The 45,507-nt window shown below is 62.2% G+C and carries 46 protein-coding genes and 1 tRNA gene (1 of these 47 cut by a window edge); 22 read left to right on the top strand and 25 right to left on the bottom strand.

Going from position 1 to position 45,507, the window contains the following annotated elements; genetic code table 11:
• Nucleotides 1-72: 72 nt before the first annotated feature.
• Both C484_RS08375 and rad50 read left to right on the top strand, forming a co-directional pair.
• On the top strand, nucleotides 73-282 hold the full coding sequence (locus C484_RS08375) for a hypothetical protein (protein WP_006825506.1): 210 nt from the start codon (nucleotides 73-75) through the stop codon (nucleotides 280-282).
• On the top strand, nucleotides 279-3,029 hold the full coding sequence (gene rad50 / locus C484_RS08370; RefSeq protein WP_006825505.1) for a DNA double-strand break repair ATPase Rad50: 2,751 nt from the start codon (nucleotides 279-281) through the stop codon (nucleotides 3,027-3,029). Before C484_RS08375 ends, rad50 begins: the two co-directional genes overlap by 4 nt.
• A gap of 71 nt (nucleotides 3,030-3,100) precedes the next feature.
• Here rad50 and C484_RS08365 read toward each other — a convergent pair whose 3' ends face one another.
• From C484_RS08365 to C484_RS23625, 3 genes are all read right to left on the bottom strand, one after another.
• A complete protein-coding gene (locus C484_RS08365) occupies nucleotides 3,101-3,670 on the bottom strand; it encodes a DUF7346 family protein (protein WP_006825504.1) in 570 nt (189 codons plus the stop codon).
• The gene (locus C484_RS08360; RefSeq protein WP_006825503.1) at nucleotides 3,667-4,308 is read right to left on the bottom strand and encodes a DUF7322 domain-containing protein; all 642 of its coding nucleotides are present in this window, start codon (nucleotides 4,306-4,308) and stop codon (nucleotides 3,667-3,669) included. Before C484_RS08360 ends, C484_RS08365 begins: the two co-directional genes overlap by 4 nt.
• Before the next feature lie 236 nt (nucleotides 4,309-4,544).
• On the bottom strand, nucleotides 4,545-4,706 hold the full coding sequence (locus C484_RS23625) for a DUF7331 family protein (RefSeq protein ID WP_006825502.1): 162 nt from the start codon (nucleotides 4,704-4,706) through the stop codon (nucleotides 4,545-4,547).
• Between the two features lie 192 nt (nucleotides 4,707-4,898).
• Here C484_RS23625 and C484_RS08355 point away from each other — a divergent pair, with 192 nt between their 5' ends.
• The 8 genes from C484_RS08355 (at nucleotide 4,899) to C484_RS08320 (ending at nucleotide 15,383) form a co-directional block, all read left to right on the top strand.
• Nucleotides 4,899-7,619 (top strand): DNA-directed DNA polymerase, encoded by a 2,721-nt coding sequence (locus C484_RS08355; RefSeq protein ID WP_006825501.1) that lies wholly within the window; start codon nucleotides 4,899-4,901, stop codon nucleotides 7,617-7,619.
• A gap of 279 nt (nucleotides 7,620-7,898) precedes the next feature.
• Nucleotides 7,899-9,329, top strand: a complete 1,431-nt coding sequence (locus tag C484_RS08350) for a cytochrome ubiquinol oxidase subunit I (protein ID WP_006825500.1) — start codon at nucleotides 7,899-7,901, stop codon at nucleotides 9,327-9,329.
• Complete coding sequence (locus tag C484_RS08345) at nucleotides 9,322-10,317, top strand: cytochrome d ubiquinol oxidase subunit II (protein WP_006825499.1); 996 nt, start codon at nucleotides 9,322-9,324, stop codon at nucleotides 10,315-10,317. The genes C484_RS08350 and C484_RS08345 overlap by 8 nt, the downstream gene beginning before the upstream one ends.
• A 206-nt stretch (nucleotides 10,318-10,523) precedes the next feature.
• The gene (locus tag C484_RS08340; RefSeq protein ID WP_006825498.1) at nucleotides 10,524-11,438 is read left to right on the top strand and encodes an ABC transporter ATP-binding protein; all 915 of its coding nucleotides are present in this window, start codon (nucleotides 10,524-10,526) and stop codon (nucleotides 11,436-11,438) included.
• A gap of 61 nt (nucleotides 11,439-11,499) precedes the next feature.
• Nucleotides 11,500-12,930, top strand: coding sequence for a Fe-S cluster assembly protein SufB (gene sufB / locus C484_RS08335; protein WP_006825497.1), 1,431 nt, complete (start codon nucleotides 11,500-11,502; stop codon nucleotides 12,928-12,930).
• A 1-nt stretch (nucleotide 12,931) separates the two neighbouring features.
• The gene (gene sufD, locus C484_RS08330; RefSeq protein ID WP_006825496.1) at nucleotides 12,932-14,146 is read left to right on the top strand and encodes a Fe-S cluster assembly protein SufD; all 1,215 of its coding nucleotides are present in this window, start codon (nucleotides 12,932-12,934) and stop codon (nucleotides 14,144-14,146) included.
• Nucleotides 14,147-14,305: 159 nt separating this feature from the next.
• The gene (locus tag C484_RS08325; protein ID WP_006825495.1) at nucleotides 14,306-14,800 is read left to right on the top strand and encodes a hypothetical protein; all 495 of its coding nucleotides are present in this window, start codon (nucleotides 14,306-14,308) and stop codon (nucleotides 14,798-14,800) included.
• A gap of 154 nt (nucleotides 14,801-14,954) precedes the next feature.
• On the top strand, nucleotides 14,955-15,383 hold the full coding sequence (locus tag C484_RS08320; RefSeq protein ID WP_006109917.1) for a metal-dependent transcriptional regulator: 429 nt from the start codon (nucleotides 14,955-14,957) through the stop codon (nucleotides 15,381-15,383).
• Nucleotides 15,384-15,437: 54 nt separating this feature from the next.
• Here the strand turns inward: C484_RS08320 and C484_RS08315 are convergent, their stop codons facing one another.
• From C484_RS08315 to C484_RS08305, 3 genes are all read right to left on the bottom strand, one after another.
• Complete coding sequence (locus C484_RS08315; protein WP_006825494.1) at nucleotides 15,438-17,348, bottom strand: phospholipase D-like domain-containing protein; 1,911 nt, start codon at nucleotides 17,346-17,348, stop codon at nucleotides 15,438-15,440.
• A gap of 81 nt (nucleotides 17,349-17,429) precedes the next feature.
• Nucleotides 17,430-18,791: a HEAT repeat domain-containing protein gene (locus C484_RS08310; RefSeq protein WP_006825493.1), complete on the bottom strand. Its 1,362-nt coding sequence runs from the start codon at nucleotides 18,789-18,791 to the stop codon at nucleotides 17,430-17,432.
• 75 nt (nucleotides 18,792-18,866) lie between these two features.
• Nucleotides 18,867-19,592 carry a protein sorting system archaetidylserine synthase gene (locus tag C484_RS08305; RefSeq protein ID WP_006825492.1) on the bottom strand — a complete coding sequence of 242 codons (726 nt, stop codon included), beginning with the start codon at nucleotides 19,590-19,592 and terminating at the stop codon, nucleotides 18,867-18,869.
• A 276-nt stretch (nucleotides 19,593-19,868) separates the two neighbouring features.
• Between C484_RS08305 and C484_RS08300 the strand changes: the two genes are divergently transcribed.
• On the top strand, nucleotides 19,869-20,306 hold the full coding sequence (locus C484_RS08300) for a cupredoxin domain-containing protein (protein ID WP_006664431.1): 438 nt from the start codon (nucleotides 19,869-19,871) through the stop codon (nucleotides 20,304-20,306).
• Nucleotides 20,307-20,454: 148 nt separating this feature from the next.
• Here the strand turns inward: C484_RS08300 and C484_RS08295 are convergent, their stop codons facing one another.
• Genes C484_RS08295 through C484_RS08280 form a run of 4 tightly spaced genes read right to left on the bottom strand, consistent with a single transcriptional unit; the run spans nucleotide 20,455 to nucleotide 23,706 of the window.
• Nucleotides 20,455-21,183: a DUF7519 family protein gene (locus tag C484_RS08295; RefSeq protein ID WP_006825491.1), complete on the bottom strand. Its 729-nt coding sequence runs from the start codon at nucleotides 21,181-21,183 to the stop codon at nucleotides 20,455-20,457.
• Nucleotides 21,180-22,436, bottom strand: coding sequence for a DUF58 domain-containing protein (locus C484_RS08290; protein ID WP_006825490.1), 1,257 nt, complete (start codon nucleotides 22,434-22,436; stop codon nucleotides 21,180-21,182). Before C484_RS08290 ends, C484_RS08295 begins: the two co-directional genes overlap by 4 nt.
• Complete coding sequence (locus C484_RS08285; RefSeq protein ID WP_006825489.1) at nucleotides 22,433-23,014, bottom strand: DUF7269 family protein; 582 nt, start codon at nucleotides 23,012-23,014, stop codon at nucleotides 22,433-22,435. The genes C484_RS08290 and C484_RS08285 overlap by 4 nt, the downstream gene beginning before the upstream one ends.
• On the bottom strand, nucleotides 23,011-23,706 hold the full coding sequence (locus C484_RS08280) for a DUF4129 domain-containing protein (protein ID WP_006825488.1): 696 nt from the start codon (nucleotides 23,704-23,706) through the stop codon (nucleotides 23,011-23,013). The genes C484_RS08285 and C484_RS08280 overlap by 4 nt, the downstream gene beginning before the upstream one ends.
• Before the next feature lie 278 nt (nucleotides 23,707-23,984).
• Between C484_RS08280 and C484_RS08275 the strand changes: the two genes are divergently transcribed.
• The 3 genes from C484_RS08275 to C484_RS24980 all read left to right on the top strand — a co-directional run bounded on the left by C484_RS08275 (nucleotide 23,985) and on the right by C484_RS24980 (nucleotide 25,494).
• Nucleotides 23,985-24,914, top strand: a complete 930-nt coding sequence (locus C484_RS08275; RefSeq protein ID WP_006825487.1) for a sulfide-dependent adenosine diphosphate thiazole synthase — start codon at nucleotides 23,985-23,987, stop codon at nucleotides 24,912-24,914.
• Nucleotides 24,915-25,067: 153 nt separating this feature from the next.
• Nucleotides 25,068-25,196 carry a hypothetical protein gene (locus C484_RS24605; protein WP_006825486.1) on the top strand — a complete coding sequence of 43 codons (129 nt, stop codon included), beginning with the start codon at nucleotides 25,068-25,070 and terminating at the stop codon, nucleotides 25,194-25,196.
• A gap of 91 nt (nucleotides 25,197-25,287) precedes the next feature.
• Nucleotides 25,288-25,494, top strand: coding sequence for a hypothetical protein (locus C484_RS24980; protein ID WP_006825485.1), 207 nt, complete (start codon nucleotides 25,288-25,290; stop codon nucleotides 25,492-25,494).
• Here the strand turns inward: C484_RS24980 and C484_RS08265 are convergent.
• A complete protein-coding gene (locus tag C484_RS08265) occupies nucleotides 25,491-25,796 on the bottom strand; it encodes a hypothetical protein (RefSeq protein WP_006825484.1) in 306 nt (101 codons plus the stop codon). The genes C484_RS24980 and C484_RS08265 overlap by 4 nt on opposite strands.
• Before the next feature lie 94 nt (nucleotides 25,797-25,890).
• On the opposite strand from C484_RS08265, the gene C484_RS08260 reads away from it, so the two are divergent.
• Both C484_RS08260 and C484_RS08255 read left to right on the top strand, forming a co-directional pair.
• Nucleotides 25,891-26,661: a DUF7001 family protein gene (locus C484_RS08260; RefSeq protein WP_006825483.1), complete on the top strand. Its 771-nt coding sequence runs from the start codon at nucleotides 25,891-25,893 to the stop codon at nucleotides 26,659-26,661.
• Between the two features lie 116 nt (nucleotides 26,662-26,777).
• Nucleotides 26,778-27,188 carry an acyl-CoA thioesterase gene (locus C484_RS08255; protein ID WP_006825482.1) on the top strand — a complete coding sequence of 137 codons (411 nt, stop codon included), beginning with the start codon at nucleotides 26,778-26,780 and terminating at the stop codon, nucleotides 27,186-27,188.
• Nucleotides 27,189-27,226: 38 nt separating this feature from the next.
• On the opposite strand, the gene C484_RS08250 is transcribed toward C484_RS08255, so the two are convergent.
• Both C484_RS08250 and C484_RS08245 read right to left on the bottom strand, forming a co-directional pair.
• A complete protein-coding gene (locus C484_RS08250) occupies nucleotides 27,227-27,898 on the bottom strand; it encodes a class I SAM-dependent methyltransferase (protein WP_006825481.1) in 672 nt (223 codons plus the stop codon).
• A gap of 134 nt (nucleotides 27,899-28,032) precedes the next feature.
• Nucleotides 28,033-28,932, bottom strand: a complete 900-nt coding sequence (locus tag C484_RS08245) for a thiamine-phosphate synthase family protein (protein ID WP_006825480.1) — start codon at nucleotides 28,930-28,932, stop codon at nucleotides 28,033-28,035.
• 214 nt (nucleotides 28,933-29,146) lie between these two features.
• Here C484_RS08245 and C484_RS08240 point away from each other — a divergent pair, with 214 nt between their 5' ends.
• Nucleotides 29,147-29,497, top strand: a complete 351-nt coding sequence (locus tag C484_RS08240; protein ID WP_006825479.1) for a hypothetical protein — start codon at nucleotides 29,147-29,149, stop codon at nucleotides 29,495-29,497.
• A gap of 28 nt (nucleotides 29,498-29,525) precedes the next feature.
• Here the strand turns inward: C484_RS08240 and dcd are convergent, their stop codons facing one another.
• Both dcd and C484_RS08230 read right to left on the bottom strand, forming a co-directional pair.
• Nucleotides 29,526-30,122: a dCTP deaminase gene (gene dcd / locus C484_RS08235; protein WP_006664444.1), complete on the bottom strand. Its 597-nt coding sequence runs from the start codon at nucleotides 30,120-30,122 to the stop codon at nucleotides 29,526-29,528.
• An 81-nt stretch (nucleotides 30,123-30,203) separates the two neighbouring features.
• A complete protein-coding gene (locus C484_RS08230) occupies nucleotides 30,204-30,827 on the bottom strand; it encodes a DsbA family protein (protein WP_006825478.1) in 624 nt (207 codons plus the stop codon).
• A 104-nt stretch (nucleotides 30,828-30,931) separates the two neighbouring features.
• Here C484_RS08230 and pth2 point away from each other — a divergent pair, with 104 nt between their 5' ends.
• Complete coding sequence (gene pth2, locus C484_RS08225; protein WP_006825477.1) at nucleotides 30,932-31,270, top strand: peptidyl-tRNA hydrolase Pth2; 339 nt, start codon at nucleotides 30,932-30,934, stop codon at nucleotides 31,268-31,270.
• Nucleotides 31,271-31,403: 133 nt separating this feature from the next.
• Here the strand turns inward: pth2 and C484_RS08220 are convergent, their stop codons facing one another.
• Together C484_RS08220 and C484_RS08215 are read right to left on the bottom strand one after the other, a co-directional pair.
• Nucleotides 31,404-31,874 (bottom strand): DUF7344 domain-containing protein, encoded by a 471-nt coding sequence (locus C484_RS08220; protein ID WP_006825476.1) that lies wholly within the window; start codon nucleotides 31,872-31,874, stop codon nucleotides 31,404-31,406.
• Between the two features lie 155 nt (nucleotides 31,875-32,029).
• The gene (locus C484_RS08215; protein ID WP_006825475.1) at nucleotides 32,030-32,251 is read right to left on the bottom strand and encodes a hypothetical protein; all 222 of its coding nucleotides are present in this window, start codon (nucleotides 32,249-32,251) and stop codon (nucleotides 32,030-32,032) included.
• 202 nt (nucleotides 32,252-32,453) lie between these two features.
• On the opposite strand from C484_RS08215, the gene truD reads away from it, so the two are divergent.
• A complete protein-coding gene (truD, locus tag C484_RS08210) occupies nucleotides 32,454-33,899 on the top strand; it encodes a tRNA pseudouridine(13) synthase TruD (protein ID WP_006825474.1) in 1,446 nt (481 codons plus the stop codon).
• A gap of 102 nt (nucleotides 33,900-34,001) precedes the next feature.
• Here the strand turns inward: truD and C484_RS08205 are convergent, their stop codons facing one another.
• The 4 genes from C484_RS08205 to C484_RS08190 are packed head-to-tail and all read right to left on the bottom strand — an operon-like array spanning nucleotide 34,002 to nucleotide 36,873.
• Nucleotides 34,002-34,643, bottom strand: coding sequence for a 30S ribosomal protein S3ae (locus C484_RS08205; protein ID WP_006664450.1), 642 nt, complete (start codon nucleotides 34,641-34,643; stop codon nucleotides 34,002-34,004).
• Entirely contained in the window at nucleotides 34,636-35,037 is a 402-nt protein-coding gene (locus tag C484_RS08200; RefSeq protein ID WP_006825473.1) for a KEOPS complex subunit Pcc1, read from the bottom strand. The genes C484_RS08205 and C484_RS08200 overlap by 8 nt, the downstream gene beginning before the upstream one ends.
• 2 nt (nucleotides 35,038-35,039) lie before the next feature.
• The gene (locus tag C484_RS08195; RefSeq protein ID WP_006825472.1) at nucleotides 35,040-36,353 is read right to left on the bottom strand and encodes a hypothetical protein; all 1,314 of its coding nucleotides are present in this window, start codon (nucleotides 36,351-36,353) and stop codon (nucleotides 35,040-35,042) included.
• A gap of 49 nt (nucleotides 36,354-36,402) precedes the next feature.
• The gene (locus tag C484_RS08190) at nucleotides 36,403-36,873 is read right to left on the bottom strand and encodes a 30S ribosomal protein S15 (RefSeq protein WP_006109942.1); all 471 of its coding nucleotides are present in this window, start codon (nucleotides 36,871-36,873) and stop codon (nucleotides 36,403-36,405) included.
• A 416-nt stretch (nucleotides 36,874-37,289) separates the two neighbouring features.
• On the opposite strand from C484_RS08190, the gene C484_RS08185 reads away from it, so the two are divergent.
• Nucleotides 37,290-37,361: transfer RNA gene (locus C484_RS08185), tRNA-Ala, on the top strand.
• Between the two features lie 403 nt (nucleotides 37,362-37,764).
• On the opposite strand, the gene C484_RS08180 is transcribed toward C484_RS08185, so the two are convergent.
• The 4 genes from C484_RS08180 to C484_RS08165 form a co-directional block, all read right to left on the bottom strand.
• Nucleotides 37,765-38,769 carry an AAA-associated domain-containing protein gene (locus C484_RS08180; protein WP_006825471.1) on the bottom strand — a complete coding sequence of 335 codons (1,005 nt, stop codon included), beginning with the start codon at nucleotides 38,767-38,769 and terminating at the stop codon, nucleotides 37,765-37,767.
• 672 nt (nucleotides 38,770-39,441) lie between these two features.
• Nucleotides 39,442-41,292 carry a hypothetical protein gene (locus C484_RS08175; RefSeq protein WP_049915161.1) on the bottom strand — a complete coding sequence of 617 codons (1,851 nt, stop codon included), beginning with the start codon at nucleotides 41,290-41,292 and terminating at the stop codon, nucleotides 39,442-39,444.
• Nucleotides 41,293-41,477: 185 nt separating this feature from the next.
• Nucleotides 41,478-42,002, bottom strand: coding sequence for a site-specific integrase (locus tag C484_RS08170; RefSeq protein ID WP_006825469.1), 525 nt, complete (start codon nucleotides 42,000-42,002; stop codon nucleotides 41,478-41,480).
• A gap of 63 nt (nucleotides 42,003-42,065) precedes the next feature.
• Entirely contained in the window at nucleotides 42,066-42,485 is a 420-nt protein-coding gene (locus C484_RS08165; protein WP_006825468.1) for a site-specific integrase, read from the bottom strand.
• Between the two features lie 335 nt (nucleotides 42,486-42,820).
• On the opposite strand from C484_RS08165, the gene C484_RS08160 reads away from it, so the two are divergent.
• Nucleotides 42,821-43,852 (top strand): hypothetical protein, encoded by a 1,032-nt coding sequence (locus tag C484_RS08160; protein ID WP_006825467.1) that lies wholly within the window; start codon nucleotides 42,821-42,823, stop codon nucleotides 43,850-43,852.
• Between the two features lie 140 nt (nucleotides 43,853-43,992).
• Nucleotides 43,993-45,507: the 5' portion of a thiamine pyrophosphate-binding protein gene (locus tag C484_RS08155; protein ID WP_006825466.1), read on the top strand. The gene runs 129 nt beyond the window's last position; only the first 1,515 of its 1,644 coding nucleotides appear in the window; its start codon is at nucleotides 43,993-43,995; its stop codon lies beyond the right edge, outside the window.

Below are 45,507 nucleotides of genomic sequence, written 5' to 3'. Positions count from 1 at the left end.
TGCTGAACCGCTCTTCCGATCTGAGCAATCGCGTTCGATCCAGTCCCGGACCGCGAGCCTGCAGACGAGGGCGTGACGACGGTTGCGGATCAACTCGGGGGCACAGACACGGAGTCCACCGCGGCGACAGCCAGCGACGAAGGCGAAGGGGAAGAAGAAGGAGAACGGAAAGGGGCGAGCGAACCCGCCGAGACCGAGGGTACTGCGGCGACAACCGAGGACGGCGGTCGGGCGGACGGCGACGGAGAGACGGACCACGCCTCACTGGGTGATTTCGCGTGAGAGCCGATCGAATCCGCCTGCTGAACTTCAAGTGCTACGGCAACGCCGACCTCTCGCTCGATCGGGGTGTCACCGTCGTCCACGGCGTCAACGGCAGCGGCAAATCGACGCTGCTCGAGGCCGTCTTCTTCGCCCTCTACGGCTCGAAAGCGCTCGACGACCGCACGCTCGACGACGTGATCACGACCGGCGAAGACGAGGCAGAAATCGAACTCTGGTTCACCCACGACAACCGGGAGTACCGCGTCGAGCGCCGACTCAAACTCCGCGGCGACCGGGCGACGACGACGAAGTGCGTCCTCGAAACGCCCGCGGACACCATCGAGGGCGCACGCGACGTGCGCCGGACGATTACCGAACTCCTCCGGATGGACGCCGAGGCGTTCGTCAACTGCGCGTACGTCCGCCAGGGCGAGGTCAACAAACTCATTCACGCCTCGCCGAGCGACCGCCAGGACATGATCGACGACCTGCTCCAACTGGGCGCACTCGAGGAGTACCGCGAGCGGGCGAGCGAGGCCCGCCTCGGCGTCAAGACCGTCCTCGACGGCCAGCGCGACGTCCTCGACGACGTCCGTTCGCAGGTCGAACAGAAAGAAGCGCAGGATCTCCACGACACGCTGAACGCCCTCGAAACCGAACGCGACGAACTCGTCGACGAACTCGAGCACTACGAAACCCAGCGCGAACAGGCCGTCGACACGTTAGAGACCGCCCAAGATGTGCTCGACCGCCACCAGGAGACTCGCGAGGAGATCGAAACGCTCACCGAAGCGATCGACTCGCTCCAGTCGAAGATCAGCGAAACCGAGCGACAACGCGAGACCGCCCAGAACGAGATTCGCGATCGGAAGGAAACCCGCGAGGAACTCGCCGAGGAGCGCGACGACCTGCTCGCCGAACTCGACCGCGACATCGATCCTGCCGGCGACGCCGACAACGACGAGACGATCAAGAGCCACATCGCCGACCTCGAAGCCCGCGACGAGGAGCTCCAGGACGAACTCGCGGACGTTCGGGCCTCGATCCAGACGAAAACCGAGGAAGAGGAACGGCTCCGCGAAGCGGCAGCCGATCTCGACGCGCAGGCGGCCGACGCCCGCGAGGACGCCGCCGAGTTCAGCGAGCGACTCGACGACGACGAATCGGAGATCGAAGCGCGCGAGGAGAAACTCGCCGACCTCGAAGACGAGATCGAGTCGCTCCGAGCGCGGTTTGCGGACGGGGAGGCGACGGGCGACAGCGGCAGCGACAATGACGGCGACAGCGACAACGACGATGCGGTCGCGTTCGGCGAGACGCAAGCGCGACTCGCCGAACTCGAGACAGAGCGCGAGGATGTCGTCGCCGACCGAAACGACATCACTGCAGACATCAAGGCGGTCGACAACGCCATCGAGGAGGCGGAAACGTTACTCGAGGCGGGCAAGTGCCCCGAGTGCGGCCAGCCCGTCGAAAATTCGCCGCACGTCGACGTGTTAGACGAGAAACGCGAGGAACGCGCCGAACTCGCAGAGCGCCGCGACGAACTCGAGACGGAACGAGCCGAACTCGACGCGCGTCTCGAAGACCTCGAAGCGCTCCGCGAGGCCGAGCGGCGCGTCGAACGACTCGAAGACAACCGCGACAACGTCGCGCAACTGCTCGCCGAAAAACGGGCGGCCGTCGATGAGCGACGCGACCAGCGAGACGCACTGCGCGAGGAGGCTGACGACCTCGAATCCGAGGCGAAATCGAAGCGCGAGGCGGCCGACAACCTCGAATCCGAAATCGACGAGATCCGGGTGACGCTTGGCGAAATAAACGGCGAACGGAGCGCTCTCAAAGAAACCATCCAGACGCTCGAACGCGTGCTCGAAATCGCCGACGAGCGCGCCGAACTCGCGCGCGAGATCGAAACCCGCCGGGAGCGACGGGCCGACTGGCAGGAGATGAACGACGAGCGCCGCGAGACGCTCTCGACGAAACGCGACCGCAAGCGCGACCTCGATTCCGAGTTCGACGAGGACCGTGTTCAAACGGCGCGCGAAGACAAGCAAAACGCCGAGGGCTACATCGATCAGGTCGACGAGAAACTCGACGAACTCGAGGCCGAACGCGACGATCTCCAGGGGAAGATCGGCGGCGTCGAGGAGAAACTCGACGAACTCGAGCGGCTTCGGGATCGCCTCGATACCGTCGAACAGCGGTGTGAAACCCTCGAATCGCTGTACGGCGAGGCCGAAACGCTACAAACGACCTACGGCGAGTTACGGTCGGAACTGCGCCAGCGAAACGTCGAGACGCTCGAACGCCTGCTGAACGAGACGTTCGAACTGGTCTACCAGAACGATTCGTATGCGGGGATCGACCTCGACGGCGACTACCAATTGACGGTCTACCAGAAGGACGGCGAGAGCCTCGATCCCGAACAGCTCTCCGGCGGCGAGCGCGCGCTGTTCAACCTCAGCCTGCGGTGTGCCATCTACCGCCTGCTCGCCGAGGGCGTCGAGGGTGCCGCGCCGATGCCCCCGCTCATCCTCGACGAACCGACCGTCTTCCTCGACTCCGGCCACGTCACGCAACTCGTCTCCCTAGTTGAGTCGATGCGCGACCTCGGTGTCGAACAGATTGTCGTCGTCAGCCACGACCGCGAACTCGTCGGCGCGGCGGACTCGCTGGTCCGCGTCGAGAAGGATGCAACGTCGAATCGCTCGCAACTCGAACGCGGCGAACCGCCCGAAACAGCACTCCTCGCGGCAGAGTAACGGCTCCCACAGTTCACGCTTCGCCTCCCGGCCCCGATAAAACCCGATCGGCCACCCGCTACTCGGTACCGCTACGACTCTCGCGTTTCGAGAGGCGGCTTGCGAACCGAACTCGTGTCGTCCGTCTCGCCCTCCTGGGGCGCGGTGTCCGTCTCCGTACTCGTATCCATACCGATTTGTTCACCAGACTCCGAACTCGCAGTCTCCGCAGTATCGAATCGAATCGTTTCCAGTGCCCGTTCGCCCGTGTCCGTGAGCCGATACCCTCGCCGGCCGCCGATCCCGAGTTCAACCTCGGTAAGCAGGCCGGCGCTCGTCAGGACGGTCAATCGGCCGTGGAGATCGCTTTCACAGAACTCGCTTCCGGCGAGTATCGTCCGCACGTCGAGTGGCCCCCGGTCTGCAAGTTCAAAGAGGAGACCGAGCGTTGTCTCGTCGTGAACGGTCGTCAGCAGCGTTCGGACGGGGCTGCTGACGACCTCGGCAACTGGAGTGAATTCCTCGTCAGCATCGACCGAATCGAGGCGGTCGTTCTGGACGTAACACTCGTTGCCGGTCTGTGGGTCCCGAACGAGGCTCGCGTGTTCGGAGCGTTTGAGAAGCAGATATCGTTTGCCGGTGTCATCTTGGACGGTTGTCATGATCTGTCAGAGTCGCCCGGTATCCGTTGTTCGGCACCATCCCCTGAAGTACTTTTGCCAGCGTCAGTATTCCTGGCTGCCCCATCGCTGCTCGCAGGGTCTTGCTCCGAGTCGCCGGCTGTCTCGCCGTCGCTCGTGAACTCGTCGCTGCGGGCTTGATAGGTCCGATATCGCCGGTAGGCGAACCCGAAGAGAACGACGCCACCGATGACGAGTCCGACGCCGTGCGTCGAGACCCCCTCGAAAAACAAAAAGAGGAGGCCAAGCGAGAGCGCGAGAACGGCGGCGTTGATCACCAGGACGAGTCCCCAGAAGATGTTGAGTAGTTCCGATGGAACGTCGGACTCGGTCGTCGAGACCTCCGGAATGGGAATCGAGTCGAGTTCGTGATCGGCGACGAGGTCATCGTGGAGCGACGAGCCGGCGTCTTCGGTCTCGACTGCTGGGATCGTCAACGAATCGCTCTCGGGATCGGTGAACTCGGCTTCGGGGTCCCACTCCTCAGTGGGATCGAGTGACGACTCGCTCTCGTGTGGCCGGGAGAGTTCGTTCTCGTCCACTGTCGTGTCTCGGTCCACGCTCTTGTCGCTGTCTTCGTGTGTACGCTCGGAGTTCCCGGTAGTCCGATCGGATACCACAGGTGGGCAGAAGACGAGCACCCGCAAAAGGATTCGCGTTCGTCGGTCGCAGTTGTAGCCGCATTTGTCGGTCGCAGTTGTAGCGCCTGGTTCTGAGTTCAGGTTGCAGGTCGCAGGTTACAGTTCACGAGTTGCAGTTCGCGGGTTGCAGTTCACAGGTCGCTGATTGCAGACCACGGCTTGCCACACGGTCGAACGCACCCGCGCCGTCTTTCGATCAGACGGCACGTCCGCGTTCAGGCGATCTCCGTGAGCACCAATGTCTGGGAGGTTTCGACCCACGCGAGCGGGTTCTGGGCATCGAAGAAGACGACGCCGTCGTCAGTCTCGTAGGATTCGATCGTCGGGGACTCTACAGCGGAACTACGATCCGTCACGTCGTCGGTAGCAGTTGACATCTCGTTCACCCGAGTTCTTGGTATGTGTTACCACATTATATGTCTTTTTACCGCTGCAATATCACGTTGGGGTGGAGACCAACAAAATCGGTAACGGCGCTACGCACGGACTCACAAATAGCTGTCTCTACGTGGCGACAGAGCGGCGTGGATTGCAGGGGTTTTTATTCACCGGCTACAAAGCCCGATACCATGACTGAGGCGGGCCAGACCGGACTCACGGAGTTCTCAGAGGAGTCCGCAACGCGGCCGGACGAAGAGGCAGTCGCTATCGCGGGCAACGGTGGAACCACCACGGCCGAGGTGGTAGACGTCGTCGAAGAAACCCTCCCCGAACCCGACGGTGAACTCGAACTCGCGGTGATGCAGGTCGATTACACGATCGCCGGCTACGGCGACGAGGAACGGCCGATCATGCACGTCTTCGGGCGGACGACCGAGAACGAACTCGAACACGTCCAGTTCGTCGGTTTCCGACCGTACTTCTACGCACCAACCGAGACCCTCGACCGCCCACCCGCGGAACAGTACGATCGGCTCACGGGCAGAGAAACCGAAGACGAGAACGGCGAGCCCTACGAGAGCATCCGCGGCGAGCGACTCACGAAAATCTTCGGCCAGACGCCCCGGGACGTGGGACAGATCAGGGACGATTTCGAGCACTACGAGGCCGACATCCTGTTCCCGAACCGGTTTCTCATCGACAAGGACGTTCGCAGTGGGATCCGCATCCCCGAGCGTCGAGCGGAGGGCGGCTCGCTCGTCGTCCCCCACGACGAGGTCGCGGCCGTCGACGTCGACGCCGATCCCCGCGTCTGTATGTTCGACATCGAGGTCGAGGACCGCCACGGCTTCCCCGAAGACGGCGAAGAGAAAATCCTCTGTCTCACCAGCCACGATTCCTACCGCGACGAGTACGTCATGTGGATCTGCGAAGCCGACGAGGGCGACGGTGAGATCCCCGCGGCGATCGAGGAGTACGACCCGATCGAGGGCGGGATCGACCACACGATCCGGAGCTTCAAGACAGAGGAGGCAATGCTCGAGGCGTTCATCGAGTACGTCTCCGAAACGGACCCCGACGTGCTCACCGGCTGGAACTTCGAAGACTTCGACGCGCCGTACTTCCTCGACCGACTCGAAGAACTCCAGGGCTCACACCACGAGTTCGATCTCTCGACCGACCGCCTCTCGCGCGTCGACGAGGTCTGGCGAAGCGGCTGGGGCGGCCCGGACATCAAGGGCCGAGTCGTCTTCGACCTGCTCTATGGCTACCAGCGGATGGTCTTCTCCGAACTCGATTCCTACCGGCTCGACGCGGTCGGCGAAGCCGAGTTAGGGGTCGGCAAGGAGCGCTACGCCGGCGACATCGGCGACCTCTGGGAGGACGACCCCACGCAACTGCTCGAATACAACCTCCGGGACGTGGAACTCTGCGTCGAACTCGACCGCCAGCAGGAGATCATCCCGTTCTGGGACGAGGTGCGCTCGTTCGTGGGCTGTAAACTCGAGGACGCGCCGACGCCCGGCGACGCGGTCGACATGTACGTCCTCCACCAGGCCTACGGCCAGTTTGCGCTGCCCTCGAAGGGCCAACAGGAGGCCGGCGAGGAGTACGAAGGGGGTGCCGTCTTTGAACCGATCACGGGCGTCAAGGAGAACGTCACCGTGCTCGACCTGAAGTCGCTGTACCCGATGTGCATGACGACGATCAATGCGTCGCCGGAGACGAGGGTCGACCCCGAAACCTACGACGGCGAGACCTACGTCGCACCCACCGGGACCCACTTCCAAAAGGAACCCGACGGCGTGAACCGGGAGATGATCACCGAACTCCTCGCCGAGCGCGAGGAGAAAAAGGCGCTGCGAAACGAGCACGAACCCGGCACGCCCGAGTACGAACAGTACGACCGCCAGCAGGGCGCGGTGAAAGTCATCATGAACTCGCTCTACGGCGTCTCCGGCTGGGAGCAGTTCCGACTCTACGACAAGGAAGCGGCCTCGGCGATCACCGCGACCGGCCGCGAAGTGATCGAGTTCACCGAGACTGCCGCGGACGAACTGGACTATCAGGTTGCATACGGAGACACCGACTCGGTCATGCTTGAACTCGGTCCGGACGTGTCCAAGGCGGACGCCCTCGAGCAATCCTTCGACATCGAGGAGTACATCAACGGCCGCTACGACGACTTCGCACAGGAGGATCTGAACGCCGAGGAACACCGCTTCCAGATCGAGTTCGAAAAACTCTACCGGCGCTTCTTCCAGGCCGGCAAGAAGAAACGCTACGCCGGCCACATCATCTGGAAGGAAGGCAAGGACGTCGACGACATCGACATCACCGGCTTCGAGTACAAACGCTCGGACATCGCCCCGATTACGAAGGAGGTCCAGCACCGCGTTATCGAGATGATCGTCCGCGAGGGCGATATCGAAGGGGCGAAAGAGTACGTCAACGGCATCATCGAAGACGTTCGCGCAGGTGCGGTCTCGCCCGAGGAAATCGCCATCCCCGGCGGCATCGGCAAGCGACTGGACAACTACGACACCGATACGGCCCAGGTTCGCGGCGCGAAGTACGCCAACCGACTCCTCGGTACCAACTTCCAGCGCGGCAGCAAGCCGAAACGGCTCTACCTCGATCGGGTCGATCCGACCTTCTTCGAAGAACTCGAAGCCGAGACGGGGCTCGACGCGCGAACCGATCCGGTCTACGGCGCGTTCAAGCGTGACCCCGACGTGATCTGTTTCGAGTACGAGGACCAGCTTCCCGAGGCGTTCGAGATCGACTACGACACGATGTTAGAGAAGACGCTGAAGGGGCCAATCGAGCGAATTCTCGAGGCGCTGGGCGTCTCCTGGGAGGAGGTAAAGAGCGGCCAGGAGCAGAAGGGACTGGACAGTTTCATGTGACCGTCTCGGGCGACGCACACGTCACCGTCGCTCGAAGCGCGCTCTGCCGTTCGTTTTTGCAGTAGGGTTATGCGATGTCACCCTTGCGGTCCATCGTCCGATATAGGCAGCCGGCACGTGGCATCCGTCTGGGTCGATAAGGCACAATAGAGAGCCGCACCAGACGATACATGCCGTTACTGGGCCAAGGTTTAGCCGTCGACATGGTCCCTTCCAATCGGGTTCCGGTCGTCGTGTTACAGCGCCGTGACTACCCCGTTCGGGTGGGGGTGGACTAACGTGCTCGATCCCGTCGTCGCCGGCCGCGCCCAGTTCGCGGTGGCACTGACGATCCACATCGTCTTCGCGGCGCTCTCCGTCGGTCTCGGACCGTTCCTCGTCTACTTCGTCGTCCAAGAGATCCGAACCGGCGAGCAGCGGTACGCCCGACTCCGCGAGTTCTTCACGAAGGTGTTTGCGCTGGGATTCGTGATGGGGACGGTCACGGGGATTCCGCTCGGGTTCATGTTCGGGACGAACTTCGCGTCGTTCTCGACGATCGCGGGCGAGTTGATCGGCGGCCCGCTCTCGTTCGAGGCCAAGATGGCGTTCTTCCTCGAAGCGGCCTTCCTCGGCATCCTGCTGTACGGCCGCGAGCGCGTCCCGGAGTGGTTCTACGCCCTCTCGTCGGGCTTCGTGGCGCTCGGTGCCTGGCTGTCGGCGTTCTGGATTCTGGTCGCGAACGCCTGGATGCAGACGCCGCGGGGCTACGAACTCGTCGAGCGCGGCGGGAGGACCGTCGCACAGCTAACCGACCCGATGGCGGCGTTTTTCACGCCGCGACTACCGTGGCTGTTCGTCCACATGCAATCGGCCGCGATCATCTCCGTGACGCTCGTGATCGCCGGTATCGCGGCGTACTTCGTCTATCACAATCGCGACAGCGAGGTCTGGAACACGGCGTTGCGCGCCGCGGTCGTGGTATTGCTGGTCATGTCCGTGTTTCAGGTGTTCCACGGCGACCTCTACGCGCGCCACGTCGCCGACACGCAGCCCCAGAAGTTCGCCGCGATGGAGGCGCAGTACGAAACGTCAACGGGCGCTGATCTCCACGTTATCGCGGTGCCGACGAGTCTGGACGCCCTGGACAATCCGCGCGCCGAAAACCTGTTCACGGTCAACATCCCGAATCTGGCCTCGTTCCTCGCAAGCGGGGGTGATCCGTCCGCCGAAATCACCGGCTTGAACGAGTTCAACTACGACTCCCCGCCGGTCGCGCTGGTCTTCTGGTCGTTCCGCATCATGGTCGGGCTCGGGTTCTGGTTCGTCGGCCTCGGCCTCTGGGGCGGCTATCGGCTCCTCCGGGGCGGCATCCGGGCCAGTGACCGCTATCTGATGGCGCTGATGGGCTCCGCACCGCTCGGGTTCGTCGCGTTGATAACGGGGTGGTACGTGACCGAAGTCGGTCGGCAGCCCTGGATTATCCAGGGCGTGTTGCGAACGTCCGAGGGAGCGACGATCGGCCTCTCCTCGGCCGAAGCGACGCTCTCCCTGCTCGGCGTGGCCGCCGTCTACGGCACGGCGCTCGTGACGTTCTGCTATCTCGTCCGCCAGTACGTCCGGTCGGAACGCGAGCGGTTGCTGCCGCCGACGGCGGGCGACGGCGATTCGGGCCCCGACTCCGGCTCGAATTCGGATGCCGGCCAGCAGGTGGTGGGTTCAGATGACTGAACTCGTCTCCATGTCATCCGTCCAGTATCCCATCGAATCGCTGCCCGAACTCTGGTTCGCGTTCGTCTTTGCCGTCCTCGGCGCGTACCTGCTGCTCGACGGCTTCGATTTCGGCGTCGGCATGCTCTACGCCCAGGCGGACGGCGATGAGCGAGAGACGATGCACGCCGCGTTCGGCCCGGTCTGGAAGGCCAACGAGGTGTGGCTCGTCCTGTTCGGGACCGTCCTCTTCGCCGCGTTTCCGGCCGTCTACGCGAATCTCCTCTCGCGGCACTATCTGCTGATCTTCGCGATTCTGGCCGCGCTCGTCCTCCGCGGAATCGGCTCGAAACTCCGCGAGGAACGCAATTCGGACCGCTGGCACCGCGTCTGTGACCGCTCGTTCGTCGCCGGCAGTACGCTCGCGCCCTTTTTCCTCGGGATGCTCGTTGCGAACTGGCGGTTCGGGCTCGAGTCGACGGTCAACGGGACGGCGATCGCCGTCGGCCTCCTCCTCGTAACGCTCTCGGTCGTCCTCGGCGCGTCGTTCCTGACGATCAAGACCCGCGGCGACCTCCGGCGGACGATGCGCTGGTACGGCTTCCTCGGATCGATCGGCTACGTCGCCGTCGCGCTCGCGGCAATCAGCTATCTCATCGTCGTCGACCCCGGTAGTGCACCAATGCCATCGACCGTCGAAACGGCCGTCGCCGTCGGCGGAACGATCGCGTTCGCGGCGCTCGGTATCGTCGCAAACCGCCGCCGGCAGGACTACGGCTGGGCGCTCTCGGTTGCGGGACTAGCACTCGTCTTCGTCAGCTTCCTCGCCTGGACGATGCGCCCGGCCGTCGACCCGGCCGCCGCACTGTCGATCCGCGAGGCCGTGGTCAGTCCGGTCGCCCTCGAGGTGAACTCGATCGTCGCCGTCACGTTCGTGCCGCTCATCGTCGGCTACTTCGTGCTCCTGTACTCGGTCTTCAGCGGCCCGGCGACCGCGGGCGACTACTGATCTATCTCACCTCTTTCGTGGCTCTCGACCCGACTTTCGACCATTACACCCGTCTCACTTGCCCGATTGACTCCCCGCTCAAAGTACGCACTCCCGAAATATCGATTTTCGTAATCGGAAAATATTCTACCGAATTACTCACCGTATACAGTCGGATACGAAACCGTTATCAGTCGGACGACCCACGATTCACACGACAGAGTACTATGGCACGCCTCGAACTATCCAACCTGCACGCAGAAGTAGCAGATGGCGACGAGAAGATCCTCGAGGGCGTCGACCTCGAGGTCGAGTCGGGCGAAATCCACGCCCTGATGGGACCGAACGGCTCCGGGAAGTCGACGACCGCGAAGGTCATCGCCGGCCACCCCGCCTACGAGGTCACCGAGGGCGAGGTCCTGCTCCACATCGAGGACGACGAGTTCGGCGAGGACATCGAGATCGACGAGGACCAGCGCACCTGGAACCTGCTCGACCTCGAGCCTAACGAGCGCGCCGCGCTCGGCATCTTCCTCGGCTTCCAGTATCCCGCCGAGATCGAAGGCGTCACGATGACGAACTTCCTGCGAACGGCGCTCAACGCCAAGATCGAAGAGCGCGAAGAACTCTTCGAGGAGGAAGACGGTGACAGTGACGAGGACGAAGCAGAAGACGAGGGCTTCGAATCCTCGCCGATGGAAGGCCCCGCGGACGAGGGCGAAATCGGCGTCGCCGAGTTCCAGGAAATCCTTCAGGAGAAGATGGAACAGCTCGAGATGGACGAACGCTTCGCTCAGCGGTACCTCAACGCCGGCTTCTCCGGCGGCGAGAAGAAGCAAAACGAGGTTCTGCAGGCAGCCATCCTCGAGCCGTCGATCGCCGTCCTCGACGAGATCGACTCCGGGCTCGACATCGACCGCCTCCAGGACGTTTCGACCGGCATCAACGCGCTGCCCGACGAGCAGGGGACCGGTATTCTCCAGATCACCCACTACCAGCGTATCCTCGATTACGTCGAGCCGGACCACGTCCACGTCATGCTCGACGGCGAGATCGCAAAGAGCGGCGACGCCTCGCTGGCGGAAGAACTCGAGGACAAGGGGTACGACTGGGTCCGCGAAGAGGTCTACGGCACCGCGTAACCGGATTTAGCTAGAACAACCGTAATAACGCTACAGCCGTAAACACGACTACATACAAACCATGAGTTCAGAACAAGATCACCTCAAAGATACTGACACCGAGGCGCGGTTCGAGTTCAAGAAAGAACAGAACGCCGCCGTCAAGTCCGACAAGGGGCTGACCGAGGAGATTATTCGAATGATCTCCGAGGACAAGGACGAGCCCGACTGGATGTTAGAGCGGCGGCTCCGCGCGCTCAAGCAGTACCAGAACATGCCGATGCCGACGGACTGGCCGGGGCAGCCAGACCTGACCCAGCTGGACGTCGAGGAGATCGTTCCCTACATCCGCCCGGACGTCGATCAGCGCGAAGGCGTCGACGACTGGACCGACCTCCCCGACGAGATCAAGGACACCTTCGACAAACTGGGCATCCCGGAAGCCGAGAAGAACGCCCTCTCGGGCGTCGGTGCGCAGTACGAGTCGGAGGTCGTCTACCAGAACATGCAAGAGCAGTGGGAGGAAAAGGGCGTCATCTTCTGCAACATGGACAAGGCCGTCCAGGAGCACCCCGAGCTCGTCAAAGAGCACTTCATGACGACCTGCGTGCCGCCGAGCGACAACAAGTTCGCCGCGCTGCACGGGGCCGTCTGGTCGGGCGGCTCGTTCGTCTACGTCCCCGAGGACGTCACCGTCGAGATGCCCGTTCAGGCCTACTTCCGGATGAACTCGGAAGGGATGGGCCAGTTCGAGCACACGCTCATCATCGCCGAGGAAGGGTCGGAAGTCCACTACATCGAGGGCTGTTCCGCACCGAAGTACGGCACTCACAACCTCCACAGCGGCGGCGTGGAAGTCTTCGTCGGCGAAGACGCTCACGTGCAGTACTCCACGGTGCAGAACTGGTCGAAAAACACCTTCAACCTGAACACCAAGCGCGCCATCTGCGAAGAAAACGGCACGATGGAGTGGGTCTCCGGCAGCATGGGATCGAAAGCGACCATGCTCTATCCGTGTACGATCCTCAAGGGTCGCGGCGCGACGGACACCCACATCACCATCGCCTTCGCGGGCGAGGGCCAGGACATCGACACCGGCGCGAAGGTCTACCACAACGCGCCGGACACGAGTTCAACGATCGAGTCCAAGTCGATCTCCAAGGACGGTGGCCGCACCAACTACCGCGGTCTCGTTCACATCGCCGACGGCGCCGAAAATTCGAGCACCGCCGTCGAGTGTGACGCGCTGATGTTCGACAACGAGTCCACGTCGGACACCATGCCGTACATGGAGATCGAGGAATCGAAGGTCGACGTCGCTCACGAGGCGACCGTCGGCAAGATCGGCGACGAGGACATCTTCTACCTCCAGAGCCGCGGACTGGACGACGACGACGCCAAGAAGATGATCGTCGCCGGCTTCATCGAGCCGATCACGGAGGAACTGCCGATCGAGTACGCGGTCGAACTCAACCGCCTCATCGAACTCGAGATGGAGGGGAGTCTCGGATAATATGAGCACGCAGGTACACGCTAATCTGACGGAAGAACAGGTCCGCCAAATCAGCGGGGAGTTGGACGAGCCCGAGTGGCTCACAGAGACCCGCCTCGAGGCCCTCGACGCGCTCGCCGACCTCGAGATGCCCGACGTCATCCGGACACCGGGTCGGGACTGGACGAATCTCCACGAACTCGACTTCGAGTCGTTCGTCGACCCGCTGAACGCCGCCGAGGACAAGGATCAGGTCGGGCCAGCCGACGCCGAGGTTCTCTCCTGGGCCGAGGCCGTCGCAGAACACGAGGACCTCCTGAAGGAGCACTTCGGCTCCGTCGTCGACCTGCAGGAGAACTACCTGACGGCGCTCTCGACGGCGCTGTTTAGCACCGGGACCGTGGTCTACGTCCCCGAGGGCGTCGATGCCGAGGACGTGACGATCCGAACCGAACAGAACTCGCAGTCGCTGTTCAACTACACGCTCGTCGTCACCGAGGAATCGAGTTCGGTTACGATCCTCGAACGGCAGTCGACGGGCCAAAAGCAGGACGAACAGTACTACAGCGGCGTCGTCGAGGTCGTCGCCGGCGAGAACAGTTCGGTTCAGTACGGCAGTCTCCAGAACCTCTCGGAGGAGGCCTACAACTTCACCGTCAAGCGCGGTGACGCCGGCACCTACGCCACGATCGACTGGATCGAGGCGAATATCGGGACGCAACTGACCAAGACCGAGGTCTCGACCGAACTCAACGGCGAGAGTTCGGAGACGCAGATTGTCGGCGCGTTCTACGGGCACAATGACCAGCACTTCGACCTCGACGCGAAGGTCTGGCACCGCGCAGAGCACACGACGGCCGATCTCGTCACCCGCGGGGTCACCGACGACATCGCCCGCTCGGTCTACGAGGGCGTCCAGGATGTCGGCAGCGAGGCCTGGGACACGAGTTCGTATCAGCGCGAGAATACGCTGATGCTAAGCGACGAGTCCGAGGCCGACGCCTCGCCGAAGCTGATCATCAACAATCACGACACCGAGGCCTCCCACAGCGCCACGGTCGGTCAGATCGACCAGGAGGACCTGTTGTACATGACCTCTCGCGGTGTCAACCCGCGTGCCGCGCGGAACATGCTCGTCGAGGGCTTCTTCGTGCCGGTCTTCGAGGAGATCGCGGTCGACGAACTGCGCGAGGACTTAGAGGAACTGATCGCGACGCGACTGCGCACGCGAGACTAACTCACTGCACCTCGCTGCACCGCTGTTTCTGTTTTTACGCGCCAGTCAAAGCAGTCAAAGACGGTAGTCGCTTCGTTCTGGTGGCAGAAGAGAACGGGCACAGAGATAGAGAGCGCGCGAGTAGGGACGATTAAGTAGCCGCGGCCCTGACGCCGTAGCATGAGTCTGGGACAGCGCGTCTCGAACGACCGGCAACTCACGCGACTCCTCCAGATCGGGGTCGTGCTGGAGGAGGTCGTCGAGTCACGCGCCGCCCACCACCTCGAGACCTTACCCCCCGACGAACGGGATGCGGTCGACGGGGAGGTGGAAACGTTACTTGTCGACGCCGCCGAGGAGTCGGCCGATCACCGTGAACGCCTCGAAACACTGATCGACGATCTCGAGGCGGAAACGGTCTCTTACGAGGAGATCAACACGCTCGTCGACGCCCAGTACGGTCCGCCCGAGGATACGGACGGTGTCCTCTACGATCAGTTGGCAAACGAGGAGACAGCGTACAAGTTCTACGACGACCTGATCGCCGCGATCGACGCCTCCGAGACCGAGTTCGCAGTCGACCGTGATCGACTGCTCGACACCCTCACGACGATCCGCGAGGAGGAAAAGGAGGGTGCCGAGGAAGTAACCGAAATCATGGAGCGCAGAGCATGATGATGCCGGTAGTTCCGAGGGAGGCGATTGCAGCATTCGGAACCGGACACGGCACCAGAAACGAAACCCCCGTCCGGACGCTGTCCGCGACCGACGGCGAGCACAGTCGAACCGATACCATCACCGCCACGCGTATTAGCGACGGAGGGACGCGATGAACACGGCAGACCAATATCTCAAAGCAATCTATCTCGCACAACGGATCGAAGAGGGCCCTGCCTCGACGGGAACGCTTGCGGACCTGCTCGAAGTCAGCCCGGCAAGCGTCAACGAGATGGTCGGCAAACTCGAGGATCGTGAACTCGTCGAACACGAGAAGTACAAGGGAGCGACCCTGACCGATGAGGGTCTCGAACGCGCTCACAACGCGCTCCAGACCTACTGTATCATCGAACGATTCCTCACTAACGTACTGGAAGTCGACGAGTTCCGCGAGGAAGCCCGCGCGCTCGAGAGCGTTATCGACGATACGGTCGCCGAGCGCCTGGATACGATTATCGACCGCCCGGCACAGTGTCCGGACTGTTTCGACGCCGAGCAGGACCACTGTGAACTGCTCGAGAGTGGCGACCACGCGAAGTAAAGGAGTCTCGTTCTCGTTGTTGCGTGTTCTCGTGGCGGCAGTCAGTGATGGCACTCACTCATCAGCCCGTGTGCCACTCACAGCAGCAGCGTCGTCGCCGAAGCGGATGTACCGCCGCCCGATGAGCGCTGCGAGGACGAGTGCAACGGTGCCGATGAGTACCGTTCCGATCGGCAGTGACCACGTGTCACCGCTCCAGTCGGCCTCGAAAACCGTTGCATAGTAGCTCGCCGCGTCCGATCCGTGGACTGCGAGCAGGACCTCGCGATTGTTCTCGAAGGAGTTTGCGTTCCAGTTGGCGCTGCCGATGACGGCGGTTTCGCGGTCGATGACGATCCCCTTCGCGTGAATCTTCTCGAAGCGATCGGTATCTGCGACGAGTCGAACCTCGATCGGGAGATCTTCTCGTTCCGCCAGCCGCTCGAGTTCAGTCGCCAGTGCCTCATTGTCCTCCTCGTTGTACCACGTCGAATCGAGCAGAATGCGAACCGAAACGCCGCGGCGTGCAGCGTCGACTGTCGTCTCGAGCAGCGAGAGGTCGCCGTCGATGCTGGCCTGGGTGATGAGAATCTCCTCATCGGCCTCGGCGAGAAGCGTCTGGACGCGCTGTTCGGCGTTGTCGGGAGCGATCAGCAGTTCGGCTGACTCGACGGATCGTCGTTCGGCCTCGTGTTCCGTCGGATACGATGGCGATGGTGACGAAGTGAACTCGTCGTCTTCCTCGACGAACGACGTCTGAGCCGCGTATTCTGCCCCTGGTTCGGTATCCCAGCCGCTGAAGTCGGCTTCGAACACGGTCGCGAGTTCAGTTGCGAGCGTCTCGTCCGGTAGCCGAACGCCCCAGCCGCGACTGGACTCGCCGCCGACGCCGGAGGGGTCCCAGTTCTCGGTCGTCACCAGGATCGTGTCGTCGGCGACGGCGTACTTGGGGTGGTGAAAGCGGTAGCGAGCGCCTTCGCCGCCGGTCGCACGGACATCGATCCCGTTCTCGGCCAGCGTCTCAAGCACGGATTCGGTTGCGGCCGGCGTGCCGCCGACGGGGCTGGCTTCGAGGAGGACGGCCACGTCGACGCCGCGGTCGGCTGCAGCGACGAGTTCGGTGGCGACGGATTCGGAGGTGATCGTGTAGCCGGCGAGGAGGAGTCGGTCGTCGGCCTCGCGAATGGTGTCGAGCGGCACGGCTGGCTCATCGGGGAGAACGAACGTTGTGGCCGTGCCGCCGTCGCTGCGCGAGACGGGGAGACAGGTTGCCTCGTGGGGCCACCATTGTCCGGTTGCGTCGGCGTCAGCGGTGTCCGTAGCGGTGCCAGCGCCGGGGGTGTCGGTGTTGATTCCGGGATCTGCATCCGATCCTGTCTCTGTATCTATACCTGCACCTGCACCTACCCCTACACCGACACTCTCGGTCCGATACCACCGTTGTGCGGTCGGAGCGCGGTCGTAGGACACCGAATCGAGCACCGTCGATCCGTTTCGCAGTTCGAGTTCGTCGCCGTCGACGGCGAACCGAACGGACCCCTCGAGTTCGAGTACCGGATCGTCGGTGAGCGATCGAGTAGCGGACGAGTTCGTGGTCAGGGCGACGCGACCGGAGACGGTTTCGTTCGGGAGCGCGGCAGTGGTGTGGCCGTCGGTGAGCGTCCAGTTGCCAACGCCGGTGTCCGGCGGCGTTTCGAGTACGACGAACTCGCCGGCGTTCCCATGGGTCGTCGGATTCGGCGCGAGTTCGACGAGTCGGGACCGGGTGACGTTCTGTCCCGTGGCCGTCGAGGGAGCTGAACTCGTCGAACCGGTCGAAGCGGCCGAAGCGGCAACGGGACAGGCGAGGTCGTCGCCGGCAGTGGCACCAGCGCTGTGAGTGGGTCCCGAAGCGCCGCCAGAGACGCCCCACACGCCGGCGGAGAGTCCGGTGAGCAGGCTACAACTCACGAGGAGGGCGAGGACGACCGACCGGCGAGTGGACATCACACGGTTTGGCCGCGTCTTCGTACTTAAACTGTAAGCACCGATGAGAAAAACGGAGCGACGGACGTGGGGAACGTGGGGTTAGGCGACCGATTCGGGGTCGGCGTGTTCGGCTTCAGCCTGCACGAGGTACGCTCGGTCGTCGTCGTACTCGGCGACGATTTCGAGCGCGTCGCTCGTTCCGATCCGATTGAGCGCCCACGCGGCGCTCGCGCGAACTCTGTCTTCCTCGTCGTCCGCGAGCACGTCCGCGAGCGGATCGATCGCGCGGGTATCGCCGATCAGACCGAGCGCGCGCGCGGCCCAACTTCGCACGTCGGGGTTGTCGGCGACGAGTTGGTTGGCGAGTGGCTGAACGGCCGCCTCGGAACCGATCTCGCCGAGCGCTCTGAAGGTCGGTTTCTGGAGGGTCGGGTTCGAGTCGACGTAGTCGAGCAGGGCATCGACGACATCGTCGTCCGCGACGCCGATCTTGCCGAGAATGCTGATCGCCTGTTCGTCGCGTCGGCCGGCCTTCTGAACCATCGGATCGATGGCCTCCTCGGGACCCATGCGGGCGAGCGACTCGAGGCAGTGATTTTCCATGAACTCCGAACCCAGGCTCTCATAGGCCAGCAGGATCATGTCGACGTTGCCGCGTTTCTCGTGAACCTTGAGGGCGTGCCACTCGGGGGGGAAGTCCTTGACGTGGTCGAGCACGTCGTAAAATCCCTCTCGGCGGAGCTGTTCGCGGACCTCGAGATCGGTCCACTCCGTCGCGTCGTCGATGGCTCCCTGGAAGTCGTCGGTCGCTTCGAGCAATCCGGCAATCGTCTCTGCGTCTTCGTCGGCATCGAGTTCAGCGTCCTCGACGGCGGCGACGGTGTCGTCGAGCGTGTCGGCCAGTCGGTCGGGCGTGTCTGCATCGGCCTCGTCCGTCGATAGCGCGACGGATGAACCCAGAATCTCGTTGAACTCGCCGAGGGAGTCCTCGGCGGCGACGAGGAGTTCGTCGCGACCTTCCGCGGTCCAGCGCGTGCCCGTGATCGTGCCGCTGGCGTCTTCGATTTCGCCGACCACATCCTCGCCGTAGGGACCGCGCTGCTCCTCCAGCTCGGATTCGAGATCCGAGAGGTCGCTTTCGATCTCGTCGTAGGTCTCCTGGAGTTCCTCCTCGGGTGCGGGTTCGTCGTCCTCGTCTTCTTCCTCCTCGTCCTCCGTCTCCGGCGGCTCGGGAATTTCGACCGCTTCGAGTTCGGTACGGAACGCCTCGAGGTCGGCTTCAACGTCGTCGAGGTCGGACTCGGTTTCGGCCGCGTCGAGATCGGTCTCGAGCGTCTCGACCTCGTCGCTGAACTCGTCGAGTTGGGTTCGGATGGCCTCGAGATCGGGNGTTTGTTCCGATTCTTCGCCTGCTGGTTCCGCTTCCTGATCGGTCTGGTCCGGCGTGTCGTCCTCGCTCATACTCTCACCGCCCCGGGGGTGGGACGACGCCGACGCGTACCACTGTTCATACGCTACGGTCGTGTCAGGATTGTCCTAAGCGTTTCCATGCGCGGTCGTCCCCTGCTGGGGAGTTTCCTCGCGCCAGTAGAACCAGGGGCTGAGCGTCATGTAGGCGAGTCCGAGCGTCAAGAGGGCGTAGGGGAACGTGCGACCGGCGAAATTCGGGATCAAGATTGCGAGGACGTGGACGACGCCCATGATGGCGGCGTCGCGGGCGAGCAGGTCCGGGTAGCTGATCCGCGAGACCATCAGGTAACAGAACGCGCCCGTCACGGCGAGGACGAGCCAGGGGTTGGCGACGCCGGCGAGGATCGCCGCGCCGAGGACGGTCGCCGCGAGGGTCGTCTGGATGCCTTCGGTGTAGTTGACGGCGGTATCGTAGGCGGTGTAGAGGCCGAGTCGAGCGACGGCCATAGCGACGAACAGCGCGCAGACGCCGGAGACGAGCAGGAGTTCACCAGTCACGGTCTCGTACGAGATGTCGAGCCCGCCCGTGATGACGACGAACGCGAGGGTGGCGGGGGCGACGGCGAAGGAGGCGACGTCGGCGAGGGAATCGAGGTAGGGGCCGGCATCGGTGCCGCCGTAGCGGCGGGCCAGGATACCGTCGAGACCGTCGGCGACGGCGGCGAGCAGGATGAGTCGGGCGGCGAGGTCGATGTCGACGAAGGCGACGACGACGGCGACAAACCCCAGGGCGGCATTGGCGATCGTCACCGCGTCGGCGACGCCCAGTCGCCCGACGAACCGGGGGAGCATACTCGCGGATTCGGCGGGCGTGTACCTTACGTGTTTTCGTTTCATGACGACAGGGCGAGTATGGGAGCCGGTGGGTATGGGAATCGGCGGATATGGGAGTCGTGTGGGACGGCGCGGGAGCCGGCAGAGATTTTGGTGCATGGCTGGGGAGAGCGCAGATAGTGGGCAGAAAGGGCAGAGACAGGGCTCCAAGCGGACAGTGCTGACGGTGGTTCGAGCGTCGAACCGGAGCCCGGAACCGGGGCGGTTATATCGCGAGTCTCCCAAGCGTTCGGTATGAACCGGCGCGCCTATCTCGCCGCCGTCGGCACGTCCCTCTCGGCCAGCCTCGCCGGCTGTACGTCCACCCTCGGTGTGTTCGACGATTCGCCCTGCAGCGGCGACGACTGCACCATCGGGATGACTCGCAACGAGTTCCTCCCTCGGGAGTACGAGGCCACTGTCGGGGAGACGGTCGTCTGGAAGAACACGAGCGGGGCGATTCACACGATTACGGCGCTCGAATCGGGCATCCCGGACGATGCGGAGTACTTCGCGACCGGCGGCTTCGAGGACGACGCGACCGCTCGCGAGCAGTGGCGCGAGAACCACAGCGGCGGGCTCGATACCCGCGAGACGTTCGAGCACACCTTCGAGGTCCCCGGCCGGTACGAGTACATCTGTATTCCGCACGTCAATGCGGACATGGTCGGGACGATCATCGTCAGCGAGTAGGCGGGAGTATGAGGAGGCGGGTCACCGTTCGCGGCTCGTCCGAGGGGCAAGGATCGACGGTTGAGAGCGGAATCCATTTTCTTCGACGGTCCCGCCCGAGCAGCGGCATCGAATTGTAATCACATCGAGAGACAGCGTTCCGTGCGTGTCACTGTCGAGGGGTCGGCATCTGGGGAAAGTGAGCTAGCGCGAGGAGAAACGTCGTGGTTGCGACCAAAAGCAGTGCCAGTCCTCCGATGGAAGACCCGATGGCCGGGATACGGGAGACGGCGATCGTGAGGATGATTGCTATCAGAGCCACACCTGAACTCGCCATCGCTCCGGCCAGTTCTACGGAGCGGGTTTCAGCAGCGCCGCCGACCCGTTCGCCGAGCGTGACCGCTCGCTCGGCCGTGTCCCACGAGAGAAGCACCATCGTTACGGCGACCGTCGATCGCCACAGTGGCGCTCCGTCGATGAGAGCAGTTGCTGTCACGCCGGCGAATACGAGTGCAACACCGGCTGTCGTGAACGATCGGGCGAACCTACCATATACGGGAAATACGCCGAGGGTTACCAGTAGCGTTCCGGACCCCGACGCGAGCAGGATGAGTAACGGAGACAACGGAAGAGAAAGGGTGACAGAGGCACCAAGCGCCACGGTGGCAACGATGAATCCGAATCCGGTGACCGCGCTTCCGACGAGTCGATACCGGCGGCGGCGGAGCAGTCCCCCGCCGATGAGGAGTGTCAGCCCGATCGCTTCCAAAAGGAGCGGGGCCGTCTGTCTCGGATCCGTTGACCCGGCGATGCACGCACCGAAAACCGCGACGAATGCAACGCCGGCGCTCGCGCTCGCTGGAGTCGGATCGGTCGGCTTATCCGGAAGGCCGCTCATCGGTTCGCCCCCGCTCGTATCGCCGTCTCGAGGGCCGTCTCGGGATCCCAGTCGATAACCGTCACGTTCGATCGCCGAAGGGCCCCTAGACGGTTGTCCCGTCGGAGTCCTGCGACCGCAGTCCCGAGCGACCGCGTCGCCGTGACGGCCGGCGAGATAACCGTCACCGGCTGGCCGTCTGTGCGGAGGGTTCGAGCCGTTTCGAGCGGGGAGTCGTCGAGTAACGGAGATATCAGGAGGATGCTAGCCTCCCCGAACCGCGTTCGAAGCGGCCGAATCGGTAGTTCATCGGTGTCTCCGGGACGAGTTCTGTTCGGCGGTTCGAGCGGCAGCAGTTTCGGATCGTTGAGCGTTTGTCGTATTGTTTCGACGTGGTGCGCTCCGGTGTTCGGGGTAATGTACCGCTGTTTGGTACCGAAGACCGCGAGCCCGACCGGTCCGTTCGCGGTCGCGATGGTATCGAGTAATTCGCGCGCGACGGTACACGCGTAGAAGACGGCGTGCGGTTCGTCGCTACTGTCTGAGCGGTAGCAGACTTCTCGCGCATCGAGACAGAGGAGAGTGGCTCGAGAGCGCTCGTCGCGAAAACTGATCGTGGTCAGCTCGCGGTCGCGCGCGTAGCGGTTCCAGTCGATTGTTCGCTGTGGATCTCCCGGTTGGTAGGAACGGACAGTTGAGAATACGGTTCCGTGTCCGTTATCGACCGTGATAGTCGATCCTGCATACCGGTGTGCTATCTGTTCGAGCGTCGCGGTTCGAACCGGCGACCGACAGGCAAGTTCGGTTTCCGTCTCGACGTTCGTCTCGACCGCGACGCTGCCGCTGATATCCTCGAGAACGACGGCGGCCGGCCTGAAACGATGGGTTCCGTGTTTCGCGGTAACCGTGTAGGAGAAGGTCGTCTTGTCGCCGGGGCCGAGCGCCGCCGCGTGTCGGGCCGAGCCGTCGGTAACCGAGAGCATCGGCGGGACTCCGTCGACGAGACACACGTTGGGGAGCGTCCGGTCGCCCGCGTTTTTGAGCGTGACCGTCACTTCCACGGCCTGCCCGTGTGAGGGGGCGGGCTCGGTACACGACCGTTCGAGTTCGAGCGTCGTGGCGGGCGACGCGGGGACGTGCGAATAGACGGCGAAGACGACGGGCGGGATCGAGAGGAGCAATAGCGTCGGGTCCGCTACTAGCGCACCGATTCCGCTGGTGAGGAGGGCGGCGATCAGCGCGCTATTCCAGCGAGTCGTTCGCCGAGCTGTCATCGACGGGCGTCCTCCGCGGCGAGCATCAGAACCGCCCGCGCCGTTCGCCGCGCCCTTCGCGTGAAGTACAACCGTTCCCGGAGCGATCGGAGAAGTGAGCCGTCCGATTCGGGTTCGGGACGAACGAACGCCGCCGCGACCGGATCGTCCGTCCACGTTCCGTCCGCGAGGTGGTCGCGGGCTGTTTCCGTGGCGCACCCTTCAGTTCGGACGATCGTTCGAATGGTCGTCCGTCTGAGCCCGCCTCGAACGCGGTGCCGTCGAGCCGGCGGGAGCGACAGGAGCCATCGTCGATCCAGAACATGTTCGAGCCCGCGTCCGGGTGGCGGCGTCGATGGAATCGGTTCCGGCGGCGTGCGATCCGCCCGGTCGGAATCGTCGAGCAGAACAAACGGGAGGAGAAGACCCGCGATCACGAACACGACGACGAAAAACGCGACCAGCAGTATTTCATCATCCCACGGCCAGTGAAGAGCGCCGCCGATCGGCGGGGCGACCAAGACGGCGAGCCCGGCACAGAGTGAGAGGATGCCGCCAGCGGCGGATATCCATCGAATAATCGATCTCGGGTTGCTCACTCGGAATCACCGTCGAGCCGTTCGAGTTCACGCCTCGCTTTCCGTCGGTACGCGGTTGTTTCGGCCGCCTCACCGTAGCGGGTCTCCCGAAACAGTTCCGTGACTGCGGTTACGGCGCTCTCGTCGAAGCCGGCGTCGATAGCGGTCTCGGCCCACTCCGTCGGCGTGCGACAGTGCGGCCGGTCCGGTTCGAGCGGTTCGGTCATCTCGACCCACGCCTCGGCCACGCCGGATTCCGGCTCGGCGGGTGGCCAGGATTCGCCCGTCTCGTCCGAACGCGCTGAGCGTGTCGCCGACCGCCGCCGGGTCGCCAGCGCGGAGAGACCGATGACAGCGCTCGACTCGGGGACCCGACGACTGACGAGCAGGAGAACGGCGACGACCGCGCCGATACCGACGAGGGGAAGCGCGGCCGAGCGCAGAAGTGCGAGGAGCAGACCGAGCCCGCCGGCCCAAGAACCGGTGCCGGTCCCGAGGATGGCGGGATCGAACTCGATCCCGAACAGGTCGAAAAACGAAACGACGAGCAATAGCAGAACATCCATGATGGACAGGCCTCCCGGAGCGGAACTCTCAGCGGAGACATCATAGGTGGTGGTGATCGGCGTTGTCTCGAGGACAGAGGCGGTAACGCCGAGCGTCAGGATCGAAAGGAACGCAGTTGCGATCAGGACGGACCTATTTTGACGCATTCACGTACGAACGTAATTCGTACTGAGCAAGATAAAACCACAGTCCTCTCAGCTGTTCGTCGCCCGTTCTATTGCATGGGCCGAAACGCGGGGTTCACTCGGGAGCCTCGAACTACCCTACGTGCGAGAAGAGCAGTCGGATGCCCGCCGAAGCCGTCGCTGATGCCGTAGCGACGATATCGGGCCTCCCACCGGCTCTTCTGCTTGATCCGTTTTTCACGCGCCCTTGCGAATCATCGCGATAGACTTTTCACTACTGGATGATACCACCTAGTTGTATGAGCGAGTTTGATCAGTTCAGCCAGGTCGGCGAAGCCGACGTAACGCGCGCAATCGGACAGGAATGGACCGAGGAGTTCATGGACTTCTCGGACTCGGACGTCATCATCATCGGCGGCGGGCCCTCCGGGCTCACGGCCGCGAAAGAACTCTCCGAGCGCGGCGTCAAGACGATGGTTGTCGAGAAGAACAACTACCTCGGCGGCGGGTTCTGGCTCGGTGGTTTCCTGATGAACAAAGTTACCGTCCGCGACCCCGCCCAGCAGGTCTTAGCGGACCTCGACGTCTCGTACAAACAGTCCCAGGATAGCGAGGGACTGTACATCGCAAACGGTCCTGAGGCCTGTTCCGGACTCATCAAGGCCGCCTGCGACGCCGGCGCGAAGATGCAGAATATGACCGAGTTCACCGATATCGTCATCCGCGAGGATCACAAGGTCTCAGGGATCGTGATGAACTGGACGCCGGTCCACGCGCTCCCGCGCGAGATCACCTGCGTCGATCCGATCGCGGTCGAGGCGGATCTGGTCATCGATGCGACCGGCCACGACGCGATGGCGGTCAAGAAACTCGACGAGCGCGGCGTCCTCGACGCCCCGGGCATCGGCGACGCCGAGACTAGCGCTACGGGCATGGACCAGACCGGCGACGACAGCTACGGCGCGCCCGGCCACGACTCGCCCGGTCACGACTCGATGTGGGTCGGCAAGTCCGAGGACGCCGTCGTCGAGCACACCGGTCTCGTCCACGATGGCCTGATCGCGACCGGAATGGCAACCGCGACGACCTACGGTCTCCCGCGGATGGGGCCCACCTTCGGTGCCATGCTCGTCTCCGGCAAGCGCGCCGCCCAGGTCGCGCTCGACGAACTCGAAGTCGACGCCGAGCCGGTCGAGTTGACTTCGCGGGCCGCGCCGGCGGACGACTGAGCGACCGGTCGGTAGGTGGTTGTGGTGATAGTAGTCGCGTCGGAAGAAGGTGTCTGAATGCCCACTCGGCCAGCAACGCCCATCTCAAGGTAGCAATCGTCGTCCCCCACCGAAATCCACACCGTTTTCGCGGCCGTGATACAGCGTTCGGACATGAAACTCGTCGTTACCGGTGCGGCCGGCGGTGCGGGGAGCTGGGCGGTCGATCACTTCGCAACCGACGGCCACGAGGTATCGGCATCGATCTCGAGCGCCCCCCGAGACAGCCGAACCGAGCGGTAACTTCTGATCCTACGTCGACATCCGCGACGTCGTCTCGATCGTCGATGCCGCGCTTGCAGCTGATATCGACGGCCACGAAGCGTCCCACGCGATGGCCGCCGATAACTACCTCGGCCGACCCACCGCGAACGTGATCGAGACCGTCTTCGGAGCGCGGCCGGCGGAATGCAACCTCGAAGGCGAGGAATCCGCGTTCTCGACGGCCAAAGCGACAACTGAACTCGGCTGGGAACCCGCCCACACCTGGCGGGATGCCGAAACTGAACTCGTCGACGGACCGTCGTTTATCGACAGCTAAAATCCGTACTCGGTGTCCCGATCGTGACCGTGATCTCGCTTCCCGTCTGTAGACAAGTCACCGGATCGGTCGTCGACTTCAGCCTCACCATCGTCGATGTCGACGTGATGAACGGCACTCGGTGAGAGGAGCCGATCTCCCTCGAGTTCAAGCCAGCCGTTTCCGTGGACGACGAGCGGTCCCTCGTAGAGCACGTCGTCTGGCTCGGGTCCGTCGTAGATAACAACGTCCCGATATGCCTGTAGGAACGGGCTTGCCTCGTCCGATACCATCGAATTGCGAGAGACGAACGGCGGGAACATGTCGTACCGTGATGTTTGTTCGGTGATGAATGTGCGGGGTCCGCGTTCGACGCCGACCGTAACTGATTCACTCTGTGGTACAACTAGAGAATATATGGTCGAGCAAATCGTCATTTATCGAGCGCCGACGACGGTGGCCGACATTGAGGCCATCGCCGGCTGGCTCGAAGCGCACGTCGACGCTTCCGTTTCCGTTCGCGATCGGTTCCTCGACGTACACCGCACCGACGACCTCGCCGAACGGTTCGCCGAGGCGCGCGTGCAATCGCCGCACGAGTTCAGCACGGGAAACACCATGCTGGGGACGATCCGATACGAGGAGCGAGCGCTCGATGATCCCGAGCGCGAGGGAGGGGTACTCTACGATGGTATCGGAATTCAGCGCGCGCTGAACGAGGCGTTGCCGGCGGCCGATCGTGAACTCGATGCGGTACACGTTCCGGTGCTCGACAGAGCGATCGGGACCTGGGGCGAGCACGACGGCCGCTGGCACAAGCGAGTTTCCGTCCTCGGACAGCCGGCGCTGATCTCGGTCCCCGGCCTCTACGAAGCGCCGGCGAAGCCCGAGGCGTACTACGAAGAGAAGCAGCGCCATGCCCTGTTGTCGGGCGATACGCCGCCGCGGGAAGTGCTCGAGAATCAGGTCGAAGGCGAGTTCCTGGTCGCGGACGATCCGCGGACGACCGACGCGCTGAAGGGGTATGTCCTGCAGGCAGTGCACTATCTGGAGACGGGCGAACCGTTCTGCGAGCGGGACTCCTGCCGACTCTTTAACGCGCACTATCACGAGGAACTGATCGAGGCGCAGTTGCGCGAGCCCGCGTTCTGTGCCGAGCACGCCGCGATGTACGGCGAGTCGGCGTAGCCGCTGTCGTCGTTCGACACGTCCGGATCCGCGTTTCGTCGCTCTCCCGAATTCGCGAAGCGGCAACTCGTCGAAACCGATGTGTACTTTTGTGCGACCCGCTTTCGAAACACACAATGAGTGAGAAGTTTACCGTCGCGGTTCCCGTTCGGTACCGCGACCTCGATCCGATGGATCACGTCAACCACGCCGTCTACGCGAGTTACCTCGAAGCCGCCCGAACCGACTACATCGCGGACGTTCTCGAGACTCCCCAGGAGGAACTGGCGTTCGTCATCGCGAATCTCGAAATTTCGTACGAACGTCCGATTACGATGGACGACGACCCCGTCGTCGCGCTCGAAGTGACTGACCTCGGCGACAGCAGTTGTACGCTGGCCTACGAGATCCGTACCGGCGACGAAATTGCCGCGACCGCGGAAACGACGATTGTCCGCGTCGATCCCGACACGGGACACCCGACGCCGCTTTCGGACACGGTCCGGAATCGAGTTCGCGAGTTCGAAGAACTCGAGGCACCGGCGTAGTCCTGAACTTCGGTTCTGTTTTGCCGTCTCATCGATAGTTACTCGAGTTCACCACCGGTGAGTCGAACGACGCCGAAGAGGTGCGTTTCGTCGGCGACGGCGCTCGAGTTCGCTCTGAGTCGGGTGTGTGCCGCATCGATGCGCTCGTCCAGCCGCACGTGGGGCGGATACTCGTAGCGAAGTTGCGTCGTCGGCGGGGTCGAGAGGACGACGATGGCGCGGAAGACGGCGTTGACCGGCGGGGCGTACCACGCCTCGCTGCGGGCGGCATTGGCGAGGACGACGTGGCCGCCGGGGCCGACGCGTTCGCACCAGTCGTCGACCGCCCCGGCGGGATCGTCGAGCATGCCGACGACGAAGGTTGCGAGCACGGCGTCGATGCCGGTGGACGGGATCGGTGGCCGCGTCGCATCCCCGCGGACGACGTGGACGTTGTCGTATCGGTCGGCCGCCGTGGCGGTGGCGCGGTCGAGTACCGGCCGCGTCACGTCGATACCGATGACGGTACCCTCGGGGCCGACCTGCTCGCGGAGATAGGGGAGGTTCGCTCCGGTTCCACAGCCCATCTCGACGACGGTATCGCCGGGATCGAGTCGGCAGGCGGCGGCGACCCGCCGCCGAAGCCGCGACACGCCCGGTGTTCGACGCGCGATCAGATCGTAGAGGTGCGCCCAGCGCCCGTAGAACTCCTGTGTGGTTTCGATCGTCATCGGTCGGTTCCGGTCTCCGTTCGTCGCGTTCGGTCTGTGTTCTCGACAGGTGTCCCAAAAGCTTGCGGTGGCGCTGGGGCGGCGATCGGGACGGCGCGTCATCCGCAGCGGCGGGTTTCTCTCCGGTCTCCAGATTAGAGCAGCGAGCGCACGTCGTCCGAGACGGCTTCCGCGTCCGGACCCAGGAGGTAGATCAGCGGTTCGATTCCCGGCCCGCCGGTCTGGTACAGCACCGTCGCGTCGGGGTGGTCGTCGATCGCCGCACCGACGCTCGAGCCGACATCGTCGCTCTCGTCGAACTCGGCCGTTTCGTGGCCCTGCTCCTCGAGTTCGGCGAGCACGTCGGCGTCGTACCGGACGTTGATCGCCGCTTCGGCGGTCGCGCCGTGGCGGCGCGCCGAGAGCAGGACCGTCGCGACGTGTTCGGAGACGCCGAATTCGGGATCGGCCGGCACCGTCGCCTTTCCCTTCACGTCGAAGATCCGCCCGGGAACGCCGGCGACGTCGTCAATATTCGATGCATCGGGCGTGCAGGCGACCAGGTTCGAGCCGACCGCTGGGATCAAGCCGGCGAAGCCGCTCGCGTTCTCGAGAATCCGCAGGCCGCGTCTGAGCGACGAGAGGACGCGCTCGCTGGTCCGCCGGTCGTTCTCGGGATCGTGCACCCGGAAGCTCGATCCGTGATCGGCGAGTTCGGGAACGGCCTCTTCGTGGAGCTGAGCGAGCAGGTCGCCGCCGGTTTCGAGTTCGCGGATGAGGACCTCGATTTCGATCAACGCCTGGACGGGCGTGATGTCCCCGGACGCGAGTCCGGCACCGAGTTCGTCGACGAGGCTGTCGACGCGCTCGTCGGCGGCGATACGGTCGTTCGTGGCAACGTCGCCGTGAGCGTACTTCGAGACGGCGCTCTGGCTGATCCCAAGGACGGTGGCGACTTCGCTCTGGGTGAGCCCCCGGTCGCGCAACTCCCCGGCCAGGAGCGAGCGGACCGTCGGCAGGAACTCGTCGACCACTAGTTCTTCGACGAATTGCATTCGGTAGGCTGGACTTGGACCGCAGCGGGGTTAACTTTCCGGGGATTCGGGCTGTCGTTTGCGGTTCGCGGATCGTGGCTCGCGGCTCGGGGATCGCGGATCGCGATTGACGGGCCACAAACCCCAGATCGCACGTCAGGTGTGCAGATCGAGTGCAGAGACGGCCGACCTGAACTCGAACATACTTATCGCTGGGGTGTAAACGAACGGATCGATGAGCGTCAAGGCAGTTGTCGTCGCGATCGGTGCCGGCATCGCCGCATTTCTCGGAATTGGACTCGGGGTGACCGAGATCACGGGTCACTGGGTCGCGTATCCGCAGTTCCTCGGGCTGCCGGCCGGCTTCGTCACCGGTGCCGTTGCAACGATCGGCGTCGCCCTGAAACTCACCGACGACACCTCCGACGGGAGGCCTGATCTTGCGGGCGCAATGGGCGGATTCGCAGTCGGTCTCGTCGGCGGTATCCTCATCGCGGCCGGCACGATATTCGGTGCCGTCAGTTCGCTCGCCGTCGGCGTCGTTTTGGGGCTCGCCGTCGCGATTGCGGTCGCCCGGTATCGGTGAAGATTCGAGTTCGCGGGACGGTCGTCCGTTAGCGGTCCAGTTGTTCGCCGCCGAACTCGTGGTCGCTCTGGATGCGCGAGGCCTGCGGACCGTCCTGATCCTGATACTTCGAGCCGCGCTCGCTGCCGTAGGGCCGTTCCGCCTCCGTCTTGAGTTCCGTAAAGGTAAGCTGTGAGATACGCATGCCCGGCGTCAGCGCGACGGGTGCCGTTCCGAGATTCGAGAGTTCGAGTGTGATCTGTCCCCGGTAGCCGGGATCACAGAGACCCGCAGTGGCGTGGACCACGACGGCGAGGCGGCCGAGCGAGGAGCGGCCCTCGACGTGGGCGATCAGGTCCGCCGGAATCTCGACGCGCTCGTAGGTCGTTCCGAGAACGAAATCGCCCGGATGGAGAATAAAGTCGTCGCCGTCCTCGACGAGCGTCTCGGTGACGTACTCGTCGACCTCGCGCTCGGAGTCGGGGTGAATGCAGGGGATGTTCGTCCGCTGGAACTCGAGGAATTCCCGTCCCAGTCGGAGGTCGATACTCGCCGGTTGGATCTGCAGTTCCGGATCGTCGAGCGGTTCGACGACGAGGTCGCCCGCGTCGAGTCGGCGGCTGATGTCCGCATCGGAGAGGATCATATCCGACGAGTCGAACGGTGGATGTGAAACTGTTCCGATTGCCGTCGTCGCGCCGGACCGACGCGGCCTTCCGCTCTCCACTTACTCCAGTGCGTTTTCGATCGCCGTCGTCGTCTGCTCGAGTGCCATCATCACGAAGTCGTCGCTCTCGTAGAACTCGACTTGCTCGCCGTCGACGAAGACGGTCGGCGTCCCGGCGACATCGTTCGAGTCGCCGTGGGACTTGTTGTCCTCGATCACCGATCGGTGTTGCTCGTCCTCGGCGGCCTCGCGGACGGCCCCGCCATCCGCTCCGGCGTCGTCAGCGACCTCCTCGATGACATCGTAGGTGTAGGACCCGAGGTGCTCGTAGATGTCGCTCGCGAAAGTCCAGAAGGCGTCGTTACCTTCGTCCTCGAAGACCTCGCGTGCCGCGCTGGCAACTTCCCACGACCATTTCTCCTTTACCGGAACCGGGAAATCGCGGAACTCGTACTGAATCTCTCCCGGTTCGATGTACTGATTTTCGAGTTCGGGATAGACCTGGAGTTTGAACGCCTGGCAGAAATGACAGGAGAAGTCTTCGTAGATAGTAACGGACACGTCGGCGTCCGAATCGCCGTTGACCGGTGCATCCGGTGGGCCCCCATTCCCGAGACAGCCAGCAACACCACCGATACCGACGGCCGCCGTCGTGGCGAGAATCGCTCGCCGCGTTCGCCTCATAGTGGCCGTTCGTCCTCTCGAACGAAATGCGTATCGGTCGTCACAACTGCCACCCGATGCTCGTAATCGCCGTTGCTTTACCTGCCCCCCTCGAGAACACCCGTATGAAACAGGCCATCGTCGCCCGAACGGATATCGGAATGGGACAGGGAAAACTCGCCGCACAGGTCGCACACGCGTCGTTGTCGGCCTACGAGAAGGCCGATAGTCAACTTCGGAATCAGTGGAAGCAAGGCGGACAGAAGAAGGTCGTCCTCAAAGGAACGAGCGAGCGCCAACTCCACGAACTCGCGGAGATTGCGGATCGAGACGGCATTCCGAACGCGATCATCCGGGATGCCGGCCACACGCAACTCGAGCCGGGGACCGTCACTGCGCTTGCGGTCGGACCGGCCGGCGATGACCGGGTCGATAGCGTGACCGGTGAACTCTCGTTGTTCTAACTCCCACGGTCTGTATCAGACGGTCTGCTGTCTCGATTTTCCGGTGCAACCGCAGGACGGGTCGCGGATGCGCTGGAACTGACTGACAACAGTTCGCATCATTCGACTAACTGTACCGCACGTGCTGGTCGCGTTATGCACTGTCACCGTCGATTTCGATGTCGATGTCGGTGGTACTGTCAAGATCAACGGTAACCCCGGCAAGGTCGAGATACGGCGACAGAACACACCGATCGACCGTCAACTCGACGAGTTCAGTCTCGTCGGTTGCGGTGAGGAGGCCGGCATCGGACAGGTGTGGCAGGTGGACGTGATAGAGGTCGGTCAGGACGCGTTCGTAGCGGTCAGTGTAGCGGCCATTGGTATGGGAAAGCTGCCGTTCGGCCATATCGTCGGTCGCATCGAGCGAACTGTCGTCGGACTTGAGTTCTGACCGTGTGATAAAGGTAGCGAGGTCAGTGATCGAGACCGGCATTGGGTGTGCCGCCAGATAGGCGAGCGTATACTGTCGCCGTTTGACGGCGAAGGCGGCAAACAGGTCGGTCGAAGTGATCAGTCGTGGTTCCGTCGCGTCATCGATGGAGTTGCGTGTATCGGACATCATACGCTCCGTACTTCACTTACACTTCTCTCGATTGCCGACGACTCTCGCGCCCCGACTTCAGTAGAGTACACGTACAAATTGACGGGGGTTCATATAACCTTTATTGTCGATTCATGAAGGGGGAACAAAACATCAGCAGTACTGATCGGTTCGGCTCATTTCTCCGGTGACGCATGCGAGTCAGACGACTGCGGATCCGAGTTCTCGCGTTCGACCGTGACGATCCAGTCGGGGGCATCAGCCAGTGGCGTCGTGATCACCCACGTCGCTTCGATGGCGGCACCGTGTGCGAACGCGGACGTGATCAGCGTTTTGAGGTCCGCTTCGAAGGTCTCCGTCGCTTCTGTGTGATCCTCGGGGGAGTGATTCGTATTCATGATCGGGCGGCAAAGACAGATCGATACTCGATTGCCTGTTGCCAGGAGGCAAGCAGCGGCAATAACCGTATCGGCCCGTCCCGATCCGTTCACGACTCCCGATGACCGCCCGCGGAGAGCGCCGAGACGGACACCAGCCGACACACTGCGTGGACCGCGAGAACAAACCGATTTAGTCTCCGCACGCAAACCTCCCATCAGCATGCGCCCGGCACACCCCACCGAACACGCCGTCGGAATGACAGCCTACGTCAGCGACACCGACGGCACCGGCGGCCGCCTCCGTGCGGCCGACGACCACTTTCGCGTTCGTGAACTCGAACGCTTCTCAACCGAACCGATCGACGCGTCGACAGACGCCTATCCGCACTTCGTCTTCCGGGCGACGCTTCACGGGTGGGACACGAACGACTTCGCCGCGCGCATCTCGGACGCCCTCGGCGTCTCCCGCGAACGGATCAACTGGGCCGGCACCAAGGACAAATATGCCGTCACTACACAGCTCTTTTCGGTCTACAGCACGGACGCGGTGGACCTGCCGGACATCAACGACGCTGAACTCGAACCCCTCGGGCGCGCCGGCCGCTCGCTCGAGTTCGGCGACCTTGCGGGCAACGCCTTCGAGGTCGTCATCAGCGATCCCGCGGAGCCGGCGAACGCGACCGATATCGCCCGCGAACTACGGGCGTTCGGATCGTTCGACGGGACGGTCGGTCGAACCGACGACGACAGCGACGGCGGACCGTCGGCCGACGGGTCGGGAGCAACCGAACCGAGCGATTCCGCCCCGATCGGCGTCCCCAACTACTTCGGCCAGCAGCGGTTCGGCAGCCGCCGCCCGGTCACCCACGAAGTCGGCCTCGAAATCGCCCGCGGCGACTGGGAAGGCGCGGTGATGGCCTACCTGGGCGCTCCGACCGAGGCCGAACCCGACGGGACGCAGGCGGCCCGGACGTTCATCGAGGAGACGAGAGACTGGCAACAGGCGCTCGACCGATTCCCGAATCGGCTGCGCTACGAACGCTCGATGCTTCACGAACTCGCCGCGTGCGACGGCGACCCCGGCCCCGACGACTTCCGTGCCGCACTCGAGTCCGTCCCCTCGAACCTCCAGCGCCTGTTCGTCCACGCCGCCCAATCCTACGCGTTCAACCTGTTCCTTGGCGAACGTCTCGAACGCGGCCTTCCCTTCGACCGCCCCGTCGCCGGCGACGGCGTCTGCTTTACCGACACCGGCGACGACATCCCCGCCGAACTCACGCTCCCCGATACCGACCGCCTCCAGCGCGTCGACGAGCGCCGCATCCAATCAGTAACCCGCCACTGCGAGCGCAACCGCGCCTTCGTCACCGCTCCGCTCGTCGGCACCGACACTGAACTCGCCGACGGCAAACCTGGCGAAATCGAGCGAGACGTGCTGGACGACCTTGGCCTCGAACCCGGCGACTTCGACCTCCCTGGCGAGTTCCACTCGACAGGCACGCGACGACCGATCCTCCTCCGCACTGCACTCGGCATTGAGCAGGCCGAGCAGGCCGAGCAAGACGAGTCAGATGCACTCACCCTCTCGTTTTCGCTTCCCAAGGGGTCGTACGCAACGGTCGTCCTGCGAGAGTTCATGAAGGTCGATCCGATCCATCTCGGCTAACAACGAACTCGTCGCTTCAGGAGCAGACAGTGGTTGTTCTTCCGGCGGCGCTGCTCGGATGCTGGCGGCGAAAAAACAAAACGGGCGTCTCAGTCGAATCGGTTAGTCGCTCGTCGCGACGTCTTCGTCGTCGACATCGACCGCGGTCGCTTCCTCTTCGGCGACTTCCTCGGGGTGGGCTTCGAGCGTTGCCTTCTGGATCTCGACCCGGCGAAGCGGGTAGATCGTCTTGGCTTCGCCGTAGATCGCCGACGAGAGTCGCCCCTCGACGACACCGTCGATGAGTTCCTCGAAGGTGCGCTCCGCGGCCGCCTCCTCGACCATCTGGACCATCTGTTCGCGGATGGCTTTCTCCTGGCTTGCGTCCGCCTTCTTGGTCGTGAAAGCGACTGGCTGGACCTGCACGCGGTAGTCGTCCGTCGTGAGGACGGTGACGTAGGCCTCGATCTTCGAGGCACCGCGGCGGACCAACGAGCGCAGGTAGTCGCGGGTCAGCGAGTGCTTCTGGAACTCGGTGTAGGCGGTGTCGCTGCCGACGTCCGTGATCTTGAAGGTCAGCTTTGTGTTGTTCTCGCTGGCGTTGTTGTTGAGGTCGCCGAGCGTCGTTTCGATGGTTCGGTCGTAGACTTTTTCCGGTTCATCTGCGGGGGTCTCGCCGAGTTCGGTCCGGTCGAACTGCTCCGGAGCGAGCACGGTGTACCACCGCTTTTCCTGTTTCGCACGTGAGACTGAGCGTTCACTCATTGTGTTCTTGTGTTGTGGTATCAGCGTCGGACACAGTACCCGTGTCCGCTGGGTCGTCGTGCTGTTCAGTCGCGTCTGCGGGCGGGGCGTCCGTGGCGTCGCTATCCGCGACATTGTCGTCTCGCCCATCGGGAGCGTCTCGCGCCATGCGAGCAACATCGACTGCAACCTCGAGATTGACGACGTAGTCGTCGACCGTCGAGTGCAGTCCGCCCGTCGTCTCGCGCTCGATCCGGGTGACGACGGTCGTCTCGTCCGCCACGACGGTCTCCATCTCGTCGGTGTTGTCCGGGCGAAGCGCCCGTGCGACGAGTTCGGGATCGTCGTGGTCGGTGCGGATCGTGGCGCGTCCGTGAGGTGCTGGTGCCAGCTCCGTGTCTGTCTCCGATGGCATGATCAGTAGTGCTCCCTCACTGCCGCGATGATCGTCGAATTGTCCACCGTTCTCTCTTCGTCTTCCGCGCTCTCGTCGCCTCCAACGCTATCGTCCGCAGCAGCGTCATCGACGGTGACGTCGTACTGCAGATATCCGCGGCGATGCCCAACATCGTACTCGGCACGGATCCCATCGGCGTCGAGTTCTCGCGTCACCGCTTCGACGGTCGCCGCAAGCGACTCGGACTCGCGAGTCGCGATCGCCGCTTCACCATCGCCGATGGCGAGCACCGTCGGCTCCGGCGATCGGAACTCGACGGCCAGGCGAGCAACCGCTTCGACGGGACCGGCGTCGATACCGACGACGAACAACCCGTCGTAGCGGCCGGTCGAGGCCGTCTCGAGCGCGTCGTGTGCGCGTTTTCCGTGCGTTCGCCAGGCCGAAAGCGCCGGTCCGACGGCGTCGTGGCCCATCGCCAGTGCGGCTCCCGTACCGGGTTCCGTGCGAGCCGTCGCCTCGAGCACGTCGGCGTAGCCGCCGACGGTGGGAAAGGCGTACTCGTCCTCAGAATCGGATCCAGTCCCGGTAATCGCGTACGGCTGTAGCACGCGCTGGATCGACGTTGCGGCCGCATCGGTGGCCGCCTCGGCTCCCACGACATCGAGCGCGACGAGCGAGCCGATCGTCCGATGCGCGTCCGCGCCGAACGAGGCTGGCTCGTCGAACTCGAGTTCAGTACCCGCGAGCGCATCGCGAGTCGCCTCGGGATCGCCCGACCACGGCGCGCACAATCGCGTCGAGTGCGCCAGGCCGTCGACCGGGTCGACGGTCGGAACCGCGACACCGGGTCGGCGCTCGACGAGCCCGCGTTCACGAGCACTCTCGAGGAGCCATTCGCTCTCGCCAGCGCCGGGTTCGACACCGGCTGCGACGAGACCAGCAAGCGCGAGCACCGGATCAACCCCGGCGACTGCCGTCGAGCCGTCCGTACTGAACTCGCGAACGAGGTCGGTCGCTGCGAGCGTTGCCGGACGGTCGTCCGAGTCCAACCGGACGACGGCCTTGGCATTACCCGCGTCGACGGCACCGAAGACGACCGTCAGCTCGTCGCTGTCTCGCTCATCCTGTCCCTGAACTCGGTCGGTTCGATCACCGACCGTTCGGGCGACCGTCACCTGAAATGGGATTCCCGAATCAGAGAGCGCCGTGGCGAGAATACCGCTCGCTGCGAGCGCATCGCCGTCCGCTCGCGTGACGATGCGAACGAAGCCGGCGCTCTCGATGTCGGGGGCGTGTGTCACGGCGGTAGAGCCGGCGTGGCCGTCAGTGGACATTGAACGTGGATGATCGTGCAGGTGGTCGTGTCTCGACGAGTCGGACGCGTTAGTTCTCTTCGAGGAGATCGACCGCGATCTCGTAGGAGTACGCAAAGTCCGGCTCGAGTTCGTCGCCGCGGTAGTAGTCGGCGAGTCGGCGGACCTTCGACTCCGTGTTCTGCAGGGCACGCTTGTTCTGGTAGTCCTGCGGATTCTCCTGGACGTGCTCGCGCAGGCGGATGGCGCGCTCCATCAGATTACGGAGATCCTCGGGGATGTCTGCCTTGGCATCGTTTTCGTCGAGGATCTGGGTGATCTTCTTGCCCGTCACCAGCTTCACGTCCGGGACAGGCGTTCCTGTGACACCCTCGTCACGCAGTTTGATCCCGATCTGGCTGGGATCGTGGCCCTGTTCTGCCAGTTCGACGACCCGCTGTTCGACTTCGTCGGGGTCGACGTCGCTCCACTCCGGTGGTTCGTCTGCCGCGGGCTTGTCCGAACCGGACGAGCCACGACGGCGCGTATGCATTCGTGCCATTGGTGAGGATAGGAACCGCACTGACCGCTCGAAGACGCGACAGTCGATGCCGTACAGCGACCCAACTGTCTGAACGTGCATGATGCACTTCCGCAATCCCAAGCCACCCAAGCGAGTGGCACAGTCAGATTTGCGGCCGTGCGCTTCCCACCGTCGCTTTCAGCGGGACGGACTAAAGGGTTTCTAGATCTAGAGCGACCGTCGCGGCAGTCTTCAATATGCTTTCGTTTCGCCGCGGCATCGGGGGACCGACCTGCGCCAAACAGCGTTCCACGAGCGGGGGATCGAACGGATCGGCGCGGCCACTGAACTCGTCGGAGAGACGAATAGAGTCGGCGTGTGAGGTAACGACAGGGCCACCCCGACGATTTCGAGGGGTTTATCTATTCCCGTGGGAAAGCAAGTACTGCGAACGAGGGCTCGTAGATCAGGGGTAGATCACTCCCTTGGCATGGGAGAGGCCCCGGGTTCAAATCCCGGCGAGTCCATCCAAGTTCTCTCCGTCAACAATCGACAGAAGGCGCGGCCTCTTTATAAACCCACAACACCGTTGAACGTCTGCCTTGCCGCTTTCACCCGCCAAAATCGTCCCTTGTGGCCTCCCACCGTTACCTCTCTATCCCTTCGACGTACTTGGGTTTTCTACAATCGAGTTTCGGAAGGCAACGTATTGGTTAGTAGAGACGCGATTCCGAAAGGGGGAGTAACAATGCATTGAGGAGGAGAGTACTGACCGGTTCAATGAATTCCTACCCCGGTTGGAACATTGCATGGTGCGTGCGCGAGATCGGTATGTAGCTCCGCGCGCGAATTTTCTGATTTTGCGGACGGATTTCCGGGGAAGTGCTCATCAAGGAGGAGAGAATCAGACTCCAAACGCCCGATTCAGAGTTACTCATAATCCCCCAAAGATGCTACACCCTTTCGGTTCGCCGTAGCTGTAGGGGCTAATGTCCCTCTTTTCACTTCCCTAAACAGTTCGGAGTACAATAGCCATTGGTAGATTCTTTTAGCATTAGTCGACCGGGTAGTATCGCTCCAGTCTCGACCAAGGCTTCTACCGACTTGCTCCATTAGTTCCTGATTCTTAAACGGACTTTCAGGAGCTAATTCGCAGTATTTTTTGACCAGAGTGAGATCTAATAAGGAGTCACGGATCAACTTTTTTCGTTCTTCCTCCGGTGCGTCTTTGACCCTTTCTCCGAGCTCAGTCAATTTTACTGCTGAGTTTCTATAAGCCAAATTAAGAGAATAGAGAGTGCTCAGTAGCTTATTGACATGATTCTCCGAGTAGTCATAGACCTCTGCTATTTCCGATGGTGAGCGGGCTCCCTGCCCTATGATTTCGAGAGCTTCAAAGACCTTGTCTGGTCGCACTTGAGGAAATCCTTCGCCGGAATTTCTACCGATGCTACCTTGCTCGTAATTTGTGGGCTTTTGACGGTAAAGTGTTTGATTGTGCTCATAACCCATCCCCAGATAGTCAAACCATTTTGAATATACACGACCATATGTAACGAATGCGTCCTCGTCTATTGCCTCAGATTCGGTGTAGTAACTGATGATCCGTCCGACCCGAACAAAAGAAAGACTCCCACCGACTAACTCATCATTGACTTCTTGCACCCCCGGTAGATTTTCAAACTTCTCTTTTAAAACTCCCCGGTCATCGAGTTGGAATAGCTTCATAAGCTGGGGTTTGTCGCTTATGACATACCTGCCGTCTTCCTTCTCAAGGAAGCCGAGAATCTTCGGATCATGGATCTTATTGTAGACTGTTCTCTCAGCACATTCAAGGCCATCTGCGAGCTCCTCTTGGGTGTTCTTACCTTTAATCACCAGCCGCAGTACCTTCTTCGTCACCCCGGGAACATCATATAGACGATCTTTCCCCATTCAATCATTTTTACACCCCCCAAATATAAAAACGTTATCCCATCAACAGACAGAGAGTATGAAGCTTGAGTGCCTTAGAGTCCGATATAGTACCTTCAGACCTATACTAAAATTGTAGTGAGTTGAGCAATGAAGAGGGTTATATCCCTCCAACATGTGGGTTTTATCGCCGTTTTCCGTCTTCTCCCACCGTTTATGAACTGAATTAGAGTTATATTCATTTTCAGCTAATCCTCTATACTCGGACTAACGAACTCCCACTTTCACTCCTCGTCCGAAATATCGAGTCAGCGGTATGGTATAGCGGTATCACCTAACTCGGCAATTTCCATGCATAGACGGATGAATACTCCCCTGAGATACGTTATTTCACACGATCTGCGAATATTGAAACAGAGTGTATGGAGAGTCTGACAGCGAATCAATCCCCTGAGTGTTTCGGAGCATTGAGGGGGTTAAGGATTCTTCTTGTTTTATTTTTGAGAATACAGGATGAATTGGCCTATCAGTTCGGAGCCACTCTCCGAAATAAGTCGTTCCTCGATGCATGGTTATACTCGATTGAAATAAGCAGCTTTCCCGATTCCCCCAACTTCAGTCCTATTCCCCCTCAATGCATTGGTACAAGTTTCGGAACCCTCAATTTATCACACTATAGCCTCCCTTCCGAAACTACTCGGCGAACTCAACGTGGCCGTACTCTGGGGCCTCCTCGATACATACGTTCGAGAAGTGGAAAGCATTCCCACGACCACCCTGCCAACTTTCGAGATAGCCTTGTTCGACGAGGTTCTTGAGATGCTCTCGGGTATACCGCGCATAGATGGAGATTCTGTCAGCTACGTCCCCAGTCTTCCATTCGCGAATGTCACGCTCGTTGAGTTCACGTATAGCCTCAATCACCTGCTTCATGCCGTTTTCTTGAGTCATCCACGAGTCAACGGAGACGATTCGCTTCTCTGGCTCTATCCATTCCGGTAGAGCTGACGTGTGGACGTACACAGTCGCACCCTTCTCGCCATCCACCTCCTCCCGTCCGAACCGCATCACTGCCTGAAGGACTTCGTTCCGAATCAGCGCCTCCATGACACGGTTCCCGAAGTATCCGTAGTCGGTATCTTCCCCAGAGGTCCCTTCCTGTCGCTCAATGGAGTAACCGGCGAGTGCGCCCCACTTCTTTACGACGTCGTCTCCAGGATGGGGGTTCCCCAGTACGATGCCGAGTCGTATAGTCCCGAAACTGTTGCTGCCCTTGAGGTTCCCGTAGTTTTCCGTCCTCGATGCCAAGGAGTTCAGTCCGCGACCTTTGTACTGTTTTAGCCCCTTCTTCGAGGTGATTACTCCAGGGGTAGAGTCGTGGAGATCGTTCAATTTTTCCACAACGGGAATATCGACCGTCGGAGAAACCCCATCTCCACCCTGATAGGCGTTCCAGTTCTCAGTAGTCTGCACGATTTCCAGCCCGAGAACATCCTCAAGATATGTCTGCCTGTCACTATCATCGAGGAGCGGAAACCGTTCAATCTCTGTCCCCATCACGAGTTCCCACAGTTCGAGTACTGGTGTTCCATCGAGAGCCACGACACTCTCTGCTTCCCCAAGGTTCGGCGGAAGGAGGAATGACCATTCGTGTTCGGTATTCCGGGCCGCTACTTTCCCGTTCCCCAGGTCAGCGTGTCGCCAACGGTTGTCCAGCCGCTCTTTCTCCAGATTGGCGAGCGTCATTAGCGGTCCTAGAGCGTGTGCAGACGAGTTCTTGGCCTGGAGTACGTGATTGGCATCGTAGTGCGACCAAACCTTTTGCTTCCACAGCTCGACTTCTTCCCGGAACTCTGACTGGCGGTCAAACAGCTCCTCGTAGTCACGGAAGGGAAGCAAGTCCTCTTCCTCAACGTATGCGGTTACTGCTGGTGGTACCTTCCCCGTGTACTCTTGTAGGAAAGCGTCTCCAGGGAACTCATCGATAGCCACATAACGTTCCTCCGTCCAGTCAGTCTGGTAGGCGTGGAGATAGTGTCCGAGAAGGACATCGTACGGCTCGGGGTCGATATTAATCCCCTCGATGAACGAACATTCCCCATGCTCCAGGCAGGGCGGTTGTTCCCCGAGGAGCCTGCTGGCATTCTGATGGATTGTTTCGCCTTTGATTCCCTGTCGGTATATCCTGAGTATCTTCTCCGTCAGTTCATCTGTCGGGTTTCCCTTCTCGTCGAGTGAAACGCTCTCACAGTCGCGGTGGAAGGAAGCAAGCCGCGCAACCGAAAGGTCGAGGTCGTCTTCCGCACACCAGTCCTCGTACTCGTCCATGAGTTCGTGCCGTGGAGCGAAGACAGAGATCTGGTTTCCTGTTTCAGCTGCCCATCTGAGGACACCGTAACTCTTGCCCGAAGCCGGTAGCGCCTCGATGAGTGAGGTTTGTGGGTGTTCGAATGCCTTCCATATCACGTCGCCAAGACGAAATCGGATCTGTTCGAGAGTGAGATTTTGCGATAGACCTGCTGCTGTAGATGTATCTGTGGACATGAGAATGATTCCTCCCGCTGATTCGTCAAGGATAGCGGGAAAAGCCTCTACTGTACATAACGGGATGCAGTTGGATATAACTACCGAAAACCCACAGACAGCGGTCGATTCCTCCGAAAATTGCAGTACAATCTCCCAGGTCAAACCCCGGGAGTCAGGCACCGAAACCCGTTTTAAAAAACAGGCTAACAGTCTGGCATCGTCTGACGTATCTTCTCGGATTTCTCCGTCTTCGAGCGCTTGTCATAGTACTGCTTGATTGTGTCATAGCCGCTGTTGACCAGGTCGGAGACGTCCTCAATGGATACGTCGTTATCGAGGAGGTACATAATCCGGCCCTTCCGTATCGAGTGGGGACTCACGCTCGATGGACACTTACTGGCAGTGTTGTAGGTCGTGGCTTCACATTCATCGGGGTTGCGGTCGTGGGGACACTCTTGTCCGTAGTGACAGGGGCGTGTGAGCGTGTAGACGTTCCGCTGAATCGTGGTCTTTTGCGCACGGACCGACCGGCCCATCAACAGGGGTTCGCGTCCGTGTTTGTCCGTTCCGCCGGGATGATTCATTTCGAGGTAGTCCTGTACCACTTCCACGTCTTCTTTCGAGAGCGGAACATTACGCTCACCGTGGGATTTGTTCTTCAGCGGAGTCCCGGTATCTGGACGATGCCGTATCTTCAGCATCGGTGGGTTTTCCACGAGGTCGTCCACATCGAGAGCGTGGATACTCCCCTGACGTGCGGCTGTTCGCCACAGTAGCAGGAAGGTGACGTGTCAGAGTGAACCGTACTCGTACTTTTCGAGGTAGTCGAGAATCACGTCAGCTATCTCCGCCTCGATGAACTCATCCCGCGAGTCGTTACCGTCTTTCTGAGGCACGAGGCTTTCCACCTTCATCGGAAGCCCGTGAGGTACGGCTTCGATAGCCTGGCAGAAGCGCATGAACTTCTTGAGCGTCCACATCTGGTTTCGGAGCGTGGTGAGACTCACCTGCTTGCCCCGCCACGTCTTGAACTCCTTGAGTCGCCGTCCGGTGAGGTCATTGAGATTCTCTATTTGGTTTTCGTGGCAGAAGTCCACGAACGGTCGGAGAGCGTACTTGTAGTTCTGTACGGTGTTCTTTGCTTGTCCTTCTTTCTGGTCTTCGAGGAAGTCCGTGACGGCTTCCTGTGGTGCGTATGGTTCGAGGCTCATGGTTGGTGTTGACGGAGTCGTACACCCAGATAGATGCACTCTGGTTGGCACACTCCCCGCGCGGAGGGAGCGTAGCGAGCGTGAGCGCAGGCCCCGGGTTCAAATCCCGGCGAGTCCACTCCTTCACGTCCTGTTACTCGTTCAGTCGTGAACTCGCCGACCATCGCAAACGCTTCGGGTTGCTCAACCCGACGAATTCAGTTTCCTACGTCGCTTCTTCGTTTTCGAGAATGTGTCGAGCGCGGCAAACGTGTCGGATAACACAGTACTGACGAGTTCACTGCAGGGTTGCGTCGCCACGTACACTTTCCTCGGGGGGTGTCGTTAGACGTGGTATGGAGAACCGGGACCGGGATTTGGACCGGAAACGGCGCACTGAGTCGTTCGAGAGCCAGTCGGGGACCGATCTTACGTACGAGACGGCTGCAGAGTCGCCGATCAAACGCTGGCTCTTGCTGGACGGGAATCGGCTGTTGATCGCCGGGATACTCGCGGGCGGACTGTACATCCTCGTCGTCGGCTGTCAACTCGCCGGCGTTATCGAGGTGACGGATGCCGAGGCAGTCGGCTCGCTGTACAGCGCGCTCGTTGGCGGAACGCTTCCCTTTATCACGATCGTGCTGGCGATCAACCAGCTCGTGCTCTCGCAGGAACTCGGGTGGCCGAACGAACTGACCGAGCGCTTCGAACGGATGACCGAGTTCCAGCGCCGCGTCGAGGGGGTGACCGACGTGACGGTGAGTCCGGCCTCGCCGGCGGCGTTTCTCGAGGTTATCGTGCAAGCGACCGTCGATCGGGGGCGACAGCTTCCGGCATCGATGACAGCCGACGCAACGGCTCGCCAGCGCGAAGAGGTTGCACGCTTCGTCCACGAACTCGAGGCTGACGGCGAAGCAGTCGCGGGGACGCTCTCCGAGGCCGAATTCGGGACGTTCGAAGCGCTGTCGGCCGTTCTCGGGCATCATCAGGGGAACTACTACCATGCTTCCCGCTTCTTCAAAGCGGAGTGGAGCGAGGGATTCGAAGAGACGCAGCCACTCGAGGACCTGATCGAACTGCTCGGACTGCTCGCGATCGCTCGGCAGACGTTCAAGACGTTATACGTCCAGCACGAACTCGCCGTGCTCTCTCGGCTGTTGTTGTACGTCGGGTTTCCGACGCTCGTCGGCGGCGGGCTATTGGTGGTCTCGTATCCGACGCTCGTGACGACGGTGTCGAGTACGGCGGTCTTGCTCGCGATCGCCGCGGGCGGGGTCGCCCTCGTCTTTCTCCCGTTCGTCGTGCTGTTGAGCTACGCGCTTCGAATTGCGACGATTGCCGCTCGAACGGCTGATTTCGGCCCGTTTGTCCCGCGGCGGCCATCGTGACGGTGTCGGTCGGCCGCTCGCTGCTGGTTCGTGCCACTCGCTGGCTCCGCGGATTCTCTTTCGATCGACACTGACAGAGACGGTCCACCGAACGAACATGATCCTCAACCTTTACGCTCCCGTGTGGCACATCCATCGGTATGCGAATCAGCGAGGCCGTCATCGAGCGGTTGGTGGCAAACGGGATCGACACGTTGTTCGGAATTCCTGGCAAGCAGACGCTCCCGTTGAACGAAGCGATCAGCGAGCGCACCGACATCGAGTTCATCATGGCGCGCCACGAGACGGCCGTTTCGCACCAGGCGTGGGGGTATGCCGAGAGCAGCGGCGGCCTCGCGGCGACCGTCGTCATTCCCGGTCCGGGAGATATGAACGCGATGAACGGCCTGAAGAACGCGAAAAACGACTGCACGCCGCTGGTTCACATGGCCGTCGAGACGGAACCCGACGTCCGGGGTGGCGACGGGATCCACGAAACGCCGCCGAACACGTACGACAACGTCGTCAAGGAAAACGTCACCGTCGAGACGCCACAGAGTACGATCGCCGAGCTCCAACGCGCGATCGATACCGCGCTGACGCCGCCGAAGGGGCCCGTTCGCGTCGGCATTCCGAAGAACTTCCTGCCGATGGACGTTTCCCTTGCCGACCCCGGCGAGACCGACCCGCACTCGCCCGCCACGCCAGCCGACGACTCAGTCGGCGACGCCGCAGCCCTCCTCGCAGCAGCGCAGCGCCCGATCATCATCACCGGTGGCGGCGTTCGCGCCGCGGACGCGAGTTCAGAACTCGAGGCCGTCGCGGAACGGCTCGGGGCACCGGTCTTTCCCACCTACAAGGGCAAGGCCGTCTTCCCCGACGATCACGACCTCTTCGGTGGCGTCCTCTGTGGCGGCACCGGGACCGCAGTCAAAGAGCACATCGCCGCGGCCGATGCGGCGCTAGGCGTCGGGACCGACTTCGACGCCGTCTCGATGCACCACTGGGAAATCGACGTTCCTGACGACCTCGTTCACGTCACCCTCGACGCCGCCGACATCGGCACGGGATACGATCCGGCGGTCGGCATCGTTGCCGACGCCGGGCGCACGCTCGCCGCCCTCGATACTGAACTCGCCGAGCGCTCGATCGCGGCGACCGGCGGTCGCGAACGCGCCCGTGAAACGAGAACCGCCGTCGACCGTCGGCTCGCCGATCTCCGCGCGGTCGACGAATCGCCGATCACGTCCGTCAGCGCGCTGGAGGCGATCCGAGATAGCGTCCCCCGGGACGCCGTCGTCACCGCCGACGCCGGCGGCTCTCGGATCTGGGCGCTCGTCGCGTTCGAAACGTACGCGCCGCGCGACTACGTCAACCCCGGCTCCTGGGCAACCATGGGGTCGAGCCTCCCCTCCGCTATCGGCGCAAAAGCCGCGAACCCGGACCAACCCGTCGTCGCCCTCGTCGGCGACGGCGGCCTGATGATGTGCGTCCACGAACTCCACACGCTCGCTGACGAAGCCCTCGATGTCACCGTCGTCGTCTTCACCAACAGCGACTACGCGATCATCAGCGAGGACGCCGAACGAAACTACCGCATGGACGAAGGCGAGTACGGCTGGCAGGACGTCCCGCTCGAGTTCGACGCAATCGCGTCTGGTATGGGACTCGAGACG

It is taken from the genome of Natrialba taiwanensis DSM 12281 (assembly GCF_000337595.1).
GTDB classification, from domain to species: Archaea; Halobacteriota; Halobacteria; order Halobacteriales; family Natrialbaceae; genus Natrialba; species Natrialba taiwanensis.
Note: the sequence above shows the minus strand (reverse complement) of the source record. Positions and strands in the feature narration are given on the sequence as shown.

Bases quoted from the DNA above. Each gene is read 5' to 3' on its own strand.
- C484_RS08365 (WP_006825504.1), bottom strand. From the start codon at position 3,670: ATGACAACCGTCCAAGATGACACCGGCAAACGATATCTGCTTCTCAAA.
- C484_RS23625 (WP_006825502.1), bottom strand. From the start codon at position 4,706: ATGTCAACTGCTACCGACGACGTGACGGATCGTAGTTCCGCTGTAGAG.
- C484_RS08355 (WP_006825501.1), top strand. From the start codon at position 4,899: ATGACTGAGGCGGGCCAGACCGGACTCACGGAGTTCTCAGAGGAGTCC.
- C484_RS08345 (WP_006825499.1), top strand. From the start codon at position 9,322: ATGACTGAACTCGTCTCCATGTCATCCGTCCAGTATCCCATCGAATCG.
- C484_RS08340 (WP_006825498.1), top strand. From the start codon at position 10,524: ATGGCACGCCTCGAACTATCCAACCTGCACGCAGAAGTAGCAGATGGC.
- sufB (WP_006825497.1), top strand. From the start codon at position 11,500: ATGAGTTCAGAACAAGATCACCTCAAAGATACTGACACCGAGGCGCGG.
- sufD (WP_006825496.1), top strand. From the start codon at position 12,932: ATGAGCACGCAGGTACACGCTAATCTGACGGAAGAACAGGTCCGCCAA.
- C484_RS08325 (WP_006825495.1), top strand. From the start codon at position 14,306: ATGAGTCTGGGACAGCGCGTCTCGAACGACCGGCAACTCACGCGACTC.
- C484_RS08320 (WP_006109917.1), top strand. From the start codon at position 14,955: ATGAACACGGCAGACCAATATCTCAAAGCAATCTATCTCGCACAACGG.
- C484_RS08315 (WP_006825494.1), bottom strand. From the start codon at position 17,348: ATGTCCACTCGCCGGTCGGTCGTCCTCGCCCTCCTCGTGAGTTGTAGC.
- C484_RS08305 (WP_006825492.1), bottom strand. From the start codon at position 19,592: ATGCTCCCCCGGTTCGTCGGGCGACTGGGCGTCGCCGACGCGGTGACG.
- C484_RS08300 (WP_006664431.1), top strand. From the start codon at position 19,869: ATGAACCGGCGCGCCTATCTCGCCGCCGTCGGCACGTCCCTCTCGGCC.
- C484_RS08295 (WP_006825491.1), bottom strand. From the start codon at position 21,183: ATGAGCGGCCTTCCGGATAAGCCGACCGATCCGACTCCAGCGAGCGCG.
- C484_RS08290 (WP_006825490.1), bottom strand. From the start codon at position 22,436: ATGACAGCTCGGCGAACGACTCGCTGGAATAGCGCGCTGATCGCCGCC.
- C484_RS08280 (WP_006825488.1), bottom strand. From the start codon at position 23,706: ATGCGTCAAAATAGGTCCGTCCTGATCGCAACTGCGTTCCTTTCGATC.
- C484_RS08275 (WP_006825487.1), top strand. From the start codon at position 23,985: ATGAGCGAGTTTGATCAGTTCAGCCAGGTCGGCGAAGCCGACGTAACG.
- C484_RS24605 (WP_006825486.1), top strand. From the start codon at position 25,068: ATGAAACTCGTCGTTACCGGTGCGGCCGGCGGTGCGGGGAGCTGGGCG.
- C484_RS24980 (WP_006825485.1), top strand. From the start codon at position 25,288: ATGGCCGCCGATAACTACCTCGGCCGACCCACCGCGAACGTGATCGAG.
- C484_RS08265 (WP_006825484.1), bottom strand. From the start codon at position 25,796: ATGTTCCCGCCGTTCGTCTCTCGCAATTCGATGGTATCGGACGAGGCA.
- C484_RS08260 (WP_006825483.1), top strand. From the start codon at position 25,891: ATGGTCGAGCAAATCGTCATTTATCGAGCGCCGACGACGGTGGCCGAC.
- C484_RS08255 (WP_006825482.1), top strand. From the start codon at position 26,778: ATGAGTGAGAAGTTTACCGTCGCGGTTCCCGTTCGGTACCGCGACCTC.
- C484_RS08250 (WP_006825481.1), bottom strand. From the start codon at position 27,898: ATGACGATCGAAACCACACAGGAGTTCTACGGGCGCTGGGCGCACCTC.
- C484_RS08245 (WP_006825480.1), bottom strand. From the start codon at position 28,932: ATGCAATTCGTCGAAGAACTAGTGGTCGACGAGTTCCTGCCGACGGTC.
- C484_RS08240 (WP_006825479.1), top strand. From the start codon at position 29,147: ATGAGCGTCAAGGCAGTTGTCGTCGCGATCGGTGCCGGCATCGCCGCA.
- dcd (WP_006664444.1), bottom strand. From the start codon at position 30,122: ATGATCCTCTCCGATGCGGACATCAGCCGCCGACTCGACGCGGGCGAC.
- C484_RS08230 (WP_006825478.1), bottom strand. From the start codon at position 30,827: ATGAGGCGAACGCGGCGAGCGATTCTCGCCACGACGGCGGCCGTCGGT.
- pth2 (WP_006825477.1), top strand. From the start codon at position 30,932: ATGAAACAGGCCATCGTCGCCCGAACGGATATCGGAATGGGACAGGGA.
- C484_RS08220 (WP_006825476.1), bottom strand. From the start codon at position 31,874: ATGATGTCCGATACACGCAACTCCATCGATGACGCGACGGAACCACGA.
- C484_RS08215 (WP_006825475.1), bottom strand. From the start codon at position 32,251: ATGAATACGAATCACTCCCCCGAGGATCACACAGAAGCGACGGAGACC.
- truD (WP_006825474.1), top strand. From the start codon at position 32,454: ATGCGCCCGGCACACCCCACCGAACACGCCGTCGGAATGACAGCCTAC.
- C484_RS08205 (WP_006664450.1), bottom strand. From the start codon at position 34,643: ATGAGTGAACGCTCAGTCTCACGTGCGAAACAGGAAAAGCGGTGGTAC.
- C484_RS08200 (WP_006825473.1), bottom strand. From the start codon at position 35,037: ATGCCATCGGAGACAGACACGGAGCTGGCACCAGCACCTCACGGACGC.
- C484_RS08195 (WP_006825472.1), bottom strand. From the start codon at position 36,353: ATGTCCACTGACGGCCACGCCGGCTCTACCGCCGTGACACACGCCCCC.
- C484_RS08190 (WP_006109942.1), bottom strand. From the start codon at position 36,873: ATGGCACGAATGCATACGCGCCGTCGTGGCTCGTCCGGTTCGGACAAG.
- C484_RS08180 (WP_006825471.1), bottom strand. From the start codon at position 38,769: ATGGGGAAAGATCGTCTATATGATGTTCCCGGGGTGACGAAGAAGGTA.
- C484_RS08175 (WP_049915161.1), bottom strand. From the start codon at position 41,292: ATGTCCACAGATACATCTACAGCAGCAGGTCTATCGCAAAATCTCACT.
- C484_RS08165 (WP_006825468.1), bottom strand. From the start codon at position 42,485: ATGAGCCTCGAACCATACGCACCACAGGAAGCCGTCACGGACTTCCTC.
- C484_RS08160 (WP_006825467.1), top strand. From the start codon at position 42,821: ATGGAGAACCGGGACCGGGATTTGGACCGGAAACGGCGCACTGAGTCG.